This window comes from Dinoroseobacter sp. S76 (genome assembly GCF_049801095.1).
Taxonomy (GTDB): Bacteria; Pseudomonadota; Alphaproteobacteria; order Rhodobacterales; family Rhodobacteraceae; genus Dinoroseobacter.
The window spans coordinates 1-56,447 of sequence record NZ_JBNAGH010000014.1 but is presented as its reverse complement, the minus strand read 5'-3'; the positions used below and the strand labels follow the sequence as shown (position 1 = coordinate 56,447).

50 protein-coding genes (1 of these 50 running past the window's edge) are annotated in these 56,447 nt (G+C 65.9%); 26 read left to right on the top strand and 24 right to left on the bottom strand.

The features are described 5' to 3' along the window. Together ACP153_RS21400 and ACP153_RS21395 are read right to left on the bottom strand one after the other, a co-directional pair. Positions 1–950, bottom strand: the 5' portion of a protein-coding gene (locus ACP153_RS21400; RefSeq protein WP_424973048.1) for a winged helix-turn-helix domain-containing protein. Its footprint begins 253 nt before the window's first position; 950 of the gene's 1,203 nt are visible here — the first part of the coding sequence; the start codon lies at positions 948–950; the stop codon falls past the left edge of the window. A 51-nt stretch (positions 951–1,001) separates the two neighbouring features. Next, positions 1,002–1,703, bottom strand: coding sequence for a response regulator (locus ACP153_RS21395; protein ID WP_424973047.1), 702 nt, complete (start codon positions 1,701–1,703; stop codon positions 1,002–1,004). A gap of 378 nt (positions 1,704–2,081) precedes the next feature. Between ACP153_RS21395 and ACP153_RS21390 the strand changes: the two genes are divergently transcribed. From ACP153_RS21390 to ACP153_RS21380, 3 genes are all read left to right on the top strand, one after another. After that, on the top strand, positions 2,082–2,417 hold the full coding sequence (locus ACP153_RS21390) for a hypothetical protein (RefSeq protein ID WP_424973046.1): 336 nt from the start codon (positions 2,082–2,084) through the stop codon (positions 2,415–2,417). 99 nt (positions 2,418–2,516) lie between these two features. After that, positions 2,517–3,230: a hypothetical protein gene (locus tag ACP153_RS21385; RefSeq protein ID WP_424973045.1), complete on the top strand. Its 714-nt coding sequence runs from the start codon at positions 2,517–2,519 to the stop codon at positions 3,228–3,230. Positions 3,231–3,390: 160 nt separating this feature from the next. Beyond that, positions 3,391–3,612, top strand: a complete 222-nt coding sequence (locus ACP153_RS21380) for a tautomerase family protein (protein ID WP_424973044.1) — start codon at positions 3,391–3,393, stop codon at positions 3,610–3,612. Between the two features lie 67 nt (positions 3,613–3,679). Here the strand turns inward: ACP153_RS21380 and ACP153_RS21375 are convergent, their stop codons facing one another. Further along, positions 3,680–5,182 carry a winged helix-turn-helix domain-containing protein gene (locus ACP153_RS21375; protein WP_424973043.1) on the bottom strand — a complete coding sequence of 501 codons (1,503 nt, stop codon included), beginning with the start codon at positions 5,180–5,182 and terminating at the stop codon, positions 3,680–3,682. A 220-nt stretch (positions 5,183–5,402) separates the two neighbouring features. Here ACP153_RS21375 and ACP153_RS21370 point away from each other — a divergent pair, with 220 nt between their 5' ends. Both ACP153_RS21370 and ACP153_RS21365 read left to right on the top strand, forming a co-directional pair. Next, on the top strand, positions 5,403–6,290 hold the full coding sequence (locus tag ACP153_RS21370; RefSeq protein WP_424973042.1) for a class I SAM-dependent methyltransferase: 888 nt from the start codon (positions 5,403–5,405) through the stop codon (positions 6,288–6,290). A 154-nt stretch (positions 6,291–6,444) separates the two neighbouring features. Next, positions 6,445–7,251, top strand: coding sequence for a VPLPA-CTERM sorting domain-containing protein (locus ACP153_RS21365; protein WP_424973041.1), 807 nt, complete (start codon positions 6,445–6,447; stop codon positions 7,249–7,251). A 163-nt stretch (positions 7,252–7,414) separates the two neighbouring features. Here the strand turns inward: ACP153_RS21365 and ACP153_RS21360 are convergent, their stop codons facing one another. From ACP153_RS21360 to ACP153_RS21350, 3 genes are all read right to left on the bottom strand, one after another. Then, a complete protein-coding gene (locus tag ACP153_RS21360; protein ID WP_424973040.1) occupies positions 7,415–7,801 on the bottom strand; it encodes a type II toxin-antitoxin system VapC family toxin in 387 nt (128 codons plus the stop codon). Further along, positions 7,798–8,028, bottom strand: a complete 231-nt coding sequence (locus ACP153_RS21355; RefSeq protein WP_424973039.1) for a type II toxin-antitoxin system Phd/YefM family antitoxin — start codon at positions 8,026–8,028, stop codon at positions 7,798–7,800. Before ACP153_RS21355 ends, ACP153_RS21360 begins: the two co-directional genes overlap by 4 nt. A 123-nt stretch (positions 8,029–8,151) precedes the next feature. Beyond that, positions 8,152–8,856, bottom strand: coding sequence for a GntR family transcriptional regulator (locus ACP153_RS21350; RefSeq protein ID WP_424973038.1), 705 nt, complete (start codon positions 8,854–8,856; stop codon positions 8,152–8,154). Positions 8,857–9,202: 346 nt separating this feature from the next. Here ACP153_RS21350 and ACP153_RS21345 point away from each other — a divergent pair, with 346 nt between their 5' ends. Then, positions 9,203–10,264: a hypothetical protein gene (locus ACP153_RS21345; RefSeq protein ID WP_424973037.1), complete on the top strand. Its 1,062-nt coding sequence runs from the start codon at positions 9,203–9,205 to the stop codon at positions 10,262–10,264. Positions 10,265–10,502: 238 nt separating this feature from the next. Here ACP153_RS21345 and ACP153_RS21340 read toward each other — a convergent pair whose 3' ends face one another. Both ACP153_RS21340 and ACP153_RS21335 read right to left on the bottom strand, forming a co-directional pair. Then, positions 10,503–11,627, bottom strand: a complete 1,125-nt coding sequence (locus ACP153_RS21340) for a ParB/RepB/Spo0J family partition protein (protein WP_424973036.1) — start codon at positions 11,625–11,627, stop codon at positions 10,503–10,505. Then, positions 11,624–12,928 (bottom strand): AAA family ATPase, encoded by a 1,305-nt coding sequence (locus ACP153_RS21335; RefSeq protein WP_424973035.1) that lies wholly within the window; start codon positions 12,926–12,928, stop codon positions 11,624–11,626. The genes ACP153_RS21340 and ACP153_RS21335 overlap by 4 nt, the downstream gene beginning before the upstream one ends. 468 nt (positions 12,929–13,396) lie before the next feature. Between ACP153_RS21335 and ACP153_RS21330 the strand changes: the two genes are divergently transcribed. Both ACP153_RS21330 and ACP153_RS21325 read left to right on the top strand, forming a co-directional pair. Then, complete coding sequence (locus tag ACP153_RS21330) at positions 13,397–14,077, top strand: DnaA N-terminal domain-containing protein (RefSeq protein WP_424973034.1); 681 nt, start codon at positions 13,397–13,399, stop codon at positions 14,075–14,077. A 556-nt stretch (positions 14,078–14,633) separates the two neighbouring features. After that, positions 14,634–14,933 carry a VPLPA-CTERM sorting domain-containing protein gene (locus ACP153_RS21325; RefSeq protein ID WP_424973033.1) on the top strand — a complete coding sequence of 100 codons (300 nt, stop codon included), beginning with the start codon at positions 14,634–14,636 and terminating at the stop codon, positions 14,931–14,933. 21 nt (positions 14,934–14,954) lie between these two features. Here ACP153_RS21325 and ACP153_RS21320 read toward each other — a convergent pair whose 3' ends face one another. The 7 genes from ACP153_RS21320 to ACP153_RS21290 form a co-directional block, all read right to left on the bottom strand. Further along, positions 14,955–17,576 carry a hypothetical protein gene (locus ACP153_RS21320; RefSeq protein WP_424973032.1) on the bottom strand — a complete coding sequence of 874 codons (2,622 nt, stop codon included), beginning with the start codon at positions 17,574–17,576 and terminating at the stop codon, positions 14,955–14,957. Positions 17,577–17,678: 102 nt separating this feature from the next. Further along, a complete protein-coding gene (locus tag ACP153_RS21315; RefSeq protein WP_424973031.1) occupies positions 17,679–18,278 on the bottom strand; it encodes a ferric reductase-like transmembrane domain-containing protein in 600 nt (199 codons plus the stop codon). A 6-nt stretch (positions 18,279–18,284) separates the two neighbouring features. Next, positions 18,285–18,773 carry a twin-arginine translocation pathway signal gene (locus ACP153_RS21310; RefSeq protein ID WP_424973030.1) on the bottom strand — a complete coding sequence of 163 codons (489 nt, stop codon included), beginning with the start codon at positions 18,771–18,773 and terminating at the stop codon, positions 18,285–18,287. Positions 18,774–19,045: 272 nt separating this feature from the next. After that, the gene (locus ACP153_RS21305) at positions 19,046–20,335 is read right to left on the bottom strand and encodes an aspartate aminotransferase family protein (protein WP_424973029.1); all 1,290 of its coding nucleotides are present in this window, start codon (positions 20,333–20,335) and stop codon (positions 19,046–19,048) included. A 4-nt stretch (positions 20,336–20,339) separates the two neighbouring features. After that, complete coding sequence (locus tag ACP153_RS21300; protein WP_424973028.1) at positions 20,340–21,443, bottom strand: mandelate racemase/muconate lactonizing enzyme family protein; 1,104 nt, start codon at positions 21,441–21,443, stop codon at positions 20,340–20,342. 11 nt (positions 21,444–21,454) lie between these two features. After that, on the bottom strand, positions 21,455–22,549 hold the full coding sequence (locus ACP153_RS21295) for an alcohol dehydrogenase family protein (RefSeq protein WP_424973027.1): 1,095 nt from the start codon (positions 22,547–22,549) through the stop codon (positions 21,455–21,457). After that, positions 22,546–25,005, bottom strand: a complete 2,460-nt coding sequence (locus tag ACP153_RS21290; RefSeq protein ID WP_424973026.1) for an FAD-dependent oxidoreductase — start codon at positions 25,003–25,005, stop codon at positions 22,546–22,548. The genes ACP153_RS21295 and ACP153_RS21290 overlap by 4 nt, the downstream gene beginning before the upstream one ends. A gap of 72 nt (positions 25,006–25,077) precedes the next feature. Here ACP153_RS21290 and ACP153_RS21285 point away from each other — a divergent pair, with 72 nt between their 5' ends. From ACP153_RS21285 to ACP153_RS21265, 5 genes are all read left to right on the top strand, one after another. Beyond that, positions 25,078–25,968 carry a MurR/RpiR family transcriptional regulator gene (locus ACP153_RS21285; protein ID WP_424973025.1) on the top strand — a complete coding sequence of 297 codons (891 nt, stop codon included), beginning with the start codon at positions 25,078–25,080 and terminating at the stop codon, positions 25,966–25,968. Beyond that, positions 25,965–27,053, top strand: a complete 1,089-nt coding sequence (locus ACP153_RS21280; RefSeq protein ID WP_424973024.1) for an aromatic ring-hydroxylating oxygenase subunit alpha — start codon at positions 25,965–25,967, stop codon at positions 27,051–27,053. The genes ACP153_RS21285 and ACP153_RS21280 overlap by 4 nt, the downstream gene beginning before the upstream one ends. Then, positions 27,046–28,503, top strand: a complete 1,458-nt coding sequence (locus ACP153_RS21275; protein ID WP_424973023.1) for an aldehyde dehydrogenase family protein — start codon at positions 27,046–27,048, stop codon at positions 28,501–28,503. Before ACP153_RS21280 ends, ACP153_RS21275 begins: the two co-directional genes overlap by 8 nt. Before the next feature lie 33 nt (positions 28,504–28,536). Continuing rightward, positions 28,537–28,923, top strand: coding sequence for a carboxymuconolactone decarboxylase family protein (locus ACP153_RS21270; protein WP_424973022.1), 387 nt, complete (start codon positions 28,537–28,539; stop codon positions 28,921–28,923). Between the two features lie 65 nt (positions 28,924–28,988). After that, on the top strand, positions 28,989–29,516 hold the full coding sequence (locus ACP153_RS21265) for a lysozyme inhibitor LprI family protein (protein ID WP_424973021.1): 528 nt from the start codon (positions 28,989–28,991) through the stop codon (positions 29,514–29,516). Between the two features lie 14 nt (positions 29,517–29,530). On the opposite strand, the gene ACP153_RS21260 is transcribed toward ACP153_RS21265, so the two are convergent. The 5 genes from ACP153_RS21260 to ACP153_RS21240 all read right to left on the bottom strand — a co-directional run bounded on the left by ACP153_RS21260 (position 29,531) and on the right by ACP153_RS21240 (position 33,623). Continuing rightward, a complete protein-coding gene (locus ACP153_RS21260) occupies positions 29,531–30,259 on the bottom strand; it encodes an amino acid ABC transporter ATP-binding protein (protein WP_424973020.1) in 729 nt (242 codons plus the stop codon). Beyond that, positions 30,256–30,912 (bottom strand): amino acid ABC transporter permease, encoded by a 657-nt coding sequence (locus tag ACP153_RS21255; protein ID WP_424973018.1) that lies wholly within the window; start codon positions 30,910–30,912, stop codon positions 30,256–30,258. Before ACP153_RS21255 ends, ACP153_RS21260 begins: the two co-directional genes overlap by 4 nt. A gap of 3 nt (positions 30,913–30,915) precedes the next feature. After that, the gene (locus ACP153_RS21250) at positions 30,916–31,632 is read right to left on the bottom strand and encodes an amino acid ABC transporter permease (protein ID WP_424973017.1); all 717 of its coding nucleotides are present in this window, start codon (positions 31,630–31,632) and stop codon (positions 30,916–30,918) included. Between the two features lie 73 nt (positions 31,633–31,705). Beyond that, positions 31,706–32,569 (bottom strand): amino acid ABC transporter substrate-binding protein, encoded by an 864-nt coding sequence (locus ACP153_RS21245; RefSeq protein WP_424973016.1) that lies wholly within the window; start codon positions 32,567–32,569, stop codon positions 31,706–31,708. A 31-nt stretch (positions 32,570–32,600) separates the two neighbouring features. Further along, the gene (locus ACP153_RS21240) at positions 32,601–33,623 is read right to left on the bottom strand and encodes a D-cysteine desulfhydrase (RefSeq protein WP_424973015.1); all 1,023 of its coding nucleotides are present in this window, start codon (positions 33,621–33,623) and stop codon (positions 32,601–32,603) included. A 151-nt stretch (positions 33,624–33,774) separates the two neighbouring features. Here ACP153_RS21240 and ACP153_RS21235 point away from each other — a divergent pair, with 151 nt between their 5' ends. Then, positions 33,775–34,650 carry a LysR family transcriptional regulator gene (locus ACP153_RS21235; protein WP_424973014.1) on the top strand — a complete coding sequence of 292 codons (876 nt, stop codon included), beginning with the start codon at positions 33,775–33,777 and terminating at the stop codon, positions 34,648–34,650. 102 nt (positions 34,651–34,752) lie between these two features. Here the strand turns inward: ACP153_RS21235 and ACP153_RS21230 are convergent, their stop codons facing one another. Next, entirely contained in the window at positions 34,753–35,427 is a 675-nt protein-coding gene (locus ACP153_RS21230) for a GntR family transcriptional regulator (RefSeq protein ID WP_424973013.1), read from the bottom strand. Between the two features lie 194 nt (positions 35,428–35,621). On the opposite strand from ACP153_RS21230, the gene ACP153_RS21225 reads away from it, so the two are divergent. From ACP153_RS21225 to ACP153_RS21210, 4 genes are all read left to right on the top strand, one after another. After that, a complete protein-coding gene (locus tag ACP153_RS21225) occupies positions 35,622–36,698 on the top strand; it encodes a Gfo/Idh/MocA family protein (protein WP_424973012.1) in 1,077 nt (358 codons plus the stop codon). 92 nt (positions 36,699–36,790) lie between these two features. Then, positions 36,791–37,804: a TRAP transporter substrate-binding protein DctP gene (gene dctP, locus ACP153_RS21220; RefSeq protein ID WP_424973011.1), complete on the top strand. Its 1,014-nt coding sequence runs from the start codon at positions 36,791–36,793 to the stop codon at positions 37,802–37,804. A gap of 34 nt (positions 37,805–37,838) precedes the next feature. After that, positions 37,839–38,411, top strand: coding sequence for a TRAP transporter small permease (locus ACP153_RS21215; RefSeq protein ID WP_424973010.1), 573 nt, complete (start codon positions 37,839–37,841; stop codon positions 38,409–38,411). After that, a complete protein-coding gene (locus tag ACP153_RS21210) occupies positions 38,408–39,703 on the top strand; it encodes a TRAP transporter large permease (RefSeq protein ID WP_424973009.1) in 1,296 nt (431 codons plus the stop codon). Before ACP153_RS21215 ends, ACP153_RS21210 begins: the two co-directional genes overlap by 4 nt. A 9-nt stretch (positions 39,704–39,712) precedes the next feature. On the opposite strand, the gene ACP153_RS21205 is transcribed toward ACP153_RS21210, so the two are convergent. Further along, on the bottom strand, positions 39,713–40,477 hold the full coding sequence (locus tag ACP153_RS21205; RefSeq protein WP_424973008.1) for an HpcH/HpaI aldolase family protein: 765 nt from the start codon (positions 40,475–40,477) through the stop codon (positions 39,713–39,715). A gap of 106 nt (positions 40,478–40,583) precedes the next feature. On the opposite strand from ACP153_RS21205, the gene ACP153_RS21200 reads away from it, so the two are divergent. Then, on the top strand, positions 40,584–41,513 hold the full coding sequence (locus ACP153_RS21200) for a sugar kinase (protein WP_424973007.1): 930 nt from the start codon (positions 40,584–40,586) through the stop codon (positions 41,511–41,513). Between the two features lie 56 nt (positions 41,514–41,569). Here ACP153_RS21200 and ACP153_RS21195 read toward each other — a convergent pair whose 3' ends face one another. After that, a complete protein-coding gene (locus tag ACP153_RS21195; RefSeq protein WP_424973006.1) occupies positions 41,570–43,933 on the bottom strand; it encodes a hypothetical protein in 2,364 nt (787 codons plus the stop codon). A 337-nt stretch (positions 43,934–44,270) separates the two neighbouring features. Here ACP153_RS21195 and ACP153_RS21190 point away from each other — a divergent pair, with 337 nt between their 5' ends. From ACP153_RS21190 to ACP153_RS21165, 6 genes are read left to right on the top strand one after another with little or no spacing between them, the layout of a single operon-like run. After that, the gene (locus tag ACP153_RS21190) at positions 44,271–47,132 is read left to right on the top strand and encodes a monovalent cation/H+ antiporter subunit A (protein WP_424973005.1); all 2,862 of its coding nucleotides are present in this window, start codon (positions 44,271–44,273) and stop codon (positions 47,130–47,132) included. A gap of 1 nt (position 47,133) precedes the next feature. Then, positions 47,134–47,529: a Na+/H+ antiporter subunit C gene (locus tag ACP153_RS21185; RefSeq protein WP_424973004.1), complete on the top strand. Its 396-nt coding sequence runs from the start codon at positions 47,134–47,136 to the stop codon at positions 47,527–47,529. Further along, on the top strand, positions 47,526–49,067 hold the full coding sequence (locus ACP153_RS21180) for a monovalent cation/H+ antiporter subunit D (RefSeq protein WP_424973058.1): 1,542 nt from the start codon (positions 47,526–47,528) through the stop codon (positions 49,065–49,067). Before ACP153_RS21185 ends, ACP153_RS21180 begins: the two co-directional genes overlap by 4 nt. Before the next feature lie 3 nt (positions 49,068–49,070). Further along, positions 49,071–49,562, top strand: coding sequence for a Na+/H+ antiporter subunit E (locus ACP153_RS21175; protein ID WP_424973003.1), 492 nt, complete (start codon positions 49,071–49,073; stop codon positions 49,560–49,562). Beyond that, complete coding sequence (locus ACP153_RS21170; RefSeq protein WP_424973002.1) at positions 49,559–49,828, top strand: K+/H+ antiporter subunit F; 270 nt, start codon at positions 49,559–49,561, stop codon at positions 49,826–49,828. Before ACP153_RS21175 ends, ACP153_RS21170 begins: the two co-directional genes overlap by 4 nt. Positions 49,829–49,837: 9 nt before the next feature. Further along, positions 49,838–50,209 (top strand): Na+/H+ antiporter subunit G, encoded by a 372-nt coding sequence (locus tag ACP153_RS21165; protein WP_424973001.1) that lies wholly within the window; start codon positions 49,838–49,840, stop codon positions 50,207–50,209. 5 nt (positions 50,210–50,214) lie between these two features. Here ACP153_RS21165 and ACP153_RS21160 read toward each other — a convergent pair whose 3' ends face one another. After that, a complete protein-coding gene (locus ACP153_RS21160; protein ID WP_424973000.1) occupies positions 50,215–51,690 on the bottom strand; it encodes an FAD-dependent oxidoreductase in 1,476 nt (491 codons plus the stop codon). Between the two features lie 391 nt (positions 51,691–52,081). On the opposite strand from ACP153_RS21160, the gene ACP153_RS21155 reads away from it, so the two are divergent. After that, positions 52,082–56,389, top strand: coding sequence for a hypothetical protein (locus tag ACP153_RS21155; RefSeq protein ID WP_424972999.1), 4,308 nt, complete (start codon positions 52,082–52,084; stop codon positions 56,387–56,389). The last annotated feature ends 58 nt before the right edge of the window (positions 56,390–56,447 follow it).

Here is a 56,447-nt window from a genome sequence, read left to right as displayed (position 1 = left end):
ATCTCGATCCGGTAGTGGAACCCGAACAACCGCTCCGCCCGCGCCCGGTCCCGCAGGGCCGGATCGAAGGGCGACAGAAGGCGCACCCGCCCCGAGGGCTCCGGCAGATCCGCCGCCGCATCGAGCGCGGCCTCGGTGGTGAAGCTGCGCCGGCGGCTGCCATCGGCCATCTCGATCTCCACCTCGCAGATCCGCCCGGCGGCCAGCGCCTCGGCGCACCAGGCCTTCGCTTCGTCCCGAGTGACGATCTCGAAAAAAGCGGCCAGTTCCCCGCTGGTGGCAAAGCCGAGCCGGGCGAGCGCGGCGGACATGGCCCAATCCACGATCTCCGCAGTCGAGAGCTGCACCCCGCGCAACTGCGACGGGATCACCCGTTCGGCCAGGTCATAGTATTTCCGGAACCCCTGCCGGTGGCAGATCGCCAGATCCCCCGAACGCCAGAGGAACTCCAACGCGGTCTTGGACGGGTGCCAGTCCCACCAACCGGTGGAACCCCGCGCCTCTCCCTCGCCCACATCCCGCGAGCAGAGCGCGCCGCGATCCGCCACGTGGCGCAGGATCTTGTCGAGCTCTTCGGCCCAGCCCTCCCGGCGCACCTCGCTCCAGCGGCTGCGCATCCGGGCCGCGTCCCGTTCGAATTTCAGCCGCCACATGGGGTAGAAGTCCATGGGGATGACCGAGGCGTCATGGGTCCAATGCTCGAACCCCGTCCGGTGCCGCGCGACCAACTGCTCCAGCGCCCGGGGCCGGTACTGTCCCCGACGCGACCACAGGATCAGATCATGGGCCCGGGCAAGGGTGTTGACGCTGTCCACCTGCACAAAGCCCAGATCCGTGAGCACGGTGTCGAGATCCGCGCCCCGCCCCGGCCCCGCGCCCGGGCGCAGCAGGAGATGACGGTCGAGAAAGAGACGCCGCGCACGGCGGTTGTCGAGCAGGGGGAGGGTCATGACCGGGATCTTGCCCGCGCCTGTGCGGCGGGTCCACCACCCGGCGCCGTGTCAGTCGAAAATATAGCCGATGCCGCGCACGGTCCGGATCGTCTGGGGCTTGGCCGGGTTGACCTCGATCTTGCGCCGCAGCCGCGACACCCGCAGGTCGATCGAGCGGTCAAACGGCTCCCAGCCGCGCTTGTGGGCGCCTTCGAGGATCTGGTCCCGGCTGAGCGCCCGGCCCTTGTTCTCGAGGAAAAGCTGCAGCAGGTCGAACTCCATGGCCGTGATCGGGATCTCCTCGCCCTCGGGCCCGAAGAGCCGCGCACTGCTCAGATCCACCCGGCACTGTCCGAAGGGCACGGTGCCCGTGGCCCGGCTCGGCGGGCTGGCCGGCGCCTGCTGGCGCCGCAGGGCCGCCTTGATCCGCGCTTCGAGCTCGCGCAGATCCACGGGCTTTCCCAGATAATCATCGGCCCCCATCTCGAGCCCGACAATCCGGTCCACCACATCCCGCGCCGCGGTCAGCATGATCACGGGCACCGAGGAATAGACCCGCATCTCGCGCAGGGCCGAGAGCCCGTCCTGCCCCGGCATGTTGATGTCCAGCAGCACCAGATCCGGCGCGTCCCGCTTCAGGCTCGCGGACATCTCATTGGCATTGGCCGCCTCGAGGATCTCGAACCCGCGCTCGGTCAGATACTCCGCCACCATCTCGCGCAGGCGCGGCTCGTCATCACAAAGCAGGATCTTGGAGGGCGCCTCGCTCATGACCAGCGCTTTCGGCCCGCCAAAGCGGGGCCAGCCAGACCGGAGGTTTCGCGTCTCTGCACCATCATCCTCATCACACTCGACTTGCGGCCCGCCCCTGGGCGGACCCGGGGAAGCGCCCCGTCTCACCCTTCAAGTGAACCACAAAAGCCCCCCTGCGCGAGAGGGCCTGATTTGTATCATTTGTGTCAAGTGTAGCGGCTTTGACGCGCCCGGGACACAACAGTTACCGCCCGGAACATCGAAGAGAAAAGCGACACGCCTAAACCCGGGGCACGGCCCAGTTGGCCAGATTATCTGCACAGAGCGCCCGGATCACCGCCCAAAGGGCCCCGGCCTCTGCGCAACCCATTGTAGTAGAGAAAGAGTGACACGCCAGTGACCGGATATATCACAATTGACGACATCGACGGCGAGGGCACAGCCCCGACCGGCCCGAATACCGACTTCGACGCAGCGGAGGGCCGCGGGCCGATGACCGCAGCGCTCCTGTTGCCCGCCGTGCAACAGCTTGCCCTGGACCATTTCGAGTTCAACGAAGCCGCAGGCCACCCGTTCTGCGTCGACCCCGACCCCGCAATGGCGCGCGAGCATATCCTGCTCGCATCGGAGCATATCGTGCCGGAGCCGCCCGCCATCTTCGGTGAACCCATTATCGCCGAGATCCGGGCCACCCTCTTCGAGACCGGGCCCATGGAAGACGCCCTGTTCTGACCCGAACCGATCTGACCCATGCCCGTGGCCCCCAGGGGCCAGGGCGCCCTTTTCCCTTTTGCATATCGGGCGGCCCAAGGACCGCCACAAGGAGATCCCATGACCCGTTTTTCCCTGCTCGGCGCCGCGGTGCTCGCGCTTTTGCCGATGGCCGCCGCAGCCGCGCCGGTCTTTTATGACAACCGCACCGAGTTCACCGATGCCGAAGCCCCCAATGGCAGCGAGAATTTCGAAGCCGAGACCCCGGGCACCAGCTTCGAGAACATGCCCCTCAATACCGGTTTCATGACCTTCACCGGCGGGCCGATCCCGATCTTTCCGGATCAGGGCGAGGCCAATATCATCGCGCCCGGCGGCTCCTGCTCGGACAATTCCGACCCCAATGGCAGCAATTATGTCTGCGCCTATGCGGATATCAATTCCAGCATGCGGGTCGATTTCGCCGCCCCCGTCACCGCCTGGGGCGCGGATTTCCGCGATATCGGCGATGGCAATCGCACCACCACGGTGGATTTCCTCGACAGCGATGAAGCAGTGATCGCAAGCTTCGAGTTCACCAACAAAGGCGAAGGCCAGGCCTTCTTTTTTGGCGCGGCCCTGGGCGATGCCTCGGCCATGAGCCTCGTCTTCCGGGCCACGGACCCCGCGCAGGACGTGACCGACCTTTACGGCTTCGACAATGTGCTCTTCACCGTGCCGCGCGACGTGCCGCCGATCCCGCCCGTGCCGCTGCCCGCCTCCTTCGTGCTCCTGCTGAGCGCGCTGGCCGGTGGTGCCGGGGCCTCCCGACTGCGCCGCAAGCAGGCCTGCTGAGCCCGCCCAAGGGTCGCGGCGGCCCCGGAGATTCCGGTCTCCGCGCCCTCCACATGTTTTCTCCACGCCCTCCTCAAGCAGGGGGGCGCGCGGTCCTTTAGACCCAGCTTACCGGCCGGGACGCGGTGTTCCGGCCACCAAGCCAAAAAGGACCAAACACATGCCTCTCGTTGATATCCAAGTGATCGAAGGTGTCTTCAGCGCGGACGAAAAGAAAGAAATGATCGAGAAAGTGACCGACACGCTGGTCGCGATCGAAGGCGAAGCCCTGCGCGGCGTGACCTGGGTGCGGGTCATCGATGTGCCCGGCGGGCAATGGGGGATCGGGGGTCAGGCCCTGGCCGCCAAGGACGTCAAGGCGCTGCAACAGGCCGCGGCCTGATCCGTGTCCCCGGGTTCGGGGCGGGCACCCTCCCTGCCCGTCCTAACCCTCGGCGGCGCACCCGGGATCAGGCCTCGACCGGATCCATGGCGGCCCGGGCCGCCTCCACCCCTGCCCAAAGCGGCACGCGCAGATCCGGCCCCACAAAATAGCCCACCTCTTCCTCGGTGAGCTCGGGATGCACGCGCAACAGCTCCGCGATCATCCGCGACAGCCCCTCCGCATCCTGCATCGCCGCCCGGATCGCCGCCGCCGCCAGCCGCGACAGGTAATTCCGGTCATCCCGGGACATGGCACTCTCCGCAGTCTGCACCGCGGCCTCGATCCGCCCGCAGGCCATCTCGGTCATGGCCAGCAGAGCCTCCCACACGGCCAGACGACTGTCCGCCGGGCTGATCGCGATCCCCTCGCGCAGCTTTTCCGAGGCCTCTTCGAAGGCCCCCCGCATCAAGAGCGCCGCGCCGATCGCCGTGAGCGCATGGCCATTGCTGTCATTGAGCTGGGCCGAGCGGTAGAGGATCGGCAGCCCCCGGTCGAGCTGCCCCGCATCGCATAGCGCGCAACCCGCGATCCCGAGGACAAAGGAATCCTGCGTCTCGATCTCCAGCGCGGCCTCCGCATGGGTCTTGGCCAGTTCCAGCATCGCCGGATCGCGATTCGTGCCCACCCGGTGCGCCAGCGCCCGCAACAGCGCCGAATAGGCATGGGCCATGGCGTTCTGCCCGTCCTGGGCCAGCGCCTGATCCAGCAGGCCCCGCGCCTGTTTGAAGCTCGCCCGGTTCCAACCCCAGGTCGCCAGGGTGCCGATCGCCTCGATCACCATGGCCTGGGGGTCGCGCTCCGGGCCGGTGCCGGAGAACGTGTCGATCAGGGCCCGCATGAGCGCCGGTTCCAGCTGCGCCACGATCCGAAAGAGCAGCACCTCCCGCACCCCCTGGGTGCTGGCCAGATCAAAGCTGCGCGCCCATTGCTGATAGCCGCTCCCGGTATCCACGAGCCGTGCGTCGGCGAGGATCTCGCCTGCGCTTTCGGTCACCGAGACCTCCACCAGATGGGAGACCCCCTGCCCGGCCAGCGCCTCCAGATCGGTCTCCGCCCGGGTCGAGATCCGCAAAAGCGGCACCCGCGCCAGCACCGTCCGCAACCGGCTCGCCAGCAGGCGGGTCTGGGCCTCGGGCCAGCTGTCATCGGGCGAGGAGACGAGGATGGCCAGCGCCGGCTGCACGGGGATCTTCACCGGCTGGGCGGGCGTGGCCTGATGGGTGACCTCGGCGGCGAACTGGAAGCCGCGCCCGCGCAGGGTCTGGATATAGCGCTGCGCCTCTCCGGTATCTCCGAGCGCCTTGCGCACCATCTTGATCGCCGTCGAAACCGTGCTGTCGGAGACAAAGCGCCCCTCCCAGACCGCATCGATCAGATCATCCCGGGACAGGACCCGGCCCGGATTGCGCGCGAAATGCAGCAGCAGATCGAAGATCAGCGGCTCCATCGTGATGGGCGCGCCGTTTTTGGACAGCCCATAGGTCTGCAGATCGAGGCGGAAATCGTCGAAAAGGTAATGCTCGGCCATGGGCGCTCCCGGTCTCTGGGCCCGCGTCCTGTCGCGCGCCGCGGCCAGCCTAATCGCTCGCCCCGCCTGAGGAAAGCCGTCGCGCATCCCCATGCAATCCCCATGCCACGCTCAAGCACCCGCGCCCCGGCGCAGGCATAGATCCACCATCACCCCGAGCCGGGGCCTGCGGATCCCACGCGATCCGGCCGCGGCCCGCCCAATGACACAGGAGCTTGCCATGACCCAACACACCTCCATCGCCCTGCCCACCGAGGACAGCCCTCTCGTGCAGTTCTGGAACGACACCCTCGCCCCGAAATTCCAGCGCTACCGCCACATCCTCGTCGGAGGCCTCTCGCGCCACAGCGCCGCCGTGATGCCCGGCCTCGGCGTGCGCCCGGGAGACCGGATCCTCGATGTGGGCTGCGGCTTTGGCGACACGGCCATCGATCTTGCGCAACGCGTCCTGCCCGGCGGCGAGGTGCTGGGCATCGATTGCTGCGACGCCTTCATCGCCGAGGCCTGGCACGCCGCCGAACAGAGCTGGACCGAAAATGCCCGCTTCGCCCGGTGCGATGCGGAACTCGGTCTGGGCAACGGGCTCTATGACCTGGTCTTCGCACGCTTCGGCACGATGTTCTTCGCCAACCCGGTGCGCGGCCTGACCGCCATGCGCCAGGCGCTGAAACCCGGGGGCCGCGTTGTCCATATCGTCTGGCGCGACCGGGCCGACAATCCCTGGCTCGACGCCCCGGCCCGGCTGGTGCGCGAATACCTCCCCGCCCCCGGCCCCGATGCGGCCAGCTGCGGCCCCGGCCCCTTCTCCATGGCCGACCCCGCCACCACGCGCGCCCAGATGGAGGCCGCAGGCTTCACCGACATCACCTTCGAGCGGGTCGATGAAAAGGTCCTCGTTGGCCGCGACATCGCCGAAGCGATCGACTTCCAGTTCGCCCTGGGCCCCGCCGGAGAAACCATCCGCGAGGCAGGCCCCCTCGCCGAACGCCAGCGCCCCGCGATCGAGGCCGCCCTCGCCGCCCTCTTCCGGACCGCGGAAACCACGGCGGAGGGGATCTGGATGGACAGCTCCTCCTGGGTGATCCGGGCCCGCGCCCCGGGCGCCTGACCCCGCGCGGCACCGGGATCTTCACGAAACCCCCAAGCCATCCTCAAGTACCGGGGCGCCCCACCGCCTAGAGGAAGGGGCGCCCTAGCGCACCCCACCAGTTCGGCCCTGCCCCCTCCCTTCGGCAGGGCCCGTGATTACAAAGGAAAGACCCATGAACACGACACCCCTTCTGGCCATCTGCGCCGCCATCCTATTGCCCAACCTGGTCCAGGCGGCCACGGTCACCACCCTTGTGGAGGCCCGCTCCGTGACGGGCGACACCATCCAGGGCGAGGTGGTCAACGAAATGTCCAGCCAGGCGCCCCAATCCCTGAGCGCCAGCACCCCCAACGCCACGGCCACGGCCAACACGGATGTGGAGAACTGGGAATTCCAGCTCCGGTCCGATGTGGAACGCCCCTCCGGCGACCCGGCCAGCGAAGAATTCGCCCGTGCCCGCGCCGATATCACCCAGACCTTTGAAGTGGTGGGCACCGGCACCGTCTTCTTCGAGATGCAGATCGGCGCCGGCCTCTCGATCCTGTCCGATCGCGGGGATGCCACGGATCTGGCCCATGTCATCGCCGGGTTCGAGGCCAGCACCGCAACCTCGGAGATCTACGAGCGCGTCTCCAACCGCGACCCGGATGACTTCCTGTTCGAAGAACTGGACGCGGCCATCGGCGGCACCCTGACAGGCGAGATTGACGTGACCGACGGACAGATGCTGACCATCTCCGCCTTTGGTCTGGCCGATGCGGGCGACTTCCCCCTGGATGAGCTGACCCGCCTGCCCCAGAGCGCGTTTTTCGACGTGACCGCGATCTCCAACGGCACGCTCAGCTTCGTGGGCAAAGGTGTTGAACTGCTTCCGACGGATCTGGACGTGGCCCCGGTGCCGCTTCCGGCGAGCCTGCCGCTCCTCCTCGGGGGTCTGGGCGCGATGGTGGCCTATCGCCGCCGCGCAACCCGCGGCTGAGCCAGCGCCCACCGGGTGGGCGGGGACACTCACGGATCTGTGCCCTGCCCCTCAGGACCCTGCCCAGAAGCGCGCAAAGCGCCATGGCAGGGTCCACCTGCACCGCGTTCCAACCTCTGTCAAAGAGCCGCTTTTCGGACGGTTTGAGCCCTAGGCCCCAACCTCAGACCAGCACGGCCGGGCCGCCATAGGCCGCGACCTGTTTATCCGCCGTCAGCAGGATCATCCCCTCCGCCGTGGCCTGCAGCACCAGCATCCGGTCAAACGGATCCCCGTGCAGCGGCGGCAGCGTCCCCAGCCCAAGGCAGTGACGGCCGTCCATCGACATCTCCTGATAGCCATTGGCCAGCAATCCCGCCCGCAGCGGACCGGGATCCAGAGTGAAATCCGGACGCCCCAGGCCGCGCTTGATCGCGACCTCCCAGATCGAGACCGCGCTGAACCACAGGGTATTGGCCGGATCCTTGACGATCCGGTCGGCCTTGGCAGACATCATGTCCTCGCGCAGGGCCGCCCAGATCAGCAGATGCGTGTCGAGCAGGTAGTTCACCCTTCGAACATCTTGCGGATCTCCTCCGCGCCCATCCTGTCGAAATCCTCGGGGATCTCCGCATGCCCGGCCATGAAGCCCGTGCGCTTGGGCCCCTGCCCCTCCAGCGCGGTGACCTTGACCAGCGGCGTGCCCGCGCGCGCGATGACAAAGGGCTCCCCGCTCCGCGCAGCCTCGACCAGACGCGAGAGGTTCGATTTGGCATCATGCATATTGACGGTCTTCATCGGCAGTCTCCGAGTTAGCCCGATAAACTTAGTCCACTCAGCCCGTCACTTCAAGGCACCCGTTAAGACACCCGTTCTGAGGGCCTTCCCGGGCCGGTGGAAATCTGGCGAGAGAGGCGCGCCTCAGGACGGCGTAAAGAGGTCCGATGTCTCCATCAGCGCGTCACGGGACCAGTTGATATGCTCCGTCAAAGCCGCCCGAAAGGCTGGCAGGTCGTCCCGACGCAGGGCCTCGACGATGGTCTCATGGTGATGCACCGCCGTGTCCCAGACCCAATCGGCCAAGGGGAAGCGGCTGCGCGCGGCCATCGCGCAGACCTCCACCGGGTGGTACATCTTGATCAGCTGCGCATTGCCCGCGGCCTGCACCAGAAGCCGGTGAAACACCGTGTCCCCATCATGGCGCGCTTCGAACCCTTCGGGCTCCGAGGCCGGCGCCCGCATCCGCGCCAGCTCCCGGTCGAGATCCTGCACCAGGGTCGCACGCTGAAACGCATTGGCCATCTCCACCCCGCCCGTCTCCAGAAGGAGGCGCACCGCGAAAATCTCCCGCAGCTTGGCCTTGGTGAAACTGGTGACAAAGGTCCCGTGCTTGGGCCGCACGGTGACCAGATCCAGCGACATGAGCATCATCAGCGCCTCGCGCACGGGCGTGCGGCTCACCCCGCAGGCCTCTGCATAGGCGCTCTCGGAAATGCGCTGCCCAAACCCCAGGACACCACGGGTGATGTCCAGTCGGATCTTGTCGGCGATCATCTCGCGATCCGCAGAGCGGCGGGGTTCTTGCGCAGGCGTCCCGACCTGCGGCTGTGGGGTCTTCCGGGGCATGGACCACCCTAGGCTGAATCGCGTCCCTGATTCCATCCCAAAACCCTCCTTCCGCGCGCGGCGTTGACGGTGATTCTGGAAACAGAAAGCGCAGTGAAGCAAATACTGTTTCCATAAAGCGCCTGTATTCGAGCAGTACCGCTCATATGCACGGCACATATGCGCAAATACTCCTCTGTTATATACATCATCAAATTTGTTAAATATATATTAACCACTGCGCGCAGTCGGCGGGCGGTCGATTTCCGCCCAGTCCAGCGGGGGTCGCAGTGTTTCGGAGCGCCGCCATTCTGCAGCGCCCCCTTGTCAGTCCCCGTGCCACGCGGCGCGGGCGAGGAGGATCAAATTGTCTAGCGAATTGAAGATCAAAGAGGTTGGCGTCCATAAGGTCAGCGGCGCCAGCGGGAATGTCGGCGTGGTCGATCTCGGCGACCGGGGCAAGGAGTACCATATCGACCTCGACACCATCGACGCGCTTACCGTGCTCGATCACAAGCACAACGCCGATATGGGCGCGATCATGACCATTGGTCAGGACGGCAAGAACTTCCAGAAAAAGCAGCTCGGCCTGACCGACAACGAGACCGGCGCGCTCGACCCCGAACTCATCGCCCTGGTCACCCTCGCAGCCAGCGGCGAGAGCGAGACGGTCACCTTCGTCGATGCCGGGGACGGCTTTGTCAGCATCGCGGTGGAGGGCGATTGGTCCACGGATATCTTCCGCTTCGAGGGGGACCAACTCAACAAGCTGCTCGCGGATCTGGCGGATTTCCAGGCGGTCTGCGACGCGCTCGACAAGGGCGTGGACCTCAAGAACGGCAAGTCTGAAGTCGGGGTCTTCATCTTCGAGGATGACAAGGACAAGACCTTCCACGGCGATGACGGCAATGTGGACAGTGCCGCCGTCAAGGGCATCCTCGGGGGCAGCAAGCTCGAGCTCGACGAGGCGATCGAGTTGACCGAATACGCCCTGAGCGAGGCCGGACAGGCGGACTCGGGCATCACCATCGACTTCACGGGCTCCAGCGTGATCCTCGAGATCGAAGCCAACGGCGCGACCGTCGACACGCTGATCCTGAAGGGCGACGCCTATTTCGACGCCTTCAACGACAGCATCAACCTCAAGAACAGCGCCTCTCAGATCGGGCTGTTCGACTTCGACGAGAAGAACAACTTCTTCTCCGGGGATGACGGCAATGTGGACAGCGCCGCAGCAAAGGCGATCATCGGCGGCTCAAAGATCGATGCGGGTGAGGCCGATGAACTGGTGGCCCTCGCCCTCTCAGGCGACGACCCGGATGTGCGCTATCTGGGCGGGGATGACGACTCCGCGATCATCGCCATCGAGGCCTCCGGCACGTCGGTGGACACGCTCCTGATCACGGGCGACGCCTTCGATTTCGCCTGATCCATCACACCGTTCACACGCTCAGGGCTGCCCGATGGGTGGCCCTGCCCCCGTTGGATCAGGCCTCAGCTCCCACCTTCCCCGCGGGGAAGGTCGATGCCGATCCCAACAAAAAAAAGCCTTCCCCACGGGGAAGGTTTTTTTCTGCACGATGGTCAAAAGAGGCGGAGCGTCCGGGCGCCCCCTGCCCTATGTCCTCGGTCGCGCGGGTCACGGACCTTCCCCGCGGGGAAGGTTTTCAGTCCAGCTGATCCAGGAAGCGCTGCACGGCCAGCTCCAGCTTCCGGCGGTCCACGGCGGAGAAATCCCGCTCCATCCGGATCTCGATCCGGCCATTGGCGGCGGTGCATTTCGCCCGTCCATGGGGGCGCGTCATCTGGAAGGTGGTCTTGGCCTTGGAGCCTTGGGGCCCAGAGACCACAGCCTTCGCCGGCGGTTTGGAGGCAGGCTCAGGCAGCGCGCCCCCGTCCCCGCCCGCAAAGCGCCGGAGCACGTTGAGCTCTTCGACGATGGAGCGGTTTTCCCATGTCTTGAGCTCGGCGCGGATCGCCCCCGGCACCCCCTCCATCTCGTCAAACCGCGCGGCCAACCGCACCCCGAGCGCGCGCGGGATCTCGGCCGCGAATTGCAGGTCCTCGCCCAGCTCCCGCATCACCCGGATGAAGCTGCGGATATAGCTGCGCTTGGAGTAGCTGGCAGACCGAAAGAGCTCGGCCACGGCCTTGTTCGGGTCCTGCTCCTTGGTTTCGGGATCGGCGGCGTAGTTCAGGGCCAGCTGGGCCATCTCGGCAAAGGAGATGTCCTTGCGGACCATGTTCTCATCGACCATCCGACGGTAGAGCGCCTCCAGCGCGTCGCCCGTGGCCACGATGCCAGCGGGGATCGCGCCCCAGCGCTCGGCATCCCCGGTTTCCTCCAGAAGCGCGCGATAGGCCTGGATCCGGCGAAAGCCCTGGATCAGCTCATAGCGGCCATCCTCGCGCGGCTCGACCTGGATCGGGTTCGACAGACCCAGATCCCGGATCGAGGCGACCAGCTCCGGCAGATACTCATCGGCGCCGGGCAGCCGGTCGCGCACGAGCTTGTAGGTCTCGATCTGATCCAGAGGGATCCGGTCCACCACGAGCCCGGCCTTTTTCAGGCGCACGAACTCATGGGCGAGCGTGTCGTTCTCGGCCCGGATCTGCGCCTCCAGCGCGGCACGGTCCCGGGCACTGTCCGAAGACTCGGCGATGGCAGACGCCATGGGGCCGCGCCGCGCAGGCACGCTCGGTTCGGAAACCTTCCCCGCGGGGAAGGTCGCCCCGGCGGCAGGGGCGTCGTCAGGCATGTCGATGTCAAACATCCGGCGCTTCTTGCTCATGACCTATCCTCCAGGTTCTCCCATGCGGCCAGCATATGGCCGCGAAACTCCGCATAGGCGGCGTCAAACGTGGCGCGGGCCCGGCGCCAGGTGCCCCGGGTCATCTCGCGATAGTCGATCTCGTAAACCGAAGAGAGGAAGCGCCCGGATTGTTCCACCGCGCGGGTCATCTCGATCGGGCTCTCGGCGACCCGGTCCCCGAACACCTTGCGGAAGGCGTCGAACATGGCCCGGTGCAGCTCGTTCCCGGGCTCGTAGCGGGTCATCAGGAAGCGGATATCCTGAAACACTTTCGGAAGGGTGACCTGACCGTGCGCGAAGCTGTCGGCGCCATGGGCGAGATCCTCCAGCGCTTCGGCGAGCTGGCCGATGAAGGAGGTCGTGCTGTCATACTCCCAATAGCCCGGGCCGGAGGGGATGTAGAGCATGTCGGCGGCGAAAACCGCGTTCATGGACTGGTAGCCGATAGCCGGCGGGCAGTCGAAGAGGATCATGTCATAGCTGTCATCGGGGATCTGATCGAGGAAGCGCGAGACGGCGGCGAAGAAGGACCATTCCGGGTTCAGGTGGCGGTACTGGGCCGAGGCGAACTCCACGAAGGCGGCATTGGCGCAGGAGGGGATGATGTCGATGGTCGGCCAGGCGGTGGGCTGGATGAAATCGCCCATGCGCAGGGCGTCGAGGCCGAGGTCGCGGATTGCGGCGGGGATCTGGCGCTGGGGCAGGGCGGTGCCGCTCTCGGCCCCGGCGGCGGAGGCGTTCATGCGGTCGGTCTCGTGGATCAGGTCGCGGGCCATGATGCCCCAGACCGTGTGATCCTCGACCACGTCGCTGAGCCCCATGGAGTGGCTGAGCGTCGCCTGAGGGTCGAAGTCGACCGCGAGAACCCGGTAGCCATCGAGCGCGGCCGCGTGCGCGAAGTGGAGCGCCACGGTGGATTTGCCCGCGCCGCCCTTGAAGTTGGCGATGGCCACGCGGATGGCGCGCTTGTTCGCCGGGCGCGGGGGCAGGAGGGTCTTGCGGTTGATCTTCATCCGGCGGCGCAGCTCGTTGATCTCGGCGAGGCTGAACCAGCGCTGGCGGCCATCCTCCTCCACTTCCCCGGAGGGAAGGTTCGGGTCCGCGGCGAGGCGGCCCCGGAAGGTGGATTGGTTGACCTTGAAGATGAGCTCCGAGACCTCCCAGCTGGAGAACCGGCGCAGGGTCTTGGTGTTCTCGGGCGAGAAGGTCTGCCGCCGGATCCAGCTCTGCATCTTGAGGGACTGGGCCTGAAGCCGGGCGAGATCCTCATGGGTATACATAGTGCGATACTCCGCGGACGTAGATTTTTGCCTTTTCTTCTTTTACGCCGAATTTGCAGAAGAGCAAAACACTTCCTAAGCTGAAAGTGCCTCTTCGGCGGGATGCGGGTTTTCTGTGGCAAATCAGGTGACTCGGCGCGAATCGGGGGCGGGGGCTTTGCACTGCGTGCTCTTGATCCGGGCGCCAGATATGGGGGGACATGCCGGGAAGCTCTCCCACCGATTGGGGGACATCTCGGGCCGATAAGGGGACAGACAGAATGTCCCCCAATACCAGTGATACCTTTTCTTTCTGGCAGAAAGGGTTTGGGGTCGGGTCCGTCCGGACAAAGCAGTTGACAGAATCGAAGTTGCGGACGCAAATAAGCCAAGCTGACGGAAAAGCGTTGAGATAAGCGGACCGCAGCCCCCGAGAGGCGTGAGCAGTCTTCGTCTCAGCATAGCAACGACACCCCGAAGGAGGGTGCGATGTCCCTGAAGGCTCCGGTCGGGCGCGCGGCGTCGGCCAGGAAATATGATCTGCTGTCTGCGATGATGGCGTTCGGTTTGTCGGCGGGCAAGCATGAACGCCTTTTGGTGATGCGGCTGATGGCGCTGATCACCACGCGGTACAATTGGCAGCGGGACGAGCTGGCCGTGGGGCAGCGGGAGATTGCGCGGCTGTGGTGCGTGGAAGAAAGGACGGTGAAGCGGGAGATGGCGAAGCTCCGCGCGAAGGACTGGGTCGTGGTCAAGCGGCACGGGGCCCGGGGGCGTGTCACGGTCCATGGCCTGAACCTCGCGCAGATCCTGCGCGACACGCGCCCGGCCTGGCCCCATATCGGCCCGGATTTCGAGGGGCGCATGAATGAGGGCACAAGCCCCGCGCCACAGAGCAATGTCGTCTCTTTGCATGGGGTTCCGGATGTCTCGCAGACCGGCGAGGTCTGGCCGGGGATCCAGGGCCTGCTGCGGGAGGCGCATCCCGCGCTCTTCACCGCGTGGTTCAGCAAGCTGGACGAGGTGGAGCTGCGGGAAGGGTGCCTGACCCTCGCCGCCGCTTCGCCCTTCGTGGCCACCACCGTGGCGCGGGATTATGGCGAGCACCTGCTGCAGGCGGCGCAAAGCGTGGATCGCAGCATCCGCAAGGTGGAGATCGCCCGCGCCTGAGCCCCGCGCCGGCTTGCGGCACCATAGGCCTCAGGAAACCCCGTCATCTGTGCCATGCCGATGCTGCCCCGATCACAGAACGGAGGAGGTCTCATGACCTTGCCTCAAAGGTCTTTGCAGGGGCTCTGTGCCGTGGGGATTTGTGTTGGACTATGCCTCGCGGCCAGCCCGGGGGGCAGGCCGCGACCACCACGGTGATCATCTTTGACACGCTTTACAATGAAAACTGGGCAGTGCTTTCCGGTGGGATCGCAAGAGGGGATCTCTTACCGCAATCCCGGCACCTGCGCGAGCAGCGACCACGCCGTCCTGCCCGGCGGCAAGACGGGTTTCCCGGGTCTTGTGCTCAGCGCCAGCGTGTCGGTTGAGGCGTTTGACCTTCTGGGCCTCAAGATCGTGAACAGTTTCCCCGAGGTGTTGGGCGTGCCCAAGGCCCTGCTGACCCCCGGGATCGATCCGACCACACTGGCGGGCTATGACTATATCCGGACCAATAACTCTTGGCGCCTGATCGAGATCGATAACCTTCATATGCGGGGGCTGCGCGGTCGCGACCTTGCCCACTGGCGATGCGCCCTTTGCCAGTGTGTTCGAGGAGATCGACCGGCTGGAGATCGCCGTGGTGCCGGGTTTTGGTCCCGCAACCGATTTCGGAATTCTGGGGGATGACAGCTTTTGGTACACCTGCCTTGATAGCTGCGGCAACCTCGTGATCGATAATGTCGCCCTGCGGATCACCCCTGCAGATCCCGTTGATCCGCCACCCGCGCCGATCCCGCTGCCGGCGGGCGGGCTACTGCTTCTTGGAGCGTTTGGCGGGCTTGGCCTTCTGCGCCGACGACGCAGGGCGCGATAGGCCCGCGGGCCATGAGCGGCTCTAACTTGGGAAAAACGGCTCTTCGGAAGGGGAATTCGGCCGGGTGACTGCCTCGAAAAGCGTGCTGCGCAGGCTGTCGGGGAGGGCAGGGGGCTGGGTTCCGCCCGCGCTCAGGGCCGCGAGGGCAGTTTGCAGATCCTCGAGCCCGGTCAAGCGCCCGGTGGCGGCGAGATCCTCGAGCCGGGCAGTGAGCCCGTCGAGCACCGGATCGGGCAGGGCAGGACCGGAGGGCGCCACCCCGCCGGGCGAGGTCTGCTGGGCCGCAGCGGGGCGCCAGGGGTTGATCCTGAGCGTGGCCTTGGCGGTCTGGCCTGCGCCATCGGTGAGGGTGACCGTGACCGAGAACCGCTCTGGCTGGCTGAGGCTGAGTTGCGGGCTGGTTCCGCCCACCAGAATGGGGCTTGGCGCCCCCAAGCCGGGCGTGCCGAGGCCGGGCGAGATCATGGTGCTCGGTGCGGTGCCGGGCAGGGTGGGCAGGTCGATCCATGTGGGCAGGCGGTCCACCGTATGGGCGCCGCGGCGGTGATGGCTGGCCTGCCAGTCGAGCCGGTAGGGGCCCGGGCCGAGCGCGCCGCCATGGATCCGGAGGGCGATGGGGCCATAGCCTTGCTGGCGCACGGGAACCGGGGTCATCGCACTGCCATCGGCGGTCTCGAGCGGGCGATCCTGCGGTGCGCCGAAGGGTGTGGAGCGGGCGATATCCACCGAGAGCGCCAGTTCGGGCACGGGGATCGTGAGGATTGTCAGCCCCATCAGGCCTGCCCCCGCGCTGTCCCGGGCGGTGAGGCTGAGGGCGAGGCTGTCGCCCGGATGCCCATCGACGGCGAAGGTGACGCTCGGCTCGGAGCTGCGCTGGGTCTGGGGCGGAGCGCCCGCCACGGAGAGGCTCCAGTCATAGAGCGCGCCGGGGCCGAGCCGGGTCGGGGCGCTGACGCGGAGTGTGCGACGAATGCGGGGCGGGGGACCAGCGCTGAGCCCGCTGGCCTTGTCTTGCCATTCGCCTTGTATAGAGACGGTTTCCGGGCGGTGCGGCGCTGTTTCCGGGCTGGCCGTGAGGGCCATGCTGCCGAGCCCCCGGGCATCTGCGGATGTGGCCCGGCGGTGGGTGCCGCTGGCATCCCGGACCCAGATATCGACCGGATAGGCGCCATTGGGCTTGATCGGGTTGTCCCCGAAGGTGCCCACGCCGGAGCGTCGGCCTGCGGCGGCGTCAATCCGCCCCGCGGCCTCGCGGATCAGGGTCCAGAGCATCATCGCGGTGCCCATGTCCCGGCGCGACAGGGTCTCTGCCTGGCGGGCGAGGGTGCCGGGCACGGGGGAGACCCGGGGCTCGTCGAGCTGGGCGCGCAGGTCGGCTTCGATCTGGCGCAGGTTGCGCAGGGCGAAAGAGATGGCCGGGTTGGTTTTCGCGGTCGAGATCAGGGCCTGCACCTCGTTGAGGGAGGGGAGGGGCCCCGTGGCCTCGGCCTTGTCCTCGGGCAGGCTGATCAGGTGGCCGAGCACCATGGTGGCGGCCGCGACGAGGGGGGCGAGGTCGGCCACCGGGGGCCAGTCGAGAAAGCGGATGAGCTCGGTCAGGATCGCCTGCTCCTGGCTGCGGCGCAGGTGGAGGAGGAACGGGTGGGGCAGGGGCACGTCCCAGGGGCGCGGGGTGCCGCCCGGGCCGGTGAAGGAGGTGTCGAAGCCGATGGCTTCGGGGTTGGTGAGGCCGGTCTTGCGGTGGGTCCACCCGCTCTCGGTCCAGTTGACCAGCGGGAAGAACATGAAATCCGTGGGGTTGTGGTAGTCCCAGCGCCGGAAAGAGACCTGCCCGAGCCCCGGTTGCAGGGTCGCCAGCACCGAGTGGGAGGCGGTCAGGATCGCGTCCGGGCGCAGGCGCAGGCCGCTGCTATCCTGGATCTGGGGCGTTTCCGTGCCGGGGACCGCGCGCCAGAAGGGCATCATCGGCTCTTCGTCCAGATAGAGGATCCGGCCAGTGCCGAGCATCACATAGAGGGTGGTGACCGTGTGGTGCCAATTGCCCACGGCGATGTCGATGACGTCGGGATCCTCGGGGCCGGGCTCGCCGGGCAAGGGGCCGCGGCGGATCCGGGTCCAGGGGCCGTGGAGCGCGCCGGGGGGCGTGGCATGGGCGCTGTTCAGCCGGGCGCGATAGGCCGCGAGCCAGTCGCGGATCGCCGTCACGCGGTCGCTCGGTTGGGGCGGGACCTGTCCGTTGGGCCAGAGATCGGGCACGGCATAGAGCTTGGCCAGCTCGGTATCCAGCATGTTGTTCGGAAGGCTCTGCGCGGCGGTGTCGAGCAGGGTCTGCAGGGTGCTGGACGTGCTGACGAGGTCCGAGATCACCCGGAAATTGTAGTCCACCCAGGCGCCGATATCCGTGCGCAGCACGCACCAATGCAGGCTCTTGTCAGCCAGGCGGATAAAGACGCGGTTGTTGTCGGCGGCGAGATGGGTGACCTCCATCGGCGGTTGCGGGTCGAAGGCCTGCCACAGGCCCAGCCCCTCGCGGTATTCGAGCCAGCCTTGAGGCGTGATGCGGATGGAGTACGGCGTGGGGCTGGCCACGTCCTGGGCGTTCTGGGCAAAGACCTGACGCTTGGTGTCGAGCTGAAAAACCATGGAAACAATCGCTTTGATGAAACCTCAATGGCCTCAGAGTGAGGTCAAAGCGACCCTCGCTCAAGATCAAATTCCGGGCAATTCAAGGCCGGTTGACCCTGTTCAAGAGCCTGTTTTCGGGCGTTGTGGGCCCCAGCGGCTGTGCAGGGCTTTGGCCACGGCGAGAGCCACAAGACCGCAGAGGGCGAGCTTGGTCAGAAGCTCCATCGTGCCGTCGATCAGCAGGGCATGGGCGATGGTGCCCCCGGTGATCAGCACCGCGAGGCTGAGATGGGCGCGGCGCCAGAGCTTCGGGTGGAGATGCAGGTGGCGCCAGCTGGCCGCGAGACCGGCGGTGGCGAAGATGCCCCACATGGCCAGCACGCCCCAGAGGGAAAACGGCGTGGGCGAGCTGAAGGTCAGCGCGTCGATCACATCCGGGGGCGACGTGATCCAGAGCCCGGCGACATGGAGCAGGACCGCGGCCAGCAGGCTTGCCCCGACCCAGCCATGGATCCGCCGGGCGCGCGGGGCGGAGAGCCCGGGCAGAAGTCCCAGCGCCAGAAGCGGTTGGACCAGCATCAGCCCCAGCCCAATCACCCCGGCAAACCCGGCCATGATATAGATCGGGTCACGCCAGGCCAGAAGCGGGCTCAGGGCGGCAGCGCCAAGGGGCACCAGAAGGGCGAGCGTGAGCCCGCCCCAGATCAGGGCCGTGCGCATGCGGGGTCAGGCAGGGGTGAGGACGAAATGCGCCTCGAGGCTGGTATCCTTGCGATTCGACATGACCGGGCGCAGGAAGACGGTTTTGAAGTCCTCGCTGTCATAGGCGAGGTGGCCATGGGGCTGGCCGAAGGCGGGGACGATCTGCGGCATCTCGAGCCGGAAGACCCCGTTGGCGTCGGTCAGGGTCGCGCCATGGCTGTGCCAGTCGCGCTCATGCCCTTCGGTGGTATGGGCCCAGATCTGGATCCGCTGGCCCTCGAGCGGGGCGCCATCGCCCGCGCGGCGCACGGTGCCGGTCATCCAGAAGCCGCCGCCGCCGATCCGGTCCACGATGGGGGCGCCGGCGCGGTAATTGTTCGAGCCCCCGCGCATGGAGCGGGTGGGGGCGAGGCCGCTGGCCCGGGCGGGGACGCGGAGGCCGGTCGCGCCCGTGGCGATTGTGGCGCCAGCGGCGGCGATGAGGGTGCGGCGGGTGAAGGGCGTGCGGGTCATGGCGGGTCTCCTGTCGCGGCTGCGGGTCGGGGGCCTTGGTTGCCGCTATGGTAGCCTGTTTCCCGCCAAAGGCCAAAGGGCGGCGGCGCGGGATCGGCAGGCGTGTGCCCACATCTTCGTGAGGAGCGGGGGGGACCATGCGCGCTCTTTGAGCGCGCGGACGCGCCCGGTGGCTGCGATGCGCCTGCGCGCCCTTGGGGATTATGCAAATGGCAAGGGCGCCCAGCGGGTCCGCGCCCCCGTGAAGCGGGGGCGCTCCGGTGCGGAGGGTGTCAGGCGGTGCCGGCCGCCTGCGCCGTGGCCTCGGCGGCGCGGGACACGGCGGTGACCGTGCGCGCCAGATCCAGATCTGTCAGGGCAAGACAGGGATAGAGCTTGCCCGGGGATTTGAAGACCCCGTTCTCGCGCAGCACCCGGTTATAGACCCCGTTCCGCCCGGGATCGTCATGGCGCGCGCTGCGGTAATCCACCGGATCGGCGCTCGTGAAATAGAGATCAAACAGGGTCGGATCCCCGCAGATCCGGTGGTCGAGCCCCACGGCGTCGAGCGCAGTGCTCTGCATTTCCTGCAGGCAGGTGCCGAGGGCGCGCAGCCGGTCGTACTGGCCGGGCCGTTTCAGCACCTCCATGGTCTTGAGCCCCGCGGCGGCGGCCACCGGGTTGCCCGAGAGGGTGCCCAGCTGCATCAGCCATTTGTCGGCGCCCACGACCTCCTTGTCGAAATGGGCCATGATCTCGGCGGAGGCACCGAGGGCGGCTAGGGGGAACCCCCCGCCGATGATCTTGCCCAGGGTGCAGATATCCGGGACCACGCCGTAACGCTCCTGCGCGCCGCCATAGGCGAGGCGAAACCCGGTGACGATCTCGTCAAAGATCAGGAGCACCCCGTGCCGGTCGCAGAGCGCGCGCAACCCGCGCAGGAAGTCCGGTTTCGGCGGGATGATGCGCTGCAAGGGCTCCACGATGATCGCGGCGATGTCGTCATGCTCGGCCATCAGCGACGCCACCGCCTCCAGATCATTGAAGGGCGCGATCAGCATCTGCTCGGCCACCGACGCAGGGATCCCGGCGCTGTCGGGCACGGCCTGAGGGAAGTTGACCTCCCGCGCGGGGGCGAGGCTCATCTGCGCCTCGGCGGACATGCCGTGATAGCCGCCCTCAAATTTCAGGATCTTGCTGCGGCCCGTAAAGGCACGGGCAAGGCGCAGGGCGTACATGTCCGCCTCCCCGCCGGAGGTGACGAAGCGGACCTGCTCGCAGCAGGGGACTGCCTCGCAAATCGCCTCGGCCAGCTCGATGCCGCGCGCGTTATTGGCGAAAAATGTCATGCCTCGGGGGAGCTGTTCGAGCACGGCCTCCATCACCTCCGGGTGGCCATGCCCCAGGAGCATCGGGCCGGAGCCGATCAGGTAGTCCACATAGTCGCGGCCATCCTCGTCCCAGACCTTGGCGCCTTCGCCCCGGGCGATGACGATGCCGGGGTCGAAATTGCCAAAGCCCGCGGCGGGCAGCACCTCGCGGGCGCGGGCGATCCAGTCGGTTTGGGAGCGGGTGATATGCATGGGATCAATCCAGGATGAAGTCAGGGGAGCCGAGCAGGTCGAGATCGGGGGCGAGGCCAAGGCCGGGGCGCTCGGGCGGGGCGATGCGGCCTGCGGCGCGGGTGGGGCCGTCCGGGGCGAGGCGCGGGGCCACATAGCCCGAGAGATCGCAGACATTGAGCAGCCGCGCCGGGTCGGTGGTGGCCCCCAGATGCAGGGCGGCGGCCATGGTGATATCGCTGCCCCAGGTGTCCTCGATGCACATCACCGGGCCCAGATGCAGGCAGAGATCCCGCGCCCGGCGCAGGGCGCTGAGCCCGCCGAATTTCGACAGTTTCAGGGCCACTGCGTCGAGGATGCCGAGGCGATGCGCGTCGAGCAGGGAGGCCGTGTCCCAGGCCAGCTCGTCCAGCTTCATGGGCAGGCCCGTGGCGGCGCGGACCCGGGCGCATTCCTCGAGCGTTTCGCAGGGCTGCTCGAGCATCACGTCGAGATCGGCCACCGCGCGCCCAACGCGGGAGGCCGTCAGGCTCGTCGTTCCGCAATTCCAGTCGCCATAGAGGATCGGGCCGGGCCCGATGGCCGCCCGCACGGCGCGCAGGCGCTCCACATCCGTGGCCCAGTCGTCCCCCGCGCCGAGCTTGGCCTGAAACTGGGTCATGCCCTGGGCCTGGGCGTCACGTGCGATGCGGGCCATCTCGTCCGGATCGGTGCAGGTGATCGAGTGATAGAGCGGCAGGTCCGCCTGCTGCCGCCCGCCGAGCAGGGCGTAAAGTGGCAGGCCGGCCGCCTGCCCGGTCAGGTCCCAGAAGGCGATGTCCAGCGCCGAGCGGGCATAGAGATGGCCGGGCAGGTGCTTGGCGACCCGCGCGGTCAGGGCCTCGGCCCCCAGAGGCTCGCCGCCGATCAGCACCGGTGCGAGCTCGGCCAGGGCCGGGGCCACCCCGCGCGCATAGGCGGGCAGGTAATGGGGGATCGGGCAGACCTCGCCCCAGCCTGTGCGGCCCGTATCCGTGTCGACCGCGAGCACGACGGTCTCGACGGTCGCGCAGCTCTTGCCCGCGGCCATGTAATAGGTCGCGTGGGAGGTCAGCGGCACATGCCAGAGGCGGATCCGGGTGATCTTCATCGCAGGGCTCGTCAGGGCAGGACCACAAGGCTGCCCGTGTGCCGTTTCTCGAGAAAGGCGGTCTGGGCGGCGTGCAGCTCGGAAAGCGGGTAGGTGGCGGCGAGGGCGGGGCGGATCTCGCCGCCTTCGATATAGCGCACGAGGTTGCGGGTCACTTCGGGGGCGATCACGGTGGAGCCGGTGAAGGTCAGGTCGCGCAGGTAGAAGGTGCGCAGGTCAAGCGTGACCATGGGGCCGGCAATGGCGCCGGAGCAGGTCAGCCGCCCGCCCCGCGCGATCACGTCGAGCAGGGTCGGCCAGAACGGCCCGCCCACCACATCCGCAAGCACGGTGATCGTCTCATCGGCCAGCAGGGCGTGCAGATCCTCGGGCGCGCGGGGCAGGACCCGGTCGGCGCCCAGGGCCCGGACGGCGGCGTGCTTGCTCTCGGAGGCCAGGGCCACCACCCGCGCCCCGCGCCGTTTGGCGAGTTGCACGAGCCCCGTGCCAACCCCGCCCGAGGCGCCGGGGACCAGCACCGTGTCGGAGGCGGTCACCTTGGCCCGGGTCAGCATCCCCTCGGCGGTGGAATAGGAGCAGGAGAAGGTCGCCAGCTCCGCATCGCTGAGATCCGAGCGCACGGGGATCGCGTTCTGGGCGGGCAGGGTGGTGTATTCGGCAAAACCCCCATCCCGTTCGGAGCCGAAATACCCTGTCTTCGTCAGGTCCCAGGGGGCTTCGGGGTCCCGGAGCCAGTTGTCGGAGATCACCCGTTCGCCGATCCGGGCAGCCTCCACCCCTGGGCCCACGGCCACGACCTCCCCGCAGATATCGGCGCCCTGAATGCGCGGAAAGGCGATGGGCGCTGCGCCCCAGGTCGGGTCACTGTCATCCACGGTGGCATAGGCGTCCCCCTGGGTCGCCTCGGACACCGCCTTGGAATACCAGCCCACGCGCGTGTTGATATCGGTGTTGTTCAGCCCGCAGGCGCGGACCCGGATCAACACCTCGCCGGGGCCGGGATCGGGGCGGGGCCAGTCCCGGTGCCAAACCATCTGGTCGAGCCCGCCATGGCCCATGGTGACCATGGCGGCCATGGTGTCAGGGAGGGGAGGGCGTGCGCTCATTCCGCGGCCTCGAGGGCTGCATCCGTGCGGGGCAGGCGGCTTTCGGGGTCATAGGCGGGCGCGTCGAGCACCCGGGCCGGGCGGGGCGTGCCATGGATCACCACCTCAAGCGCAGTGCCGGGCGCGGTGGCCTCGGGCGCGAGATAGGCGAAGGCGAGGATCTTGCCCATTGTGGGGCCATAGGCGACCGAGGCCGTGGCACCCACCACGCGGCCATCCAGCATCACCGCCTCGCCCCCATGGCCGTCGATCTCGCCATCGGGTTCGATCTCCAGATAGGTGCAGAGCCAGCGCGCGCCATCGCGATCCAGGGTCTTGTCGCGCCCCAGATAGTCCTTGTCCGTGCGGGCAAAGCGCAGAACATCGGCCTCGGCGAGGGTCACCTCATTGGTCAATTCGCCTGCGCCCTTGAAGCCTTTTTCCATCCGCATGGCGTTCATGGCAAAGCTGCCATAATCGGCGATGCCATGGGGCGTTCCGGCCTGCCACAGAGCCTCATAGACCTGCAATAGAGCCGCTTTTGGCATGTGGAGTTCCCAACCGAGCTCGCCGGCATAGGACATGCGCAGGGCCCAGAGCTTGTGGCCCGCGACCTCGATCTCCTGCCCCGAGAGCCAACGGAAGGAGGCGTTGTCGAGCGGCGTCGCCGTGCAGGCGCCGAGCACCTCGCGGGAGCGGGGGCCGTTGAGCGAGAGCGCGCCCCAGGCCTCCGACAGGGAGGTGATCGTGATCTCCGCGCCGTCGCGATGCTGGGTCAGATGGTCCATGAGGCGCTGTTCGAAGAAGGCCGCGCAGACGAGATAGAACCGATCCGGCCCGAGGCGGACGATGGTCGTCTCCAACTCGATGGTCCCGGCGCGGTTGAGCATATGGGTCAGGGTGATCGAGCCGGTTTTCCGGGGCATGCGGTTGGCGGTCAGCCGATCGAGCAGGGCCTCCGCATCGGGACCTGCGACCTCCACCTTGGTGAAGGCGGTGACATCCATGATGCCGACGCGCTCGCGGACGGCGCGGACCTCCTCGGCGATGATCTCGTCCACCTGACTGCGGCGGAAGCTGTATTGATCCACGGCGGGCACGTCGCCGCGGGCGAACCAGCGGGGGCGCTCGAAGCCGAACACCTCCTCATGGACGGCGCCCTTGGCGGCGAGGGTCTCGTGCAGGGGGGAGGGCTTCACCGGGCGACCGGCGAGGCGGTTGAAATGGGGGAAGGGGATCTCGTGGCGGAGGCAGTAATCCTCATGGGCCTTGGTGACCTGCCAGTCCTTGGTGGCGTAGGGGCCGAAGCGGCGGGGATCGAACTCGCGCATGGAGATCCCGGCGGCGCCGTGGACCATCCAGCGGGCGAGTTCGCGGGTCAGGCCCGGCCCCCAGCCGATGCCGATCTGGGTGCCGCAGCAGCACCAGTAGTTGTGCACGCCGGGTGCGGGGCCGATCAGCGGGTTGCCGTCGGGCGGGTGGCTGATCGCGCCATGGACGTCGCGGGTGATACCGAGCTCGGCAAAGATCGGCATACGGTTCAGGCTTTCCTCGAGATAGGGCATGACCCGGTCGTAATCGGCCTCAAACAGCCAGTTTTCGTATTCCCAGGGGCAGTGATCATGCCAGACGGAGTTCGGGTTCTCCTTCTCGTAGATCCCGATCAGGCCCTTGTTCTGCTCCATCCGGATATAGCCGGAGACCTTCTTGTCATCGCGGATCACCGGCAGTTCGCGGTCGAGATCGCGGAATTGGGGCACCTCGTCGGTGACGAAATAGTGGTGGGTCATGGAGGTCATGGGCAGTTGCAGCCCGGACCATTCGCCCATCTGGCGGGCATAGGTGCCGCCGGCATTCACCACATGCTCGCAGCGGATCGTGCCGCGCGGGGTCTCGACCAGCCAGGAGCCGTCGCGGTCCTGGGTGATGTTGGTGGCCTGGCATTGGCGGAGGATCCGGACGCCCTTGGCACGGGCCCCGGCGGCCATGGACATGGTCACATTGGTCGGGTCCACATGGCCGTCATCGGGGGTGTGGAGCGCGCCGAGCACCCCGTCGAGATTGTAGAACGGGTGCAGTTCGGCCACCCGGTCAGGGCTCACCAGCTCGATATTGAAGCCCAGGGCACGCCCGACCGAGAGGGTGTGGCGCAGCCAATCCATCTCGTCTTCGGTATAGGCCAGCCGGAAGGAGCCGCAGCCATGCCAGGTCACGGGCTGGCCGGTCTCGGCCTCCAGCGCGCCGGAATAGAGGTCGATATTATAATCGACGCAGCGCCCGAGGCCGTAAGAGCTGGTGGAATGGGTGATCTGACCCGCCGCGTGCCAGGTCGAGCCGGAGGTCAGCTCGGCCTTCTCCAGCAGCACCGTGTCCGGGCCCCAGCCTTCATGGCCGAGATGGTAGGCGAGGCCGACGCCCATCACGCCGCCTCCGACAATGACCACGCGGGCCTGTGTGGGGAATGCCGTCTCAGCCATGGCTCTTTTCCTTTTCCAAAGCCGTGCGAATTTCCTCGACAGGGCTAGAGAACATCTGTACCAGAGTCAATCATGAATGGGACAGATGTATCATCGGGCGTGCTCGACCGCCTTTCCGCCGAATGGGACGCCCTGACGCCCGAGGCGCAGAAGGCGGCGCGCTATGTGCTGGAAAACCCCGCCGATGTCGGGGTGTCGACCGTGCGCGAGATCGCCGAGGCGGCGAAGGTGAAACCCAATACCGTGGTGCGCATGGCGCGGCAGGTGGGGTTTGACGGCTATGAGGAGTTTCGCGCGCCGTTTCGCGAGGCGATCCGCCAGGGCGCGGTGAGCTTCCCGGACCGGGCGCGCTGGCTGCAGGATATCCGCAAATCCGGCGATCTTGGCGGGCTCTATGCGGATATGGTCGAGGCGGCGATTCGCAACCTCGAGGAAACCTTCGCGGGCATCGAGGCGGAGGCTCTGAAGCGCGCCGCCGAGGAGATCTGGAACTCGCGCCAGGTCTTTGTTCTTGGCGTCGGCGTGAACAATTCCAACGCGCGGAACTTCACCTATCTCGCCTCCACGGGCATGACCGATTTCCACGCGATCCCGCGCCCGGGCTCCACGGCGGTGGATGATCTGGCCTGGGCCAATGAGCAGGATGTGCTGATCGCCATGACCTGCCGGCCCTATCGCAGCGAGGTGATCGAGGCCGTGCGGATCGCCAAGGATCAGGGGGTGCGGGTCGTGGCCCTCTCGGACAGCCCGGCGAGCCCGATCATCCTCGCGGCCGATCACGGCTTTGTCCTCGCGGCGGACACACCGCAATTCTTTCCCTCTTCGGTCTCGACCATTGCCCTGCTCGAGACCCTGCTGAGCTTTGTGATTGCCGTGGCCAGCGACGAAATCGTGGACCGGGTCGACCGGTTCCACCGCCGCCGCCACGAATTGGGGATCTATGACGGGGAGGCACCTGAATGAACGAAAGGGCGATGCCGCTGCGGTCGCTGGATGCGCGCTATTACACGGATCCTGCGGTGTTCGAGGTAGAGAAATCGGGGCTCTTGGCGCGGACTTGGCAGTTTGCCGGTCATGCGAGCCAGCTGGCCGCACCGGGGGATTATTTCACCTTCGAGATGGCCGATGAAAGCCTGTTCTGCATCAAGGGGCGGGATGGCGAGATCCGCACATTCTACAATGTGTGCCAGCACCGCGCCCATCAGCTGGTGCAGGGCGAGGGCCGCACGCGCGTGGTGGTCTGCCCCTACCACGCCTGGACCTATGAGCTGAACGGGCGGCTCCGCGCGGCGCCGAACTCGAAATCCGTGCCCGGCTTTGACGCCAGCAAGATCTGCCTGACGGAGGTCCGCACGGAGGTCTTTCTCGGCTTCATCTTCGTCAATCTCGACCCGGACGCCGCCCCCATGGAGGACTGGTTCCCCGGCGCGCGCGACGAGCTGGAGGCGTTCATTCCCCATTGGGCCGAGCTCATGCCCCTGGAATGGGTGGAGATCCCGGAGAATTGCAACTGGAAGGTCTCGGTCGAGAACTACTCGGAATGCTACCATTGCACCCTGAACCATCCGACCTTTGCCACCGGGGTCATCAAGCCCGAGACCTATGACATCCAGCCCCAAGGCCGCTGCCTGCGCCACACCACGGAATGCACGTCCCTGGATCAGCTGAGCTACGATATCGAGAGCGGCTTTCCCAATCATGACAAGTATTCGAGCTGGTTCCTCTGGCCCATGTTCTCGTTTCAGGTCTATCCGGGGAACCTGCTGAACACCTATCACTGGCGGGCCGTGGGGCCGGACAAGGTGGTGGTCTGGCGGGGCTGGTTCTCGATCGGCGGGCGCGATGACGAGACCGTGCGCCGGATGGCCCAGCAGGACCGCGCGACCACGGTCGAGGAGGATATCCATCTGGTCGAGAGCGTGCAGCGCGGGCTGAAATCCCGGGGCTATGTGCCGGGGCCCTTGGTGGTGGATCCGGCCTCTGGCGTGAATTCCGAGCATTCGATCCTGCATTTACAGCGCTGGATGCGGGAGGCGGTCGATGGCTGAGCCCCAGATCGCGCCGCTTTGGTACAACTATATCGACGGGGATTGGGTGCTGGGCGGCGCGGGCCGTCTTGCGATCACCGATCCCGGCACGGGCGAGACCCTGACCGAGCAGGCCCTGGCCGATGCGGGGGATGTGGACCGGGCGGTGCAGGCCGCGCGTCGCGTGCATCTCTCCCGCGCGCTGAGCGATCTGCGCCCGATCGAGCGCGGGCGGATGGTGCAGGCCATGGGCCGCTACCTGCTGGAGCATCTGGGTGAGATCACCCGGGTTCTGACCCTGGAGCAGGGCAAACCCCTGTGGGAGGCCCGGATCGAGGTCGAGAGTGCGGCGCTCTATTTCGAGTATTACGGCAATCAGGCCAGCACGGTGGAGGGGCGTTCGGTTCCCCTCGGGGCGGGCTATTACGACTGGACCGAGATGGAGCCTTACGGCGTCTCCGCCCAGATCATCCCGTGGAACTACCCGCTGGAGATGACCGCGCGCTCCATGGCGGCGGCGCTGGCCACGGGCAATGCCTGCGTGATCAAGACGCCGGAGCTGACCCCGCTTTGTACCGCTTATCTCGCCCATGCGGCAGAGGCGGCGGGTCTGCCGGCGGGGGCGGTGAACATCCTTTGCGGGCTCGGGGCGGAGGCGGGGGCGGCGCTGTCCTCCCATCCGCAGGTCAACCAGATCGTGTTTACCGGTTCTGTGCCCACGGGCGTCGCGATCGCCAGGGCGGCGGCCGGGAACGTGGTTCCTTGCGTGCTGGAGCTCGGCGGGAAATCCGCGGCCATCGTCTATGAAGATCACGACCTCGCGGCGTTCGAGACCGATCTGCGCTGGGGCATCTATTTCAATGCGGGGCAGGTCTGTTCGGCCATGAGCCGGGTGATCGTCCATGAAAGCCGCGCCGAAGAGCTGATCGCGCGGGCCGAGGCGGTGGCGCAGTCGCTCTCCACCGGGCCGGGGATCGACCGGGCGGAGGCGGGGCCGAGCATGGGCGCCATGGTCTCCGAGGCCCAGCGGGATCGCGCCGTGCGCATGGTCGAGACCGCCCAGGGAGAGGGCGCGCGGGTCGTGACCGGTGGCCGCCCCCTGAACCGGCCCGGCGCCTTCATGGCGCCCACGGTTCTGGCGGAGGTGCGCCCGGAGATGGAGGTCGCACAGACCGAGGTCTTTGGCCCGGTCCTGTCGATCCTGTCTTTCCGCGACGAGGCCGAGGCGCTGGAGATCGCCAATGGCACCGATTACGGGCTGGTGGCCGGGGTGTTTACCCGCGACCTCGACCGGGCGACGCGGGCCGCGCGGCAGCTGCGCGCCGGGCAGGTTTTCGTCAATGAATGGTATGCGGGCGGGGTCGAGACCCCTTTTGGCGGGGTCGGGAAATCCGGCTATGGCCGCGAGAAGGGGCGCGAGGCCTTGTGGAACTACGTCCAGACCAAGAATATCGCGATCAAGCGGGGCTGAGACGGCCCCTTCACGCCAAATCCCGGAGACAGCATGGACGAAGACCTCTTCCTCAAGGGCCTCGAGCAGCGCAAGGCCACGCTCGGCGCGGCTTATGTCGAGAAAAACCTCGCCGCCGCCGATGACTTCACCCGCCCGTTTCAGGAGGCGATGACTGCCTGGTGCTGGGGCTTTGGCTGGGGCGATGACGTGATCGACGCCAAGACGCGTTCGATGATGAACCTGTCGATGATCGGCGCGCTCGGCAAGATGACCGAGTGGGAGATCCATTGCCGGGGCGCGCGCACCAATGGCGTCAGTCAGGACGAAATCCGCGCGATCATCCACGTGATCGGGATCTATTGCGGGGTGCCGCAAGCGCTCGAATGCTTCCGCGTGGCGCGCAAGGTGCTCGAAGAAGAGGCGGGCGCGGCCTCCTGACGCCCTTGCCCCTGGCCCCGGCACCCGCAAGACTGGATCTGACCATGCAAAACGCGGGGTGCAGGATGAAATACGTGATCGCGATACTGGCCTGTCTGGCCGTGCCGCTTCCGGCGGCGGCGGACGAGGTTCCGGCGGATACCGTGGCCGAGATGGGCGAGATGCTGGAGGCGTGCTGGCAGGATGCGGACTGCGCGCCGGACGGGGCGCTCAATTTCTGCGGTGAGGCGATCAATGCCGGGGGCTCACCCAATGCCTGGGCCTTCTGCCAGCAGGTGGTTTACGAGTGGTGGGATGCCAAGCTGAACGCTACTTATCAGGCGCGCATGACCCAGCAAGAGGGGTATGACGCGGACCGGGACGGCACGCCCTATCAGGACGCCCTGCGCGATATGCAGCGGGCCTGGATCCCGTTTCGCGACGCGGCCTGCAGTTTCGCTGCGCGGGGCCAGCCCGGCGGCTCCGGCGCGATCACCGACCAGATGGAGTGCCTGATCCAGATGACGATCACGCAGCTCCAGTTCATCGACCAGCCCCTGTTCTGCATCAATGATCCCGCGCGGTGCGCAGAGCCGCACGAGATCCGGTTCTAGGGGGGCGCGCGCCCTCAGTGGTTGAGGATCTTGGACAGGAAGTCCTGGGCCCGGGCGCTTTCGGGATTGCCGAAGAACGCTTCGGTGGCGCGGTCCTCGACGATGGCGCCCTGATCCATGAAGACCACCCGGTCGGCCACCTTGCGGGCAAAGCCCATCTCGTGGGTGACGACCATCATGGTCATGCCGTCCTGCGCAAGCTCGACCATCACGTCGAGCACTTCGTTGATCATCTCGGGATCGAGGGCTGAGGTCGGCTCGTCAAAGAGCATGGCAATCGGGTCCATGGCCAGCGCCCGGCTGATGGCGACGCGCTGCTGCTGACCGCCCGAAAGCTGTCCGGGGAATTTCTCGATATGCTCCTTGAGCCCGACCCGGTCGATCAGGGCCTCGGCCTTGGCATTGGCCTCATCCGGGGAGCGTCCGAGCACCTTCTCCTGCCCGAGACAGAGGTTCGCGCGCACGGACATATGGGGGTAGAGCTCGAAATGCTGGAACACCATGCCGATCCGCGAGCGCAGCCTCGTGAGGTTGGTGCGGCGGGCGGTGACTTCGGTCTCCTCCACGAAGATCGTGCCCTTCTGCACCGGCTCCAGCCCGTTGACGCATTTGATCAGGGTGGATTTGCCGGACCCGGAGGGCCCGCAGACCACCACCACTTCGCCCGTATCGACCTTGGTGGTGCAGTCGGTCAGGACCTGGAAATCTCCATACCATTTCGAGACGTTATCAATGGTAATCATGCGGTTTTGGCCTTTTGAAGCCGCCGGACGAACATGGACCCGGCGAAGCAGATGATGAAATAGACGATGGCGGCGAAGACATACATCTCGACCAGACGGCCCTCGGTGCGGGCGACGATGGAGGAGACGGTCATGAAGTCGCGCAGCGAGACGACGAAGACGAGGCTGGTGTCCTGAAACAGGATGATGCCCTGGGTCACGAGGATCGGGATCATGTTCCGGAAGGCCTGGGGCAGGACCACATAGCGCTGGATCTGCCAATAGCTGAGCCCGGTGGCCTGACCCGCATGGACCTGACCCTGGCGCACGGATTGGATACCCGCGCGGATGATTTCCGAGTAATAGGCGGCTTCGAACATCACGAAGGCGATCAGCGCCGAGTAGAACCCGCCGATGGGCCGCCCGATCGCGAGGGGCACGAGAAAGTAGAACCAGAAGATCACAAGGATCAGCGGCACCGACCGGATCAGGTTCACATACGTGGCCGCAAAGAGCGACAGGGGCAGAAAGCCCGAGAGCCGCATGAGCGCCAGCCCCGTGCCGAGCACGATGCCCCCGATGATCGCGAGGAAGGTCAGCCACAGCGAGAGCTGCAACCCCTCCCACAGGAAGGGGAGGTTGTTCCAGATGACGGCATAATCAAAATCACCCATGGATCAGCCCTTCCCTACAAAGCCGGGGATCTGGGTGAACTTCTCCAGCGACTGGGCGATCACCGTCGCCATCAGGGCGATGCAGACATAGATCACCGTGGCCGCCGTAAAGGCCTCGAACCCCTGGAAGGTGAATTCGGCGATCTGCTGGGACTGGGCCGTCAGCTCCAGAAGGCCGATGGTCAGCGCGAGGGAGGAGTTCTTGAAGATCGTCAGGAATTCCGAGGTCATGGGCGGCACGATCAGCCGGAAGGAGATCGGCAGCAGCACATAGCGATAGGTCTGGGCGGTGGAGAACCCGTTGGCATAGGCGGCTGAGGTCAGCCCCTTGCCCACGGCCTGGATCCCGGCGCGGACCTGCTCGGCCACGCGGCTGGCAGTATAAAGCCCCAGCGCCACGACGGCGGTCACGTATTCCGGGTTCGGCATGTCGCGCTTCATCCAGCGGCCCACATCATCGGGCATGATTTCAGGCACGGCAAAATACCAGATGAACATCTGCACCAGCAGGGGGACATTGCGGAACAGCTCCACATAGCAGGTGCAGAGAAAGGCGATGGGCTTGTTCGGCAGGGTGCGCCCCACGCCGATCAGGATGCCCAGCCCCAGGGCAATGACCCAGGCGGCAAGCGCCACCGCGAAGGTCCATTGCACCCCGGAGATCAGCCAGCCGAGATAGGGATCAGCCCAGAGGACCGACCAGTTCCAGTTGTAATTCATGGAGGAGCCCCCGGGGCAAAGCAGTGGAGGCAGGGCGCACGCGGCGCCCCGCCTTGGGGTCTGGTCCGGCCGTTTATTCCGGCAGGGCGTTCAGGGCGAAGGACGCCTGCAGCAGCGGGGTCGCGGGCACGCCGAGCGGGTCGAACCACTTGGAATAGATCTCCATGATCTCGCCGGTGCGGAACACTTCGGCCAGGGCGGCCTTGCCCACGAGCTCGAAGGCGCTGTCATCGCGGCGCACCATCAGACCGTAAGGGTCATAGGAGAGGAAATCGCCCACGACCTCGAACTCTTCGGGGGTCTTGGACTTGGACATCAGGCCATAGAGCAGGATGTGGTCGGTGGCATAGACATCGACCCGGTCGGTCTCGAGCGAGAGCATCCCTTCGGCATGGTCGCGCACGGGCAGGACCTTGACGTCGAGGCCGAGCTCTTCGATGGCGGCTTTCACGGCCAGCTCGTTGGTGGTGCCCTGGGCCAGGGCCACGGCCTTGCCCTCAAGATCGGCGACCGAGGCGATGCCGCTGCCCTTGCGGACCATGAGCTTGGTGCCGGTCACGAAGGTGGTGGCGAGGTACTCGACCTGCTGCTGCCGCGAGAGCTTGTTGGTGGTCGAGCCGCATTCCAGGTCAATGGTCCCGTTCGCCATGAGCGCCAGACGCGTCTTGGGGTTCACGGGGACGTAGCGGACCTCCAGCTCTTTGCCGACGGTCTCGGAGACCTTCTCGACGATCTTCATGCACAGATCGATGGAATAGCCGATCGGCTGCTGGTTCTCGTCGAGATAGGCGAAGGGCACCGAGCTTTCGCGGTGGCCCAGGGTGATCACGCCGCTTTCGGCGATCTTGGCCAGGGTGCCGGTGAAATCCTCGGCGGCGGCAGGGACACTGGCGGCGAGGCTGAGCGCCCCGGCCAGAGCGAGTTGTTTCAGTTTCATGAGTGCATCTCCTTGTTGGATGAGAGAGGGGTCATGCCTGATAGCCAGGCAGATCGAAGGTTTCGGGATAGCCGAACAGGGCCGCGCTGCCTCCGGTATGGAGGAAGACGATATTGTGCAGACCATCGAAATGGCCTGCGCGGGAAAGCTCGATGAGGCCGGCCATGGCCTTGCCGGAATAGACCGGGTCGAGGAGCAGCCCCTCGAGCCGGGCGACCTGGCGCAGGGCGGCGCACATGGCGGGGGTGGGCTGGCCGTAACCGGCGCCGATCTGGCTGTCCGTGGCGCGCACGGCGGTGCGGGGGATCACCACGCCATTGCCGAGCAGGTCCGCCGTGGCAGTGGCGAGGCTGTGGACCTTTTCTTCCTGCCGGTCCTGGGCCCTGCGCACGCCGATCCCCCAAAGCTGCATCTCGCTGCCAATGGAGCACAGCCCGGCGAGCAGACCCGCCTGTGTCCCGGCGCTGCCCGTGGCATGGACAAGCCCGTCGAGGCGGGTGCCCGTGTCCCGGGCTTGCCTGCTGAGTTCTGCCGCGCAATTGACATAGCCCAGGGCGCCGAGCGCGTTCGAGCCGCCGCCCGGGATGATATAGGGGCGCGCGCCTTGGGTCCTGAGCCGGTCCGCGAGCCGCGCCATCTCGGAGGTCATATCCGCTCCGGCGGGGCGGGCCGAGACCGTCGCGCCATGGAGCCGGCTCAACAGGACATTCCCCCCGAGCCGGTAGGCCGGGTCCTGAAACCCCGTGCGATCCTCAAGCAGGATATGACAGCCCAGCCCAAGCCGGGCGCAGGCCGCAGCAGTTTGGCGCGCGTGGTTGGATTGGGTCGCCCCTTCGGTGATCACGCAGGTCGCCCCGTGGCGCAGGGCCTCGGCCATGAGAAATTCGAGCTTGCGGGTCTTGTTCCCGCCCGTGGCCAGCCCGGTGCAATCGTCGCGCTTCACCCAGATCCGCGGCCCGCCCAGCATCTCGGAGAGCCGATCAAGCGGTTCCAGCGGGGTCGGGAGATGGGCCAGAGCGACCCGGGGAGAGACCTCCAATGTGCGCTCCAGCATGGCGATCTGGGCGGAGCTATCCGATACTCTGGGTTTCTCTAAGACGGTCAAACTGGTCCCCAAGCCGTACTGACAAGAAGGCTAGGCCAAAGTATTGCCTGCGAAAAAGTGCCGACTTGGCATAGTAGCCGTACAATTGGTATGGGTAGCCATGGATACCCGCCTTCTCGAAGACGCGCTCGCCCTGATCGAAGAGGGCACGATGAGCGCCGCCGCCGCACGCCGCAATGTCACGCAACCGGCCTTTTCGCGGCGGATCAAGGCGCTGGAGCATTGGCTCGGCGCGACCCTGGTGGACCGCCATGTGAACAAGGTCGAGCTGACCGAGCAATTGCTGGCGCGCGAGGCCGATATCCGGGTCCTGCTTGAGACGGTGCGCCGGTTTCGCGACAGCCCCGCGCCGGGCTCGCGCAGCTTCATCGTCGCCTCGCAGCACTCGCTCGCGGCTTCGGTCTTTCCCGAGCTCTATCCCAAGATCACGGCGCTGGACCGGATCCGCACCGTGCGCCTGCGGACCCGCAATCAGGACGAGATCATGGCGCTCTTTCTGAAATTCGAAGTTGATCTGATGCTGAGCTATCAGTATCGCGGCGCGCCGCGCCCGCCCTTTGATGACACGATCCTGCAGCGGATCTGGCGGCGGGATTCGCTCGTGCCCGTGGTGGGCGGGCCGCTGCGCTTTGCCCTGAGCGAGGATCAGACCCTGGACGAGGCGACCCCGGTGCTGCGCTATCCCGAGGATAGCGAGTTTGGTCAGATCATCGCCGCCTATCCGAATTCCGAGCGCTTGATGCGGGAGGAGGCCGTGGTGGTCGAGACCTCCTTCGCGGCCAGCATCCGGTCGCTGATCAAGCTCGGGGCGGGGGTCGGCTGGGTGCCGCAATCCCTCGTGCGGGATGACATGCGCCGGGGCGAGGTCGTGCCGATCTCGGCGGCCTATGGGCGGATCCCGCTGGATGTGGTGCTCTCGACCCACCGCACCCATGAGCTGGGCCGCTATGTGCTGGACAATCTGGTGCCGGATTAGGTGGGGCTTGTCCGCTGCTGGTTCCGGCGGAAACCTGAGGCTCTGATCCGCGAAAGGTCCGCCTGATGCCTTTGCCCTGCCTCTGGTGCGCGACGCGTTGCGCTAGGGCGCAGGGTCCGATCCGGTCATGGCGCGCAGGGTGTGGTCGAGCCCGTTCACGATATGGGCCTTCAACACGGCTTTGGCGGTCGTTGCATCCCGGGCGAGGGCGGCTTCGAGCATCTCCTGATGTTCGGCCACAGCCGCCGCGCCGCGATTGGTCAGCACCAGCATCTGGTAGCGCAGGTATTTGTCATAGAGCGTCGCGTGCAGGCTCAGCAGGTTGCGCGAGCGGCAGGCGTCGATCAGCGCCAGATGAAACTCCCAGTCGTAGCGCTTCCACAGCTCGGTCTTGGAGAGATCCCCGGCGCCGATCTCGGTCTCGATCCGGTGGAGCTTGTGATGGGCGGCGACCAGACGCCCCTCCCATTCCGTATCGCCATTGGCCAAAGACCGCTCCAGCGCGTCGCATTCCAAGAGTACCCGGAGATCGGCGATCTCCTCCAGATCTTCGGGGCTGACCGGGGTCACGAGGAAGCCGCGCTGCGCCGGCGCGTCCACAAACCCCTCGCTCGCCAGCCGGTTCAGGGTCTCCCGCAGGGTCGAAAGGCTGGCGGCATAGTCCACGCGCAGACGCTCAAGCTTCAGCTTGGCACCCGGTTTGAGCACGCCAAAGATGATGTCATGCTTGAGCCGCTGATAGGTGGTCGCGCCGACGGTGGCGGTGGGGGCGCCCATGCCCTCTCCTCGTTCTGCGGATGTGCTGCTGAAACCTTAGGCAAAAGCCCGATCATATTCAACTTTGACAAATCACCGTCAAAAATCAAAATATCATATATATTTGCCAGAGCTGGGGAATCCGGCTAGCCTCTCGTCCGGAGCCGCCATTACAGAGCCGCAAAGGCCGGGCGGAAATGGGAGGAACGCTGCCGATGCCGCAAGCCGTGCCGCTTGCCATTGCGGGCTTTGGCCTTGTGGGCCGCCGCCATGCGGCGGCGATCGCGCAATGCGCGGGCGCGGAGCTTGCGGCGGTGATCGAGCCGGAGGCGGAAGCGCGGGCGGAAGCGCGTGCCTTGGGCTGCGCGGTCTATCCGGATCTCGACGCGTTTTTTGCAGCAGGCGGGGCCGACGGGCTGATCCTGGCCACGCCCAACCCGCTCCATGTGGCGCAAGGGTTGCAGGCGGTGGCGGCGGGCCTGCCGGTGCTGGTCGAGAAACCCATCGCGACACAGGCGGCGGACGCGGTGCAGCTCATCGCGGCGGCGGAGCAGGCGGGTGTGCCCCTGCTGGTCGGGCATCACCGACGCTACAATCCGATCATTCAGGCCGCGCAGGAGGCGATTGCCCGGGGCGATCTCGGGGAACTGCGCGCGGTGCAGGCAACCTGCTGGTTCTACAAACCGGATGCCTATTTCAACGCCGCCGACTGGCGCAAACGGCCCGGCGCGGGGCCGGTGGCGGTCAATCTCGTCCATGATATCGACCTGATGCGCCATCTCTGCGGTGAGGTGGTCTCGGTCCGCGCCCTCGCGGCCCCGTCCCGGCGGGGTTTCGACAATGAGGATCTGGCGAGCGCGCTTTTGAGCTTTGCCAGTGGGGTGATTGGCACGGTCAGTGTTTCGGACAGCATCACCGCCCCCTGGAGCTGGGAGATGACGGCGCGCGAGCATCCGATCTACCCGCCCACATCCGAGAGTTGCTACATGATCGGGGGGTCGCGCGGGGCGCTCTCGCTGCCGGATCTGCGGCTTTGGCAGCACGGGGCCGGGGAGCCCGACTGGTGGGCCCCGATCTCGGCTACGAGCCTGATGCGGGCGGCCACGGATCCGTTGGTCAACCAGATCGCCCATTTTATCGATGTCATCGCCCATGGCGCCGCTCCGCTTGTGTCGGGGCGCGAGGGGCTGCGCACGCTCGAAGTGATCGAAGCGATGCAGCTCTCTGCAGCCGAGGGGCGGGACATCGCGCTCCAGCCCGCCGCGCCAAGGGAGGTGGCGCAGGCGGGCTGAGAGCCGAAAACACAACAAAGACTTGGAGAAAGAGGGCCGGTCGCCCATGATCGACCCTCTGACGGAGACGGGAAAACACTAGGGAGGAAGACATGTTTTCTGGGATGACGAGACGGGCGGCGCTGAGCGTGGCCTTCGCGGCGGGTCTGACCGCGGCGACCACCGGCGGCGGGTTTGCCGATGGCCACAAGATGACCTTCACCCTGGCGACGGCGGGGTCCGAGACGGATCAACGCTCCCAGGCCATGGCGCAGGTCTTTGCGCCCATGGTTGCCGAGTTCGCCGATTTCCAGCCGGGCTATAATGCGACGCTCTTTGCCCAGGGCACCGAGCTTGAGGCGATCAGCCGGGGCAACCTGACCATGTCCATCGCCTCGGCGCAGGAGCTGGCGCAGTTCTTCCCCGAATTCTCGATCTTTGCCACGGGCTATGTCCATCAGGATGCCGCCCATCAGGTGCGCGTCTTCAACGATCCGCTGATGGATCCGTTCAAGAAGACGGTCGAGGATGATCTGGGCGTGAAGCTTCTGTCGGTGATGTATCTGGGCAAGCGCCATGTGAACCTGCGCCAGACTCGCGAGGAGCTCGACGTGCAGACGCCTGCGGATCTGGCCGGGGTGAACCTGCGGATGCCGGGCACGGATGCCTGGCAGTTCCTCGGCAAGGCGCTGGGGGCGGCCCCCACACCCATGGCCTTTACCGAGGTCTATACGGGTCTTTCCACCGGGGCCGTGGATGGGCAGGACAACCCCCTGCCGACCGTGGTCGATGCCAAATTCTATGAGGTCACCAAGCAGATCGCCCTGACCTCCCATCTGGTGGATCTCAACTACATCGCCTTCTCGAAAGAGGTTTGGGACGGGCTCTCGGCGGATCAGCAGTTGCAGGTCCAGCGCGCCGCCGATGCCGCCGCCGCCTGGGGCCGGTTGAAGCAACTCGACAAGGAGAACAACCTCGCGGACTTCATCCGCAGCAAGGGGGTTGAAATCTACACCCCGGATCTCGACGCGTTCCGCACCCATGTGCAGGCCCAGTATGTGGGCAGCGAAGTGGCGTCGAGCTGGCCCGAGGGCGTGCTTGAGAAGATCAACGCGCTCGGCAACTAAGCGCGTCTGACGACCCCGCCGCGGGAGGACCCCCATGCGTTTCATCACCCGATGGTTCACCCGCGGCACCGAGCTTATCGCCGCCGCATTGCTGGCGGCGATGTTCATCACCTTCCTGCTGCAGATCTTCTCGCGCTACGTGCTGGTGCAGCCCTTTGGCTGGACTTTGGAGCTCTGCCTGATCCTCTGGGTCTGGATCGTGTTTTTCGGCAATGCCTTTCTCGTGCGGGAGCGCGATCAGGTCACCTTTGACATCCTCTATCTTGCCGCCCCGCGCCGGATCCGCCGGGTGCTGGCCCTGATCGCGGCGGGCGCGATCGTGGCGGGGATGGTCTGGTCGGCCTATCCGACCTGGGACTATGTGGACTGGATGAAGATCCGCAAGACGACCACGGTGCGGAACCCGTTCACCGGGGACAAGATCCCCATGCGGACGATCTTCTCTATATATATTGTCTTCATGGCCGCCGTTGGCCTGCGCTATGCGTGGCGCTTCGTCGAGGTCTGGCGGAAGGGCCCGCCCGATGACGATCACGAGATCCCCGGCCCGGGGCAGGGTCATGACCATGGCGCCCCCGCCATCCAGCAGGGGGATGAGGCGGTATGAGTATCGAGCTGGCCCTCTGCCTGATCACGCTGTTCGGCCTTGCGGGGATCGGAACGCCCATCGGCTATTCGATCATGCTGGCCTCGCTGGTCTATCTCGGCATGTCCGGCAAGGATCTGGCCCTCACGGGCGAGAAGATCCTGCAAGGGCTCTATGGCAGTTTCATCCTGCTGGCGGTGCCGCTCTTCATCGTGGCCGCCAATATCATGAATGCAGGCTCGATCAGCGACCGGCTTCTGAATTTCTGCATTGCCGTGGTCGGACGGTTCCGGGGCGGGCTGGGCCATGTGAATGTCATGGCTTCGCTGATCTTCTCGGGCATGTCCGGCTCGGCGGTGGCCGATGCGGCGGGGCTCGGCAAGATCATCATCGGGATGATGACCAAGGATGGCCGCTATAGCCGGGGCTATGCTGCCGCGATCACCGCGGCCACGGCGACGATCGGGCCGATCATCCCGCCCTCGATCCCCATGGTTCTCTATGCCCTGGTCTCCAACAGCTCCATCGGCGCGCTGTTTCTGGCGGGCATCGTGCCGGGGCTGGTGATGGGCGCGGTGCTGATGGGGATGAACTTTTTCATCTCCACCCGGCGCGGCTTCGCCATGGAGGAGCCTGTGCCCCTGCGCGAGCTGCCCCGGGTGACGGGCAAGGCCTTTCCCGCGCTGCTGATGCCGGTGATCCTGCTCTATGGGATCTATGGCGGGGTGACGACGCCCACGGAGGCGGCCGCCGTCGCCGCGTTCTACGCGCTGATCCTGGCGGCGTTCTTCTACCGGGCGCTCTCGCTCAAGACGCTCTACGAGATCTTCGTGGACAGCGCGCGCTCTTCGGCGGCGGTGGGGATCGTGATCGGCGGCGCGCTGATCCTGAACTTCATCGTGATCTCGGAAAACATCCCCGCCATGCTTTCCGCGGCCCTGACCGGGCTGGAGATCCATCCGTTGATGTTCCTCCTGCTGGTCAATGTGCTGGTGCTGCTTCTGGGCTGCGTGCTGGATGCGACGACGATCATCCTCGTGATCGTGCCGCTCTTCATCCCCACCTGTCAGGCGCTGGGGATCGATCTGGTGCATTTCGGCGTGCTGGTGGTGGTCAACTCGATGATCGGGCTGATCACGCCGCCTTACGGGATCCTTCTCTTCGTGATCAACGCGGTGACGGGCATCCCCCTGAAGGAGATCATCGCGGAGGTCTGGGCCTTCCTCGCGGTGCTGGTCGCAGCGCTCGTCTTCCTGATCCTGTCGCCGGATGTGGTGCTCTGGCTGCCCCGGGTTTTCGGCTATCAGGGTTAGGGCGCGGAGTTACGGGAACTGCGCGCGCAGGGCAGCGGTCGCCTCGGCCAGCAGCACCAGATCGACGCCCACAGCGGTGAACTGCGATCCGCGTGCGATATAGCCTTTCGCCGCTGCGGGATCGAGCGCCATGATCCCCTTCGGCACACCGAGGGCCGTGAGCCGAGCGAAGGCGTCCTCGATCGCGGCCAGAACCTCCGGATGGTCGAACTGGCCCGGATAGCCGAGGCTCGCGCTCAGATCCGCCGGGCCGATGAACACGGCATCCACGCCCTCGGTTGTCGCGATCTCCTCCAGCGCGGCGAGCCCGGCGACGGTCTCGACCTGCAGGACGAGGCAGAGCTCGGTCTCGGCCTCGGTGAAATAACGCGCGACTTGGCCATAGCGCGTGGCGCGGGTCATGCCGGCCATGCCGCGGATGCCGTTCGGGCCATAGCGCATGGCGGTTACGGCGGCGCGGGCCTGCTCGGCGGTTTCGATATAGGGCACCAGAAGGGTCTGCGCGCCCATATCCAGAAGGCGCTTGAAGAGCACCGGGTCATTCGCCGCCGGGCGGACGATGGCCGAAACCTCCGGGGTCTGGCCAATGGCCTGCAGGGCGGGCAGGACCTCCACCGTTTCCACCGCCGCATGCTCGCAATCCACGAGCACCCAGTCGAACCCGGCCCCGGCGAGCATTTCGGGCACCGTGTTGCCGCCCACGGTGTTCCAGATCCCGAGCTGATGCGCCCCGGTCTTCAGGGCGGCTTTGAAGTGATTCTTCGGCATCTCCATGGGGCGGGCCTTTCCTGGGCGCTGGGATCAGGGCGAGTGTGGCCCAAGCCGGGCGCGGTGGCCAGCCGCTCTGGACTTGGGGGGAGCGGGGGCGTCAAATGCAGGCATGGCAGAAGCGGAGATCCTGACCCTTGGCGAGCCCCTGATCGAGATGGTGCGCTTGCCCGGCGCGCCCGGTGTCCCCGCGCTCTATCAGCAGGGTGTCGGGGGCGACACGTTGAACGCGGCGGTGGCGGCAGCACGAGCCGGGGGACGGGCCGGTCTTCTCGGAGCGGTTGGTGGAGACCTTCTGGGGGATGCGGTGCGCGGGTTTTGTGCCGAGGCGGGGGTCGCGACCGCCCATCTTCTGTGCCGGACCGAGGATCCCACGGGGGTGAACGTGATCGATCCGGACCCGGCGGGGCGGCGCTTTGCCTACGCGCGCCGGGGCTCGGCGGCGAGCCTTTACGGGCCGGGGGACCTGCCGGTTGCCGCCATTGAGGCGGCCCGGGTGCTCCACGTGTCGGCGGTGAGCCAGGCGATCAGCGTCCCCATGCGCGAGGCGGTGCAGCGCGCCGCGGAGATCGCGCGGGCAGCGGGCACGCTGGTCTCCTATGATCTGAACCTGCGGCTGAGCCTCTGGTCGCTGGAGGAGGCGCGGGCCTGCATCACCGCGTTTCTGCCCATGGCGGATATCCTCCTGCCCTCGGAGGATGAGGCCGCACTCTTTCTCGGCCATGAGGATCTGGAGCCCGCCCTGGCCTATTTCGAGGCACTGCCCGCCCGGCATGTGATCTTCAAGCGCGGGGCGGCGGGGGCAATCCTGCTCTCGGAGGGCAGGCGGACAGAGATCCCGGCCATCCCCGTGGAGGCCGTGGATAGCACCGGGGCCGGGGATTGCCTCGCCGGGACGTTTCTCGCCGGGCTGGTGGCGGGGCAAAGCCCGCTGGCGGCGGCGCAGGCGGCGGTGCGGGCTGCGGCCGATACCGTCAGCCGCTATGGCGCCACGGCTCCGCCCGTTTTTGCGCCGCCATCGGGGCTAGGGGCAGGGGGCTGATCCGGCCCCGCCAAGGGCCGAACGCCACACTATATATATCGAGCCGGTTTTCTGCCTCAGATCAGCGGGCCGCCGAGGCTGCTCCAGGCGTCTTTGGGCGGTGGCCAGGCGCCCGCATCCATCCGCATGTGGAAGGCATTGCCACTGATCCCGGTGCAGAGCACTTCGATCCCGTCGCCATTCACCACGGCGGTGGGGCTGTCGATCACCTGCCCGCCCAGGGGTTCCCAGCTGCTCCAGCTGCTGCCGGTGCCGCGGATCGCGAAGACCCCGCCGGAGATCCCCGTGGCGAAGATCACCACATGATCGCCCGTGCTGACCGCGCAGGGCGGGCCCATGATCTGCCCCCCGAGATCGGTCCAGCCCGTGGCCGAGGGGCGCCAGCCGCCGCTGCCCAGGGTCTTGGCAAAAAGCTTGCCGCTGATCCCGCGCCCGCAGACGAGGATTTCGCCCTCATGGGCGCAGCCATGGGGATCGGCGCTGAGCTGTCCGCCGAGCTCGGTCCAGCTCGGCTCGCTCTGGGTCAGGGCGTCCTTGGGGATGATCGCGTGCACCGGCGTGCCCGCCGCGCGGCGCGTCACCACATGGAGCCCGTCCGGCCCCGGGATGCCATGGGGGCGGCCTTCGAACGGGCCGCCCAGCCGATGCCAGCCAAAGAGGGACGGGGCCCAGCCCGTGGCGCGGCTCTGCTTGACGAAGATATCGCCCGAGATGCCGCGCACCAGCGCCTCGTTGAATGCGCCGCTCTTGCTGGGCGCGACCTCGCCGAGGATCTCACCGCCCATATGCTGCCAGCTGGCGGAGGACCATGTGCCATCGGCGGCCATGCGTTTGTGAAAGGGCGCGCCGCTCGTCCCGCGCACCCAGACCGACAGCTCCTTGCCCGCCTGGGCGACCGTGGGCCGGTCGGTGACCTCGCCGCCCATATCCCACCACTCGGTGCGGGCGGGCAGCCATGTGCTCCCGGTTCGGCGCTTGTGGAGGGGCGATCCATCGGCCCTGCGCGCAAAGACATGGAGATCGCCGCCACTCACCCGCGCCGCATCGAGCCGGGGCGCCCGGTTCCAGCTGACGCGGATCCGCGCCTCCTGCCCGGTGATGTCGAGCACCTCGATCTCCAGCCCGTTCTCATGCCCGCCATAGAAGGCCGTGTCGCTGGCCTCCAGCTTCTGACCCGTCCGCAGGGAGCGCAGCTCGGTCGCCTCGCGCGACTGGCCCGAGATCAGGGTGACCTGCGGCTCCGCCTCGCCGGGCGCGCCGCCTTTGATGTCGGTGCCGTTCACGTGATAGACGAAGACCCCGTTTTCCAGCGCATTGCCCAGGAGGCGGTCGAACCGGATCGGCGCACCATCGGGCGTACGGCCAGTCCGGGTGCGATATTCGACGATGAAGAACTCGCCCGGGCGGCGGTTTTTCTCGGGCCGGATCACCAGCGCATTGCCCGGCGCGCCATAGGTCGGGCGGAGCGTAATCTCGCGGCTGGCAAAGGTCGGCTCCACAAGTTGCGGGTCGGTCCAGTTGAGGAAGAACTTGAGGAACCCGTCGAAATGGGGGCTGTCGAAATGCAGGGCCATGATGCTGGCATCGCCGAGATAGCCGAGCGCATCCTCCTGCGTGACGCGCGTGCCATCCACCCGCCGGTTGTAATAGTCGCCGATCCCGAAGAAGAGATGCCCGAGCTCATGGGCATGGAGCTGCGCCGAGGACGCGCCCGGGCCTTGGGAGCTGAGCACGATCTCCTGAAAGGGCATGCCGGGGGCGAGCTCGGTGGCCACGGGCAGGGTGCGTTTCACCGCGCGGTTGATCTGGCTGGAGCAGACATAGACCGAGCCGCCGCCCCCGGCCGGAAAGGCCCAGTCGGCGATCTCGGTCAGGCTTTCGGCGTCGTCCCAGTCATGGTCCGGCCCCGCCTCGATCGCGGTGATGAGATCCGCGATGATGTTGCGGCGATGGATCTTGCCATATTCGCGCAGCACGGGATTGCCGTTTCCGGTGCCGAAGCGGGCCGGATCGCGGCCATGGATCCGAAATGCGGCATAGCCCGTGTAGTTCTCGGGGGACATGAAGTCCCCGGGATTCTCGAGGACCCCGCTCGCCGCGTTATAGCGCGGCTGGATCCCCTCGAGATTGCCGCGCCAGTCCCGCGGATTGGGCAGGATGCCCGAGCGCAGGCGATAGTCGAAATCGAAACGCTCAAAGCTGTTTTCGCGGTAGAAGGCCCGGGCCAGATCCATGGAGGCGCGGGTCGATTGCACCAACGTGCGCAGCGCGCGCAGCCCGCCCATCCCGTCGGAATAGAGATAGGTCAGAACAGGCAGGCGGATGAGGCGGGTTTGTCCCTGTTGGGAGAGCCGGTTGCGGCTGCGGTCATGGGCTTCTTTCTTGGAGAAGCCCGCAATATCGGACTCGATCAAACGCATAAGCGATCACCTTTGAAAATGGTACGTTGTAAAAATGTCTTGTCAGTCCGAACCCCGAAATCTGGGGCCCGTGGGCAGACCCTGCCTTGTGCGGCGCGGCTTGGCAACTGTTTCCGACATTCGCACAAAACTGCCCGTTCCGCCGGATCACCCATGGCTCAGAGCATGGGCGCCGCGACATGGTCGCGATCACCGCCTCCAGAGGGCGGAGGAAAAACCTGCGCAACTGGGGCGAATTGCGCATCCAACATGTCTCGCTAAGGGTTAAAGTTTCCTGTATTGCTGGTCCGGATAGCGTCACCCAAGGCGCATACGACAAGATCCGTAAGGGCATATTATGAGCCACGGGGGCCCTCTCCTTTTCATCATCGCATTGCTGCCATTCATTGGTGCCCTCATTCCCGGAGTGATGATCCGGGCCGGGCGAACCGCATGCGCGTCTTTCACCGCTGTTCCGACGGCTCTCGCCTTTCTCATGCTGCTCTCGCTGGCGCCTCAGGTGCTCTCGGGGGAGGTGATCCAGGCCGAAGTGCCATGGTTGCCGCAGCTGGGCCTCTCGGCGTCGTTCTTCCTGGACGGGTTGGGGCTGCTCTTTGCGCTGATGATCACCGGCGTGGGCCTGCTGATCACGCTTTATGCGCGGTTTTACCTGTCGGGCGAGGATCCGATGGGGCAGTTCTACACCTATCTCTTGCTCTTTCAGGGGGCGATGCTGGGGATTGTCCTGTCGGATAACATCCTGCTTCTGCTGATCTTCTGGGAGCTGACCTCCCTGAGCTCCTTCCTGCTGATCGGATATTGGAAACACCTGCCCGAGGGCCGTCAGGGCGCACGCATGGCGCTGACCGTCACAGGCGCGGGCGGGCTCGCGATGATCGGGGGGATGCTGATCCTCGGCAATATCGTGGGCAGCTTCAACTTGACGGATATCCTCGTGGCCGGGGATCAGATCCGCGCCTCCGAATGGTACCTGCCCGCGCTGATCCTGATCCTGCTGGGCGCGTTCACCAAGTCGGCGCAATTCCCGTTCCATTTCTGGTTGCCCCACGCCATGGCCGCGCCGACGCCGGTTTCGGCCTATCTGCACTCGGCGACCATGGTGAAGGCGGGCGTCTTCCTGATGGCGCGCATGTGGCCTGCGCTGGCGGGGACCGATGCGTGGTTCTACATCGTGGCGACCACCGGGTTGATCACCATGGTGCTGGGCGCGGCAATCGCGCTCTTCAAGGATGACCTGAAGGCGCTGCTGGCCTTCTCGACGGTCAGCCATCTGGGCCTGCTGACCATGCTGCTGGGCTTTGGGACGCAGGCGGCCGCCGTGGCTGCGGTGTTTCACATCATCAACCACCTGACCTTCAAGGCGGCACTCTTTATGACCGCGGGGATCGTCGATCACGAGACCCATACCCGCGATATCAAGCGGCTTGGCGGGCTCAGGCATTTGATGCCCATCACCTTTGCCATCGGGACGGTCGCAGCGCTCTCCATGGCGGGGATCCCCCTGTTTAACGGGTTCCTGTCGAAGGAAATGATGCTCGAAGAGGCCGCCCATACGGGCTGGGCCGGGAGCCATTATGCGGTGCCGGTTCTGGCGACGATCGGCGCGCTTTTGTCGGTGGCCTATTCCTTCCGCTTCATCTCCCATGTCTTCCTCGGGCCGGTGCGGGACGACTACCCGCACAAGCCCCATGATCCGCCCTTTGGCATGTGGGCCTCGCCCGCGCTGCTGGTGGTGCTGGTCCTCGTGATCGGCATGGCGCCCTTTGTCGCCGAAGGCATCGTGACGGCGGCGGCCAGCGCCGTGACCGGCGCGGATCTGCACCCGCATCTGAAGATCTGGCACGGCTTCACCCCGGCGCTCTGGATGTCCTTTGCCGCGACCCTCGGCGGTCTCGCCCTGCTCAGCCAGCATGGCAAGCTCGATCCGATCTGGCAGGCCGCGCGCCGCCCCGAAGCCAAGGAGATCTTCGACAAGCTCATGGCCGCGGTGCAGGGCGCCTCGGCCCGCGTCACCGAGATCACCCATAACGGCGCGATCAGCCGCTATCTGGCGATCTTCACCCTGGCCTCGGTCACCATGGGCTGGATCGCCTATTCCGGCAGCGGCATCTCGGCCCCCACGCGAGAGCTTTTGCCCGTGCCGCCGGTCATCGCCATCGGCTGGCTGATGCTGATCGTGGCCACGGCCTGCGTTGTGAGCATGCACCACTACCGATTCCGGGCGCTGGTCCTGATCGGGATCATCGGGCTGTCGATCTCGGCGGGCTTTGTCTATCTCTCCGCCCCCGATCTCGCGCTCACGCAGATCTCGGTGGAGACGGTGACCATCATGCTTTTGCTGCTGGCGCTGCATTTCCTGCCGAAAGTGACCCCGAAAGAGAGCCCCACCGGCCTCAAGATCCGCGACGGCATTATCGCCGTGGCCGCGGGTCTGGGCGTGGGCGGGCTGGCCTTTGCCTTCCTGCAGCGGGATATCTCGACCATCTCGGACTACCATGTCGCCAACAGCTATGAGGGCGGGGGCGGCACCAATGTGGTGAACGTGATCCTCGTGGATTTCCGGGGCTATGACACCTATGGCGAGATCATCGTGCTGGGGATCGCGGGCCTTGTGATCTATGCGCTGATGCATGCGCTGCTGAGCGGGCCCGCCTCGAAGCGGCTGAAGAACACCGATTATGATCAGGACCGCTCCCGCGACCGCCATCCGATGATGATGGTCGTGGTGACCCGCGTGTTGATGCCCATCGCGGTGGTCGTCGGGCTCTATATCTTCCTGCGCGGCCATAACCAGCCGGGCGGGGGCTTTGTCGCCGGTCTGGTGATCGCGATTGCGCTCTTGATGCAATACATGGCCTCGGGCTTTGCCTGGACCCAGGAGCGCAAGCGGATCGAGTATCACACCATGATCGGGCTCGGCGTGGTGATTGCGGGCCTGACCGGGATCGGCGCCTGGCTCGTGGGCCGGCCCTTCCTGACCAGCGCCTATACCTACGTCCACCTGCCACCCATCGAGGAGTTTGAGCTGGCCACCGCCATGCTCTTTGACCTCGGCGTGTTCCTGACGGTGCTCGGGGCGGTGATGTTGATGCTCTACAGCCTCAGCCGGATCGCGCGCTTTGCGGGCGAGACCGTGAATGTGGAGCCCATGGATTACGACCCGGCGGGAAATACCGCCGAGAGCGAGGTGGAACGCTGAGATGGAAGTCATTGTCGCCAGCACGGTTGCGGTTCTGACGGCGGGCGGGGTCTACCTGCTGCTGCGGTTGCGCACCTTTCCGGTCATTCTGGGCCTCGCGCTGCTGTCCTATGCGGTGAACGTGTTCCTGTTCGCCAGCGGACGGCTGGCCATCGACCAGTCGCCGATCCTATCGAAATACGGAGAGGCCACCTATACGGACCCGCTGCCCCAGGCGCTGGTCCTGACGGCCATCGTGATCTCCTTCGGGATGACGGCGGTGCTCGTGATGATCGGCCTCGCCGCCTATCTGGAGGCGGATTCGGATCGGATCGACATTCATGAAGAGGCCGATACGGCCGAAACCCCGGGACCGACCGAGACGCCGGAAACCCTCGAGGCGGAGGGCCGGATCTGATGCATTGGATTATTCTTCCCGTCGTCCTTCCGGCGATGCTCGCCCCGCTCATCGCCTTCGTGATGCGCCATGACATGCCGCTGGCGCGGACGGCCTCGCTTGCGGGGACGGTGACCCTTCTGGCGGTGGCGCTCGGGCTCGCAGGCCTTGCGGCGGACGGCACGACCCATGTCTACCGGCTGGGCGATTGGCCCGCGCCCTTTGGCATCGTGCTGGTGCTCGACCGGCTCTCGGCGCTGATGGTGCTGCTGACGGCGGCGCTGGCGCTCATTGTGCTGGTCCATGCGATCACCACGGGTTGGGACGCGCGGGGGCGGCATTTCCATGCGCTGTTTCAGTTTCAGCTCATGGGGATCTGCGGCGCCTTCCTGACCGGCGACATCTTCAACCTCTTCGTGTTCTTCGAGGTCCTGCTGATCGCCTCCTACGGGCTGATGATCCATTCCGGCGGCAAGGAGCGGATCCGCGCGGGCCTGCAATATGTGGTGATGAACCTCGCGGGCTCCACCCTGTTTCTCTTTGCGCTCGGCACGCTCTACGCCTCCACCGGGACCCTGAATATCGCCGATCTCGCCGCCCGCGTGCCCGAGATCCCGGCGGAGGAGGCGGCCCTCGTGCGTGTCGCCGCGATCCTTCTGATGCTGGTCTTTGCGGTGAAGGCCGCGCTTTTCCCTGTGCAGTTCTGGCTTCCGGCGACCTATGCCAATGCGCCGGCGCCCGTGGCCGCTCTCTTCGCGATCATGACCAAGGTCGGGGCCTATGCGATCCTGCGGGTGCATACGACCGCTTTTGGACCGGGCAGCCCGGGGACCGAGGATCTGGCGAGCACCTGGCTCTTCCCGACGGCCATCGTGACGATCGCGATCGGAGCGCTCGGGGTGCTGGGCGCGAAACGCCTGATGCCGCTGATCGCCTTTTCCGTAGTCGGATCCATGGGCACGATGCTGGTGGCGGTGGCGGCGTTTTCACCCGGAGCGACCTTCGCGGCACTCTATTACATGGTGCATTCGACCTTTGCCACGGCCTGTCTTTTCCTGATCGCCGATCTGGTGATCACCCGACGCCAGCAGGATGGGCTGCGCGCCACGGCCCCGATCGTGCAGAACGGCCTCTTTGCGGCGCTCTTCTTTGCCGCCGCGATCGGCATGGCCGGGATGCCCCCCCTGAGCGGGTTTCTCGGCAAGCTCCTCGTGCTCGACGCCTTGCGCGATCCGGGGATGATGGGCTGGGCCTGGACGGCGATCCTCGCAGGCTCGCTCCTGACGATTGTCGGATTTGCCCGGGCGGGCAGCGTGATCTTCTGGAAATCCACCGCCATGGCCGCGCCGGAGCCGGTCGCCGAGACCGAGGTCGAGGCTGAGGCGCCGCCCCCCGCCACGGCGGGCCAGATCGCCCCGTCCATGATCGCGCTGGTCACCCTGGCCGGGCTCGCGATCTTTGCCGGGCCGGTCTCCGCCTATCTCGAGGACACCACGACCCAGCTCTTTGACCGGGCGGGCTATATCGGCGCGGTGCTCGGCACCGGGGAGGAGGGTTAACCCATGCTCGCACGCCTTGTTCCCCATCCCCTGCTGAGCGTCACCCTTGTGCTGGTCTGGCTCGCCCTGGTGAACACCTTCACCCTGGGCAACCTGATCCTTGGGGTCGCGTTCGGCATCATCATCCCGATGCTCACCGCCGCCTATTGGCCGGACCGGCCCAAACTCGGCAAGCCCCTGAAGGTGGTCGAATACCTGCTCGTCGTGCTCTGGGATATCGTTGTCGCCAATGTGCAGGTGGCCATGATCATCCTCTTCAAGCGCGAGACCGATATCCGCTCCCACTGGATCCCGATCCCGCTGGAGCTGACCTCCGCCGAGGCGATCACCGTGCTTGCGGGCACGATCACCATGACCCCGGGCACGGTTTCGGCCACGCTCTCGGCCGATGGCGGCTGCATCCTCGTGCATTGCCTGCATTCCGACGATCCGGACGCGGTCCGGGACGAAATCAAGACCCGCTACGAGGCCCGCCTGAAGGAGATTTTCGCATGATCGAATACGCTCTGCTCTTTGCCGCCCTGTGCTATGGCGCGGCGCTCATTCTGGATCTGTGGCGGATCGTGGTCGGCCCGGCCTCGGCAGACCGGATCCTCGCCCTCGACACGATGGTGATCAACATCATCGCGCTGCTGGTGCTCTACGGGATCTGGCGCGGCACGGCGATCTATTTCGAGGCCGCCATGCTGATCGCCATGGTGGGCTTCGTGTCGACCGTGGCCTATTGCCGGTTCCTGCTCCGCGGCGACATTATCGAGTGAGGTAGACAGATGGATTTTCTCGCAGACCTCCTCATTGCCGCCGCCCTGGTGATCAGTGGCGTCTTCGGTTTTGTCGGCTCCTACGGGCTGATCAAGCTGAAGGACACGGTGCAACGCCTCCATGCGCCGACCAAGGCGACGACCCTCGGGGTGGGCGGCGTGCTCGTGGCCTCGATGATCTATTTCGCCAAGACCGGCTATGTCTCGGTCCATGAACTGCTGATCACGCTGTTCCTGTTCCTGACCGCACCGATCACCGCGAATTTCATCGCCAAGACCTATATGGCCCGCAACATGGCCAAGAAGGAGCTGCCCGACAGCACCGGCGACTATGGCTGGTCCGTCTATGACGACCCGCCCCAGAGCAAGCAGGACGGCTGAGCGCCCTAGATCGGCGCGGCCTCGATCCCGAACCGCTCCGCCACCCGGTGGAGGACGTCGCGGCAATGGGCGCAATCCTCCTTGGCCGTGGCCTTCATCCGCAGGAGCGCCGCCATCCGGCGGGGCAGCGGATACCAGCGATCCATGTCGAGCCCGCAGCGATCCAGCAGCAGCATTGGCAGGGTCTGCACGGCGGTGACCTGGTTGAGATAGGCCTGCGCCGCCGAGGCCCCGACCCAGGCGTCGCGATCCGTCCGAAAGAGCGCCTCCAGATCCAGCGCATAGAACCCCTGACCCCGCAGCTGATCGCGATAGAGCAGATGCGCGCCGAAAAACCCGGCCACACTGGTCAGGAAGTGAAAGGCCCGGCGCGGATTGATCGACAACACGCGGCCTTGGGGGGAGAGGACAGGCATCGGGGGCGACATCTCCGCGTCGCGAAAGAAACTGCCCCCGCAATTGACAAAGATGCTGCCCGGCGCGACCGGATGTGACGCGCCGCTGCGCAGGCGGATCTCTGGCCCCGCGTCTCCATCACAGACATCTTCGAGGTACTCGGCCAGCGAGGCCGAAAGCCCGGCCTCCACCTGTGCGAATTCCTCCTCCGATTGCAGGCCATAGAGAAACCGGCCGGTTGGCCCCTCTGGATCCGTGGAATGGGTCCGACGGATATGATCGAGCAGCGCGGCGTCATCCTCGCCATCATAGCGCATCGCCACGTCATGGAAGAGGCGCGAGACCAGCTCTCCAGAGGTCCAGCGTTTGATCCCCGAGGGCAGGTATTTCGTGCGGTTGAGAAAGGTTGTGCCCCGCCCCTTGATCAGCGTCACCTGCCGCGCGGGATCCGCGGCCAGGGTGGCGAGCACCGTATCCATCCCCGTCTTGCCGCCGCCGAACACATAGACCGGTGCCTCGGGATGGGCGGTCAGGGTCGCGCGCAGCTCTTGCGGGATGATCGACAGAACCTGATCGGAGCTGAGGGGCAGGGGCGCGGCCAGGGCATAGTTCAGCCCCGCCGCGTGGATGGCATGGTCCGCCTGCACGGTGGTCTCGCGTTCGGGCGCGTCGATCGGGTGGTAGGTGACCTGGGCGCGGGGGCCCTGATCTGTCTCCACCTCCGCGCAACGGCTGGCGCGACTGCCAAAGGCGGTCTCCAGCGTCACCCGCGCCGAGACCGGGCCAAGCGCCCGGCCCAGATGGTGCTGCACCTCGTCCCGCTTGGCGAGATAGCTCGGCGGTTTGCGCCAGTCCCAGCGCATATTCCCCACGGTGAACATCGGATGGGGCTGGTGCAAGCGGACATAATCATAGGCTGTATTCCACATGCCCCCCGGCTCAGGCTTTTCATCCACCAGCAGGACCCGCGCCCCCTTGGGCAGATATTCCGTGGCAGCCGCCAGCGCGTTGAGCCCCGCAATCCCGGCGCCAATGACCACAAGCGCATAGCGCTCCACCGCTTCTCTGGAACTGTCGTCGCGCATCTGGGCCTCGCCGTCTTGTCGTCCTCGAGGGCCATCATGGTCGAAAGGAGCCGTTAAGGACAGGTCCAAGCTGGCCGGGCGACAGGTTCCGCCTGCGCAACAGACCGCTCTGAACCCGCCGAATTCCCTCCATTTTGGAATAGCGCGGCAATTGGTCCGAATTGCCGGAAAACACTGCCGGAAACGCTTTTAAAAACGCAATTCCGCAAAATCTAGCAATCCCGGGCTGATTTTAAAAAGTGCTTATCCATTGCTCATTTCACGAACCAGTGATTTCCTAATTGAATACCGTGATGTCCAGTATTGGGAAGTCTTTGGAATGCGTATTGCTCTTGGCGGCCGCCAACGTCCGAATTTTCGCTCCGTTCTGTGCCGGGCGCTGGGGACGACCATGCTGGCATCTCTCTCCCTGAGCTCCCCGGCCCTTGCGCAGGATCTCTTCTGGGACGCGGGCGCGGATGGCAATGACCCCACGGTGATTACTGGCGGCGATGGAGATTGGAACGCTGCGGACCCGGTCTGGAGCGATGGCGCGGCCAATACCAATTTCACCGATGGCGCCTCCGTCAGCTTCGGCCCCGGCGCGCCGGACCCTTATACGGTGACGATCACCGAGCCGGGCGGGCTCAGCGTGAATGACATCCTGTTCTCGACCGATGTGAATCTGGTCTCCACCGACCCCACAACCCTGAGCGTCACCGGAACCCTGACCGCCGATGCCAGCGTCTCGATCTCAGAGACAATCGATGTGAACACGGCCCTGACCGTGACCGGCACCGGAGAGGTCACCCTAGCGGGCGATGTGTCCGGAGATATCACGTCAGATGTGGCTCAACTGAGCTTGAGCGGGCTGACAACAAATGTCGAGAATGCAGGAGGGTCGCTCGTCGCACGAGGTGGCGAGACGGAAAACCTGACCAATACCGCTGGCAACACGCTCATCACTGATGGTCATCGGATCACCGGGACCACCCAGATCGACGGCGGCTCGGTAACCTTGAACAATGGGCGCCTTCAGGAGGTCGTTATCGCCCCGGACGGATCACTGACGCTGGAAGACGATACGTTCTTTGGCCTCAGCCGCGCCACGTCTGTCACAACAGCAGGGGAGTTTGTCATCGAGTTCGGCTCGGTTGACGCATTGACCGTGACCGGAGGGACTGTCCTTGTCGAAGAGGCGGGCGTCCGGAATCTCGACATACAGGGCGGGACAACCCAAATTGAGAGCATTGTCATCGTTTCAAATCAGACCACTGTCTCCGGTGGAAGCTTGACGATTGAAGGCGGGATTGCCGACGACATCCTCGTCAGCGGGACCGGCCGTGTGGTGCTGGACAGTGGCCTGGTTGACGATGTCACGCTGGGCCCGGACACAGAGTTTGTGTTCGGTGGTGGCTCCTTTGCAGAGGTTGTCACCCTCGGTGGGACAGTGGAACTCTTGGACGGCGAGATCCGGGTGCTGAACACGAACGGCACCGATGCGGTTCTGGAATCCCGCGTCTTGGTCACCGACGCGACGACTGTTGATGGCAGCACTCTCACGGTTGAGGGCGGAACTCTTCTGGGGACCACCGAGGTCGTCAATGATGGCAGGCTGGAGCTTAACGATGCGCAAGCCGACGCGATCAATACGATCGGCAACAGCGCCGTCATCATGGACCGCAGCGAGGTGGGAACGCTCACAAGCATCGGTCCCGTCACGATATCAGACAGTCGGATCGAGACGCTCGAAATGCGCGGGGATTCCGACATTTCCGCGAGTATCATCACAACCTTCGACAACAGCGGTAGGGGGCATCTCTCCAACGGAACCACCGTTGGGTCCCTGACCAATTCTACGGGTCGCCTCGAGATTGAAGATACGGTCGAGGTAAGCTCGATGCATATCGCCCACGGCACCGTGGCGCTCGAGGGCGGCACGGTTCTTGGGGAGACAACCATCGATGGGCCCGGCACGCTCGATATGCTCAGTGGCGAGATCGCGAACATCACCTCCGCGGGCACCGTCAACCTCGACGGTGGCTCGGTCGGCACCCTGCATAGCACGCGCTTTGCCCGCTTAGATGGCGGGGAGGTGGGCACCCTGTTGATCGAAGGCGGCAGCAACCAAATCAAGGGAACAGCCCAGGTCACCGGTCAGACGACCATTCGAAACGGAAGCTTCAGCACGTTTGGCGGCACTCTCATCGGCGATACAACGGTTGAAGACGGGGGATCCCTGTTCACCAGCCAGGGCAGCATCAGCGAGACCGCGTTCACAACGATCGAAGCAGGCGGCATGCTTGAAATGCGGGGCGGCACCTTTGGCACCCTGTCAAATGCTGGAGCGATCCGGATGATTGATGGCCAGATCGGGGATATCAGCGCCAATACGGGCACCATGACCGTGTTGAACGGGTCTCTGGGTGCCGTCACCAATAGCGGCCAGTTCGACCTGGAGAACGCGCAGCTCACCGGGTTCACCAATCTGGACGGCAACGCCGAGCTGAGATCGACGCGGGTTCGGGGCAGCACCCGTGTCGAGGGGGGTGTTCTGGACATTCTCGACGTCTCCCTGCTGGGCCCGACAGTCATCGGTGATGGCGGCGTGATGACGATCGATGGTGGAGAGACTCGTTCGATCACTGTCGAGCAGGGCGGCAGCATCGACATGGATGCGACCTCCACCGGAGACATCATCAATGACGGGTTCACGCGGATCAGATACAGCGATGTGGGCGACATCACGAACGGCACGGATCCTGCAAGCGCCAGCGATGCAGTTCTGAGGCTGGATACAGGATCAATCGGCCATGTCACGAATAACGGGGGACAGGTCTCAATCTCTTCGCCCGTGATCGAAAGCCTCGACAATGTCAGCGGAACAACTTTCATTTCAGGGGGCGGACAGATCAACGGGGATGTCCATGTCCGCGGTGGTGACCTGTTTCTGGACGCTGGCGACATTCTCGGAACTCTGACAACTAGCGGTTCCGCGGGCCTGATCCTCGGGTCCTTCGCCAGCGACCCGCTACTTGGCTCCCTGACACTTCAAGGCAGTGGCGAGCACTTGCTGCTCGGAGGGATCGCTGAAACGCTCGAGATCAATACGGACACGATGATTGAGGACCTCGAAGCCAGAACACCTGTCCGGGTCAATTCCGGGACCACCGAGTTGATGACAGAGCTGACCTTCCACGGGGTGGAAGGCGATGTGATCGTCGACAACGCCAACCTGGTCCTGACATATTTCAGCGATAGTACTGTGGCCTCGGTTACCGGGTTTGTGGAGCTTCAGGACAATGTCGCAGTGCGCATGCGCGGCAGTGGTGAACTCAACGAATTCCGAAGCACCGGGCGCGGAAACAGCTTTTCGCTGAGCAACACACGCGCCACGGAAACGCTGACCGTTACAGGCGATGCGACGACCACCGGCACGACCTTCGTGCTGGATGTGGACCTCGCGGGCGCCACGCAAAGTTCGGACCGCCTGATCTTTGAAAACCTCGCGGATGGAGAGACGGTTGCGGTCGCTTTCAATGCTCTGGGCAGCTCCGATATGGTCGATGGCGACTTGATGCCTATTCTCGTGAACACACCAGATGCGATCGTCGATGCCGACTTTTCAGCGCTGGATGCAAGTTCCGGTCTCTTCGACTACACACTGACCACCGAGGACAACCTGACCTACGCCCTGCAATCGAACGTCTCTCAGGATGTGATGGCTATCGGCGCGGGGTTTGCGGCGACGCAATCGCTGATCGGGGCCATTGTCAGCCGTCCCGAGGCTCCGCCGACCACGCCTCGTGACGCCCGGCGCGCGCCGGAGGCCCTGTGCGGCTATGGCGGCTGGGGTCGGCTGACCGGCGGCGATCTGGAGAGCGAGACCGGCTTTCACTCCGACACCACGCGCGGCACGCTTCCGACCGATCTCGACTATGCCGGGGTGCAGCTCGGGGCGGATATGGCCTGCCTCAATGACCGGTTTGGCGGCTGGGATCTGACCTTTGGCGGCTTTCTCGGCTTCAATTCCGGCCAGGCGGATACGCGGTCCATGGCGGGTGCGCCCCTCACCCGCACGGAGTTCGATCAGAGCTATGCGGGGCTCTATCTGGTGGCGGAACGCGGCCCGCTCTTTGCCGATCTTCAACTGCGCTACGAGGATATGGGGTTCGATGTCCAAAGCGGCGGCGGGTCCGAGCTGGATCTCGACACGGGCTATGACGCGACCGCCCTGACCCTGTCCGGCGCCATCGGATACCAATGGCAGGTGCCGGGCACCGCCGGGCTGAGCGTCACGCCCCGCGCCGGGTTTTCCCTCTCTCGCAGCGAGACGGACCAGATCCGGCTCGGTGATGCAGCGGTGCTGGAGATCGACGAAAGCGACCAACAGCGCGCCTTTGCCGGGCTCACCCTGGCGCGGTCCTTTGATCCGGCAAGCGCGGTCGGCGCGCTCCACCTCTTCGGCAGCCTGACCTATCACGCCGATCTCAGCGACGGCTATGACGCGGCCCTGTTGAGCCCCGAAGCGTCGACGTTTCGGGTGGACGGGATCGGCGATTACACGGAGCTCAGCGCCGGGATCAGCCTCGCGCGGGTCTTCGGGGCGGAGCGCGCGGGTCCGGCCCGCCATCTGAACGCCGCGCTGCGCGTGGATGCCCTGTCGGGCGAGAGCGTGGACGGCTGGGGCCTGACCGGCGAGATCCGATTCCAGTTCTGAGCAGGCCAATTTGCGTGCCCGCACAGCACTAAATTCACATAATTCCGATTACAGGGGG

What these genes read in the sequence shown, in the direction of transcription:
- dctP (WP_424973011.1), top strand. Translation starts at nt 36,791, where the DNA reads ATGTTTTCTGGGATGACGAGACGGGCGGCGCTGAGCGTGGCCTTCGCG.
- ACP153_RS21185 (WP_424973004.1), top strand. Translation starts at nt 47,134, where the DNA reads ATGGAAGTCATTGTCGCCAGCACGGTTGCGGTTCTGACGGCGGGCGGG.
- ACP153_RS21315 (WP_424973031.1), bottom strand. Translation starts at nt 18,278, where the DNA reads ATGCGCACGGCCCTGATCTGGGGCGGGCTCACGCTCGCCCTTCTGGTG.
- ACP153_RS21310 (WP_424973030.1), bottom strand. Translation starts at nt 18,773, where the DNA reads ATGACCCGCACGCCCTTCACCCGCCGCACCCTCATCGCCGCCGCTGGC.
- ACP153_RS21210 (WP_424973009.1), top strand. Translation starts at nt 38,408, where the DNA reads ATGAGTATCGAGCTGGCCCTCTGCCTGATCACGCTGTTCGGCCTTGCG.
- ACP153_RS21385 (WP_424973045.1), top strand. Translation starts at nt 2,517, where the DNA reads ATGACCCGTTTTTCCCTGCTCGGCGCCGCGGTGCTCGCGCTTTTGCCG.
- ACP153_RS21275 (WP_424973023.1), top strand. Translation starts at nt 27,046, where the DNA reads ATGGCTGAGCCCCAGATCGCGCCGCTTTGGTACAACTATATCGACGGG.
- ACP153_RS21370 (WP_424973042.1), top strand. Translation starts at nt 5,403, where the DNA reads ATGACCCAACACACCTCCATCGCCCTGCCCACCGAGGACAGCCCTCTC.
- ACP153_RS21225 (WP_424973012.1), top strand. Translation starts at nt 35,622, where the DNA reads ATGCCGCAAGCCGTGCCGCTTGCCATTGCGGGCTTTGGCCTTGTGGGC.
- ACP153_RS21190 (WP_424973005.1), top strand. Translation starts at nt 44,271, where the DNA reads ATGAGCCACGGGGGCCCTCTCCTTTTCATCATCGCATTGCTGCCATTC.
- ACP153_RS21160 (WP_424973000.1), bottom strand. Translation starts at nt 51,690, where the DNA reads ATGCGCGACGACAGTTCCAGAGAAGCGGTGGAGCGCTATGCGCTTGTG.
- ACP153_RS21290 (WP_424973026.1), bottom strand. Translation starts at nt 25,005, where the DNA reads ATGGCTGAGACGGCATTCCCCACACAGGCCCGCGTGGTCATTGTCGGA.
- ACP153_RS21295 (WP_424973027.1), bottom strand. Translation starts at nt 22,549, where the DNA reads ATGAGCGCACGCCCTCCCCTCCCTGACACCATGGCCGCCATGGTCACC.
- ACP153_RS21235 (WP_424973014.1), top strand. Translation starts at nt 33,775, where the DNA reads ATGGATACCCGCCTTCTCGAAGACGCGCTCGCCCTGATCGAAGAGGGC.
- ACP153_RS21340 (WP_424973036.1), bottom strand. Translation starts at nt 11,627, where the DNA reads ATGAGCAAGAAGCGCCGGATGTTTGACATCGACATGCCTGACGACGCC.
- ACP153_RS21255 (WP_424973018.1), bottom strand. Translation starts at nt 30,912, where the DNA reads ATGGGTGATTTTGATTATGCCGTCATCTGGAACAACCTCCCCTTCCTG.
- ACP153_RS21170 (WP_424973002.1), top strand. Translation starts at nt 49,559, where the DNA reads ATGATCGAATACGCTCTGCTCTTTGCCGCCCTGTGCTATGGCGCGGCG.
- ACP153_RS21240 (WP_424973015.1), bottom strand. Translation starts at nt 33,623, where the DNA reads ATGCTGGAGCGCACATTGGAGGTCTCTCCCCGGGTCGCTCTGGCCCAT.
- ACP153_RS21230 (WP_424973013.1), bottom strand. Translation starts at nt 35,427, where the DNA reads ATGGGCGCCCCCACCGCCACCGTCGGCGCGACCACCTATCAGCGGCTC.
- ACP153_RS21355 (WP_424973039.1), bottom strand. Translation starts at nt 8,028, where the DNA reads ATGAAGACCGTCAATATGCATGATGCCAAATCGAACCTCTCGCGTCTG.
- ACP153_RS21200 (WP_424973007.1), top strand. Translation starts at nt 40,584, where the DNA reads ATGGCAGAAGCGGAGATCCTGACCCTTGGCGAGCCCCTGATCGAGATG.
- ACP153_RS21250 (WP_424973017.1), bottom strand. Translation starts at nt 31,632, where the DNA reads ATGAATTACAACTGGAACTGGTCGGTCCTCTGGGCTGATCCCTATCTC.
- ACP153_RS21350 (WP_424973038.1), bottom strand. Translation starts at nt 8,856, where the DNA reads ATGCCCCGGAAGACCCCACAGCCGCAGGTCGGGACGCCTGCGCAAGAA.
- ACP153_RS21280 (WP_424973024.1), top strand. Translation starts at nt 25,965, where the DNA reads ATGAACGAAAGGGCGATGCCGCTGCGGTCGCTGGATGCGCGCTATTAC.
- ACP153_RS21300 (WP_424973028.1), bottom strand. Translation starts at nt 21,443, where the DNA reads ATGAAGATCACCCGGATCCGCCTCTGGCATGTGCCGCTGACCTCCCAC.
- ACP153_RS21365 (WP_424973041.1), top strand. Translation starts at nt 6,445, where the DNA reads ATGAACACGACACCCCTTCTGGCCATCTGCGCCGCCATCCTATTGCCC.
- ACP153_RS21320 (WP_424973032.1), bottom strand. Translation starts at nt 17,576, where the DNA reads ATGGTTTTTCAGCTCGACACCAAGCGTCAGGTCTTTGCCCAGAACGCC.
- ACP153_RS21165 (WP_424973001.1), top strand. Translation starts at nt 49,838, where the DNA reads ATGGATTTTCTCGCAGACCTCCTCATTGCCGCCGCCCTGGTGATCAGT.
- ACP153_RS21375 (WP_424973043.1), bottom strand. Translation starts at nt 5,182, where the DNA reads ATGGCCGAGCATTACCTTTTCGACGATTTCCGCCTCGATCTGCAGACC.
- ACP153_RS21380 (WP_424973044.1), top strand. Translation starts at nt 3,391, where the DNA reads ATGCCTCTCGTTGATATCCAAGTGATCGAAGGTGTCTTCAGCGCGGAC.
- ACP153_RS21285 (WP_424973025.1), top strand. Translation starts at nt 25,078, where the DNA reads ATGAATGGGACAGATGTATCATCGGGCGTGCTCGACCGCCTTTCCGCC.
- ACP153_RS21215 (WP_424973010.1), top strand. Translation starts at nt 37,839, where the DNA reads ATGCGTTTCATCACCCGATGGTTCACCCGCGGCACCGAGCTTATCGCC.
- ACP153_RS21335 (WP_424973035.1), bottom strand. Translation starts at nt 12,928, where the DNA reads ATGTATACCCATGAGGATCTCGCCCGGCTTCAGGCCCAGTCCCTCAAG.
- ACP153_RS21265 (WP_424973021.1), top strand. Translation starts at nt 28,989, where the DNA reads ATGAAATACGTGATCGCGATACTGGCCTGTCTGGCCGTGCCGCTTCCG.
- ACP153_RS21245 (WP_424973016.1), bottom strand. Translation starts at nt 32,569, where the DNA reads ATGAAACTGAAACAACTCGCTCTGGCCGGGGCGCTCAGCCTCGCCGCC.
- ACP153_RS21155 (WP_424972999.1), top strand. Translation starts at nt 52,082, where the DNA reads ATGCTGGCATCTCTCTCCCTGAGCTCCCCGGCCCTTGCGCAGGATCTC.
- ACP153_RS21305 (WP_424973029.1), bottom strand. Translation starts at nt 20,335, where the DNA reads ATGCATATCACCCGCTCCCAAACCGACTGGATCGCCCGCGCCCGCGAG.
- ACP153_RS21260 (WP_424973020.1), bottom strand. Translation starts at nt 30,259, where the DNA reads ATGATTACCATTGATAACGTCTCGAAATGGTATGGAGATTTCCAGGTC.
- ACP153_RS21330 (WP_424973034.1), top strand. Translation starts at nt 13,397, where the DNA reads ATGTCCCTGAAGGCTCCGGTCGGGCGCGCGGCGTCGGCCAGGAAATAT.
- ACP153_RS21175 (WP_424973003.1), top strand. Translation starts at nt 49,071, where the DNA reads ATGCTCGCACGCCTTGTTCCCCATCCCCTGCTGAGCGTCACCCTTGTG.
- ACP153_RS21270 (WP_424973022.1), top strand. Translation starts at nt 28,537, where the DNA reads ATGGACGAAGACCTCTTCCTCAAGGGCCTCGAGCAGCGCAAGGCCACG.
- ACP153_RS21205 (WP_424973008.1), bottom strand. Translation starts at nt 40,477, where the DNA reads ATGGAGATGCCGAAGAATCACTTCAAAGCCGCCCTGAAGACCGGGGCG.
- ACP153_RS21195 (WP_424973006.1), bottom strand. Translation starts at nt 43,933, where the DNA reads ATGCGTTTGATCGAGTCCGATATTGCGGGCTTCTCCAAGAAAGAAGCC.
- ACP153_RS21395 (WP_424973047.1), bottom strand. Translation starts at nt 1,703, where the DNA reads ATGAGCGAGGCGCCCTCCAAGATCCTGCTTTGTGATGACGAGCCGCGC.